This window comes from Companilactobacillus mishanensis (assembly GCF_003946505.1).
GTDB classification, from domain to species: Bacteria; Bacillota; Bacilli; order Lactobacillales; family Lactobacillaceae; genus Companilactobacillus; species Companilactobacillus mishanensis.
The window spans coordinates 1-57,671 of the sequence record NZ_RHON01000009.1; the positions used below are offsets into that span (position 1 = coordinate 1).

The 57,671-nt window shown below is 36.9% G+C and carries 60 protein-coding genes (1 of these 60 running past the window's edge); 42 read left to right on the top strand and 18 right to left on the bottom strand.

Annotated features, from left to right (window positions below):
• Positions 1-97: 97 nt before the first annotated feature.
• The 3 genes from EKM63_RS09425 to EKM63_RS09435 all read right to left on the bottom strand — a co-directional run bounded on the left by EKM63_RS09425 (position 98) and on the right by EKM63_RS09435 (position 2,786).
• Complete coding sequence (locus tag EKM63_RS09425; RefSeq protein WP_125706013.1) at positions 98-1,120, bottom strand: LCP family protein; 1,023 nt, start codon at positions 1,118-1,120, stop codon at positions 98-100.
• A gap of 75 nt (positions 1,121-1,195) precedes the next feature.
• Positions 1,196-2,221 (bottom strand): LCP family protein, encoded by a 1,026-nt coding sequence (locus EKM63_RS09430; RefSeq protein ID WP_225418292.1) that lies wholly within the window; start codon positions 2,219-2,221, stop codon positions 1,196-1,198.
• A gap of 94 nt (positions 2,222-2,315) precedes the next feature.
• Entirely contained in the window at positions 2,316-2,786 is a 471-nt protein-coding gene (locus tag EKM63_RS09435; protein WP_125706015.1) for a Fur family transcriptional regulator, read from the bottom strand.
• A 283-nt stretch (positions 2,787-3,069) separates the two neighbouring features.
• Here EKM63_RS09435 and EKM63_RS09440 point away from each other — a divergent pair, with 283 nt between their 5' ends.
• From EKM63_RS09440 to EKM63_RS09455, 4 genes are all read left to right on the top strand, one after another.
• A complete protein-coding gene (locus EKM63_RS09440; protein ID WP_125706017.1) occupies positions 3,070-3,759 on the top strand; it encodes a VIT1/CCC1 transporter family protein in 690 nt (229 codons plus the stop codon).
• Between the two features lie 30 nt (positions 3,760-3,789).
• Positions 3,790-4,491 (top strand): VIT1/CCC1 transporter family protein, encoded by a 702-nt coding sequence (locus EKM63_RS09445; protein WP_125706150.1) that lies wholly within the window; start codon positions 3,790-3,792, stop codon positions 4,489-4,491.
• A gap of 74 nt (positions 4,492-4,565) precedes the next feature.
• Positions 4,566-5,990, top strand: a complete 1,425-nt coding sequence (locus EKM63_RS09450; RefSeq protein ID WP_125706019.1) for a prolyl oligopeptidase family serine peptidase — start codon at positions 4,566-4,568, stop codon at positions 5,988-5,990.
• A 41-nt stretch (positions 5,991-6,031) separates the two neighbouring features.
• The gene (locus tag EKM63_RS09455) at positions 6,032-6,265 is read left to right on the top strand and encodes a hypothetical protein (RefSeq protein ID WP_125706021.1); all 234 of its coding nucleotides are present in this window, start codon (positions 6,032-6,034) and stop codon (positions 6,263-6,265) included.
• Between the two features lie 625 nt (positions 6,266-6,890).
• Here EKM63_RS09455 and EKM63_RS09460 read toward each other — a convergent pair.
• From EKM63_RS09460 to EKM63_RS09470, 3 genes are all read right to left on the bottom strand, one after another.
• Entirely contained in the window at positions 6,891-7,913 is a 1,023-nt protein-coding gene (locus tag EKM63_RS09460) for a lipoate--protein ligase (protein ID WP_125706023.1), read from the bottom strand.
• Between the two features lie 75 nt (positions 7,914-7,988).
• A complete protein-coding gene (locus EKM63_RS09465; protein ID WP_125706025.1) occupies positions 7,989-8,630 on the bottom strand; it encodes a TetR/AcrR family transcriptional regulator in 642 nt (213 codons plus the stop codon).
• A gap of 96 nt (positions 8,631-8,726) precedes the next feature.
• Entirely contained in the window at positions 8,727-8,999 is a 273-nt protein-coding gene (locus EKM63_RS09470; protein WP_125706026.1) for a hypothetical protein, read from the bottom strand.
• Positions 9,000-9,337: 338 nt separating this feature from the next.
• Here EKM63_RS09470 and EKM63_RS09475 point away from each other — a divergent pair, with 338 nt between their 5' ends.
• The 3 genes from EKM63_RS09475 to EKM63_RS09485 all read left to right on the top strand — a co-directional run bounded on the left by EKM63_RS09475 (position 9,338) and on the right by EKM63_RS09485 (position 11,614).
• Positions 9,338-10,108, top strand: coding sequence for a (S)-acetoin forming diacetyl reductase (locus EKM63_RS09475; protein ID WP_125706028.1), 771 nt, complete (start codon positions 9,338-9,340; stop codon positions 10,106-10,108).
• 364 nt (positions 10,109-10,472) lie between these two features.
• A complete protein-coding gene (locus tag EKM63_RS09480; RefSeq protein WP_125706030.1) occupies positions 10,473-10,961 on the top strand; it encodes a cysteine hydrolase family protein in 489 nt (162 codons plus the stop codon).
• A gap of 107 nt (positions 10,962-11,068) precedes the next feature.
• Entirely contained in the window at positions 11,069-11,614 is a 546-nt protein-coding gene (locus EKM63_RS09485) for a ClbS/DfsB family four-helix bundle protein (protein ID WP_125706032.1), read from the top strand.
• A 73-nt stretch (positions 11,615-11,687) separates the two neighbouring features.
• On the opposite strand, the gene EKM63_RS09490 is transcribed toward EKM63_RS09485, so the two are convergent.
• Positions 11,688-12,227 (bottom strand): phenolic acid decarboxylase, encoded by a 540-nt coding sequence (locus EKM63_RS09490; RefSeq protein ID WP_125706034.1) that lies wholly within the window; start codon positions 12,225-12,227, stop codon positions 11,688-11,690.
• A gap of 107 nt (positions 12,228-12,334) precedes the next feature.
• Between EKM63_RS09490 and EKM63_RS09495 the strand changes: the two genes are divergently transcribed.
• Positions 12,335-12,859 carry a PadR family transcriptional regulator gene (locus EKM63_RS09495; protein ID WP_125706036.1) on the top strand — a complete coding sequence of 175 codons (525 nt, stop codon included), beginning with the start codon at positions 12,335-12,337 and terminating at the stop codon, positions 12,857-12,859.
• A 38-nt stretch (positions 12,860-12,897) separates the two neighbouring features.
• Here the strand turns inward: EKM63_RS09495 and EKM63_RS09500 are convergent, their stop codons facing one another.
• Both EKM63_RS09500 and pgtP read right to left on the bottom strand, forming a co-directional pair.
• Complete coding sequence (locus EKM63_RS09500) at positions 12,898-14,007, bottom strand: ArsB/NhaD family transporter (RefSeq protein ID WP_125706038.1); 1,110 nt, start codon at positions 14,005-14,007, stop codon at positions 12,898-12,900.
• Positions 14,008-14,251: 244 nt separating this feature from the next.
• Positions 14,252-15,613 carry a phosphoglycerate transporter protein PgtP gene (pgtP, locus tag EKM63_RS09505; RefSeq protein WP_125706040.1) on the bottom strand — a complete coding sequence of 454 codons (1,362 nt, stop codon included), beginning with the start codon at positions 15,611-15,613 and terminating at the stop codon, positions 14,252-14,254.
• A gap of 284 nt (positions 15,614-15,897) precedes the next feature.
• On the opposite strand from pgtP, the gene EKM63_RS09510 reads away from it, so the two are divergent.
• The 4 genes from EKM63_RS09510 to EKM63_RS09525 all read left to right on the top strand — a co-directional run bounded on the left by EKM63_RS09510 (position 15,898) and on the right by EKM63_RS09525 (position 20,143).
• Positions 15,898-16,086: a hypothetical protein gene (locus EKM63_RS09510; RefSeq protein WP_125706042.1), complete on the top strand. Its 189-nt coding sequence runs from the start codon at positions 15,898-15,900 to the stop codon at positions 16,084-16,086.
• A gap of 115 nt (positions 16,087-16,201) precedes the next feature.
• A complete protein-coding gene (locus EKM63_RS09515; RefSeq protein WP_125706044.1) occupies positions 16,202-18,127 on the top strand; it encodes an elongation factor G in 1,926 nt (641 codons plus the stop codon).
• Between the two features lie 71 nt (positions 18,128-18,198).
• Positions 18,199-18,684: a PH domain-containing protein gene (locus tag EKM63_RS09520; protein ID WP_125706047.1), complete on the top strand. Its 486-nt coding sequence runs from the start codon at positions 18,199-18,201 to the stop codon at positions 18,682-18,684.
• Entirely contained in the window at positions 18,674-20,143 is a 1,470-nt protein-coding gene (locus EKM63_RS09525) for a PH domain-containing protein (RefSeq protein ID WP_125706049.1), read from the top strand. Before EKM63_RS09520 ends, EKM63_RS09525 begins: the two co-directional genes overlap by 11 nt.
• A 1,056-nt stretch (positions 20,144-21,199) precedes the next feature.
• Here EKM63_RS09525 and EKM63_RS09530 read toward each other — a convergent pair.
• Positions 21,200-22,144 carry a Dyp-type peroxidase gene (locus EKM63_RS09530; RefSeq protein WP_125706051.1) on the bottom strand — a complete coding sequence of 315 codons (945 nt, stop codon included), beginning with the start codon at positions 22,142-22,144 and terminating at the stop codon, positions 21,200-21,202.
• Positions 22,145-22,296: 152 nt separating this feature from the next.
• On the opposite strand from EKM63_RS09530, the gene EKM63_RS09535 reads away from it, so the two are divergent.
• The 7 genes from EKM63_RS09535 (at position 22,297) to EKM63_RS09565 (ending at position 29,956) form a co-directional block, all read left to right on the top strand.
• On the top strand, positions 22,297-23,286 hold the full coding sequence (locus tag EKM63_RS09535) for a choloylglycine hydrolase family protein (protein WP_125706053.1): 990 nt from the start codon (positions 22,297-22,299) through the stop codon (positions 23,284-23,286).
• A gap of 708 nt (positions 23,287-23,994) precedes the next feature.
• A complete protein-coding gene (locus EKM63_RS09540) occupies positions 23,995-24,723 on the top strand; it encodes a GntR family transcriptional regulator (protein WP_125706055.1) in 729 nt (242 codons plus the stop codon).
• A gap of 90 nt (positions 24,724-24,813) precedes the next feature.
• On the top strand, positions 24,814-27,168 hold the full coding sequence (locus EKM63_RS09545; protein WP_125706057.1) for a phosphoketolase family protein: 2,355 nt from the start codon (positions 24,814-24,816) through the stop codon (positions 27,166-27,168).
• 599 nt (positions 27,169-27,767) lie between these two features.
• A complete protein-coding gene (locus EKM63_RS09550; RefSeq protein WP_125706059.1) occupies positions 27,768-27,953 on the top strand; it encodes a hypothetical protein in 186 nt (61 codons plus the stop codon).
• A 111-nt stretch (positions 27,954-28,064) separates the two neighbouring features.
• On the top strand, positions 28,065-28,721 hold the full coding sequence (locus tag EKM63_RS09555) for an HD domain-containing protein (protein ID WP_125706061.1): 657 nt from the start codon (positions 28,065-28,067) through the stop codon (positions 28,719-28,721).
• Between the two features lie 90 nt (positions 28,722-28,811).
• Positions 28,812-29,117, top strand: a complete 306-nt coding sequence (locus tag EKM63_RS09560) for a transposase (RefSeq protein ID WP_125706063.1) — start codon at positions 28,812-28,814, stop codon at positions 29,115-29,117.
• Positions 29,118-29,134: 17 nt separating this feature from the next.
• The gene (locus EKM63_RS09565) at positions 29,135-29,956 is read left to right on the top strand and encodes an IS3 family transposase (RefSeq protein ID WP_153494299.1); all 822 of its coding nucleotides are present in this window, start codon (positions 29,135-29,137) and stop codon (positions 29,954-29,956) included.
• 319 nt (positions 29,957-30,275) lie between these two features.
• On the opposite strand, the gene EKM63_RS09570 is transcribed toward EKM63_RS09565, so the two are convergent.
• Positions 30,276-30,464 carry a hypothetical protein gene (locus EKM63_RS09570; RefSeq protein ID WP_125706067.1) on the bottom strand — a complete coding sequence of 63 codons (189 nt, stop codon included), beginning with the start codon at positions 30,462-30,464 and terminating at the stop codon, positions 30,276-30,278.
• A 649-nt stretch (positions 30,465-31,113) separates the two neighbouring features.
• A complete protein-coding gene (locus tag EKM63_RS09575) occupies positions 31,114-31,917 on the bottom strand; it encodes a tyrosine-protein phosphatase (RefSeq protein ID WP_125706069.1) in 804 nt (267 codons plus the stop codon).
• 70 nt (positions 31,918-31,987) lie between these two features.
• On the opposite strand from EKM63_RS09575, the gene EKM63_RS09580 reads away from it, so the two are divergent.
• The 16 genes from EKM63_RS09580 to EKM63_RS09655 all read left to right on the top strand — a co-directional run bounded on the left by EKM63_RS09580 (position 31,988) and on the right by EKM63_RS09655 (position 47,101).
• The gene (locus EKM63_RS09580) at positions 31,988-33,124 is read left to right on the top strand and encodes a glycerate kinase (RefSeq protein ID WP_125706071.1); all 1,137 of its coding nucleotides are present in this window, start codon (positions 31,988-31,990) and stop codon (positions 33,122-33,124) included.
• Between the two features lie 67 nt (positions 33,125-33,191).
• The gene (locus EKM63_RS09585; protein ID WP_125706073.1) at positions 33,192-33,674 is read left to right on the top strand and encodes a universal stress protein; all 483 of its coding nucleotides are present in this window, start codon (positions 33,192-33,194) and stop codon (positions 33,672-33,674) included.
• 57 nt (positions 33,675-33,731) lie between these two features.
• Positions 33,732-34,277 (top strand): DNA-3-methyladenine glycosylase I, encoded by a 546-nt coding sequence (locus tag EKM63_RS09590; RefSeq protein ID WP_125706075.1) that lies wholly within the window; start codon positions 33,732-33,734, stop codon positions 34,275-34,277.
• 42 nt (positions 34,278-34,319) lie between these two features.
• Positions 34,320-34,811, top strand: a complete 492-nt coding sequence (locus EKM63_RS09595) for a hypothetical protein (RefSeq protein ID WP_125706077.1) — start codon at positions 34,320-34,322, stop codon at positions 34,809-34,811.
• Position 34,812: 1 nt separating this feature from the next.
• Positions 34,813-35,631 (top strand): ATP-binding cassette domain-containing protein, encoded by an 819-nt coding sequence (locus EKM63_RS09600; RefSeq protein ID WP_125706079.1) that lies wholly within the window; start codon positions 34,813-34,815, stop codon positions 35,629-35,631.
• Positions 35,621-36,295 (top strand): hypothetical protein, encoded by a 675-nt coding sequence (locus EKM63_RS09605; RefSeq protein WP_125706081.1) that lies wholly within the window; start codon positions 35,621-35,623, stop codon positions 36,293-36,295. The genes EKM63_RS09600 and EKM63_RS09605 overlap by 11 nt, the downstream gene beginning before the upstream one ends.
• Before the next feature lie 71 nt (positions 36,296-36,366).
• Positions 36,367-36,891: a GNAT family N-acetyltransferase gene (locus EKM63_RS09610; protein ID WP_125706083.1), complete on the top strand. Its 525-nt coding sequence runs from the start codon at positions 36,367-36,369 to the stop codon at positions 36,889-36,891.
• A 125-nt stretch (positions 36,892-37,016) separates the two neighbouring features.
• Positions 37,017-38,186, top strand: coding sequence for a metallophosphoesterase family protein (locus tag EKM63_RS09615; protein ID WP_125706085.1), 1,170 nt, complete (start codon positions 37,017-37,019; stop codon positions 38,184-38,186).
• A gap of 11 nt (positions 38,187-38,197) precedes the next feature.
• A complete protein-coding gene (asnB, locus tag EKM63_RS09620) occupies positions 38,198-40,096 on the top strand; it encodes an asparagine synthase (glutamine-hydrolyzing) (protein ID WP_125706087.1) in 1,899 nt (632 codons plus the stop codon).
• Positions 40,096-40,311 carry a hypothetical protein gene (locus tag EKM63_RS09625; protein WP_125706089.1) on the top strand — a complete coding sequence of 72 codons (216 nt, stop codon included), beginning with the start codon at positions 40,096-40,098 and terminating at the stop codon, positions 40,309-40,311. The genes asnB and EKM63_RS09625 overlap by 1 nt, the downstream gene beginning before the upstream one ends.
• Before the next feature lie 210 nt (positions 40,312-40,521).
• Entirely contained in the window at positions 40,522-41,055 is a 534-nt protein-coding gene (locus EKM63_RS09630) for a DUF1836 domain-containing protein (RefSeq protein WP_125706091.1), read from the top strand.
• Between the two features lie 2 nt (positions 41,056-41,057).
• Positions 41,058-41,912: a DegV family protein gene (locus EKM63_RS09635; protein ID WP_125706093.1), complete on the top strand. Its 855-nt coding sequence runs from the start codon at positions 41,058-41,060 to the stop codon at positions 41,910-41,912.
• A 217-nt stretch (positions 41,913-42,129) separates the two neighbouring features.
• Positions 42,130-43,353, top strand: coding sequence for a carboxylate--amine ligase (locus EKM63_RS09640; RefSeq protein WP_125706095.1), 1,224 nt, complete (start codon positions 42,130-42,132; stop codon positions 43,351-43,353).
• 12 nt (positions 43,354-43,365) lie between these two features.
• Complete coding sequence (locus EKM63_RS09645) at positions 43,366-43,830, top strand: universal stress protein (RefSeq protein ID WP_125706097.1); 465 nt, start codon at positions 43,366-43,368, stop codon at positions 43,828-43,830.
• A 303-nt stretch (positions 43,831-44,133) separates the two neighbouring features.
• On the top strand, positions 44,134-46,041 hold the full coding sequence (locus tag EKM63_RS09650) for a M13 family metallopeptidase (protein WP_225418296.1): 1,908 nt from the start codon (positions 44,134-44,136) through the stop codon (positions 46,039-46,041).
• A 613-nt stretch (positions 46,042-46,654) separates the two neighbouring features.
• Positions 46,655-47,101, top strand: coding sequence for a MerR family transcriptional regulator (locus EKM63_RS09655; protein WP_125706101.1), 447 nt, complete (start codon positions 46,655-46,657; stop codon positions 47,099-47,101).
• Here EKM63_RS09655 and EKM63_RS09660 read toward each other — a convergent pair.
• Positions 47,067-47,393, bottom strand: a complete 327-nt coding sequence (locus EKM63_RS09660) for a hypothetical protein (RefSeq protein ID WP_125706103.1) — start codon at positions 47,391-47,393, stop codon at positions 47,067-47,069. The genes EKM63_RS09655 and EKM63_RS09660 overlap by 35 nt on opposite strands.
• A gap of 126 nt (positions 47,394-47,519) precedes the next feature.
• Between EKM63_RS09660 and EKM63_RS09665 the strand changes: the two genes are divergently transcribed.
• From EKM63_RS09665 to EKM63_RS09680, 4 genes are all read left to right on the top strand, one after another.
• Positions 47,520-47,840: a carboxymuconolactone decarboxylase family protein gene (locus EKM63_RS09665; protein WP_125706105.1), complete on the top strand. Its 321-nt coding sequence runs from the start codon at positions 47,520-47,522 to the stop codon at positions 47,838-47,840.
• A gap of 3 nt (positions 47,841-47,843) precedes the next feature.
• Entirely contained in the window at positions 47,844-48,260 is a 417-nt protein-coding gene (locus EKM63_RS09670; protein WP_125706107.1) for a cupin domain-containing protein, read from the top strand.
• A 116-nt stretch (positions 48,261-48,376) separates the two neighbouring features.
• Positions 48,377-49,324, top strand: a complete 948-nt coding sequence (locus EKM63_RS09675; RefSeq protein WP_125706109.1) for a D-2-hydroxyacid dehydrogenase — start codon at positions 48,377-48,379, stop codon at positions 49,322-49,324.
• Positions 49,325-49,436: 112 nt separating this feature from the next.
• A complete protein-coding gene (locus EKM63_RS09680) occupies positions 49,437-49,874 on the top strand; it encodes a Fur family transcriptional regulator (RefSeq protein ID WP_125706110.1) in 438 nt (145 codons plus the stop codon).
• 281 nt (positions 49,875-50,155) lie between these two features.
• Here EKM63_RS09680 and EKM63_RS09685 read toward each other — a convergent pair whose 3' ends face one another.
• Together EKM63_RS09685 and EKM63_RS11355 are read right to left on the bottom strand one after the other, a co-directional pair.
• On the bottom strand, positions 50,156-51,028 hold the full coding sequence (locus EKM63_RS09685) for a metal ABC transporter solute-binding protein, Zn/Mn family (RefSeq protein WP_125706112.1): 873 nt from the start codon (positions 51,026-51,028) through the stop codon (positions 50,156-50,158).
• Positions 51,029-51,055: 27 nt separating this feature from the next.
• A complete protein-coding gene (locus EKM63_RS11355; protein WP_164504947.1) occupies positions 51,056-51,193 on the bottom strand; it encodes a putative metal homeostasis protein in 138 nt (45 codons plus the stop codon).
• 1,214 nt (positions 51,194-52,407) lie between these two features.
• On the opposite strand from EKM63_RS11355, the gene EKM63_RS09690 reads away from it, so the two are divergent.
• Positions 52,408-52,599, top strand: a complete 192-nt coding sequence (locus EKM63_RS09690) for a hypothetical protein (RefSeq protein ID WP_125706114.1) — start codon at positions 52,408-52,410, stop codon at positions 52,597-52,599.
• A gap of 56 nt (positions 52,600-52,655) precedes the next feature.
• On the opposite strand, the gene EKM63_RS09695 is transcribed toward EKM63_RS09690, so the two are convergent.
• Genes EKM63_RS09695 through EKM63_RS09705 form a run of 3 tightly spaced genes read right to left on the bottom strand, consistent with a single transcriptional unit; the run spans position 52,656 to position 55,383 of the window.
• Complete coding sequence (locus tag EKM63_RS09695; protein WP_125706116.1) at positions 52,656-53,921, bottom strand: glutamate-5-semialdehyde dehydrogenase; 1,266 nt, start codon at positions 53,919-53,921, stop codon at positions 52,656-52,658.
• Positions 53,914-54,750: a glutamate 5-kinase gene (proB, locus tag EKM63_RS09700; RefSeq protein ID WP_125706118.1), complete on the bottom strand. Its 837-nt coding sequence runs from the start codon at positions 54,748-54,750 to the stop codon at positions 53,914-53,916. The genes EKM63_RS09695 and proB overlap by 8 nt, the downstream gene beginning before the upstream one ends.
• A gap of 15 nt (positions 54,751-54,765) precedes the next feature.
• On the bottom strand, positions 54,766-55,383 hold the full coding sequence (locus EKM63_RS09705) for a histidine phosphatase family protein (RefSeq protein ID WP_125706120.1): 618 nt from the start codon (positions 55,381-55,383) through the stop codon (positions 54,766-54,768).
• A gap of 325 nt (positions 55,384-55,708) precedes the next feature.
• Here EKM63_RS09705 and serC point away from each other — a divergent pair, with 325 nt between their 5' ends.
• Positions 55,709-56,794, top strand: coding sequence for a 3-phosphoserine/phosphohydroxythreonine transaminase (serC, locus tag EKM63_RS09710; protein WP_125706122.1), 1,086 nt, complete (start codon positions 55,709-55,711; stop codon positions 56,792-56,794).
• Positions 56,794-57,671: the 5' portion of a phosphoglycerate dehydrogenase gene (locus tag EKM63_RS09715; RefSeq protein ID WP_125706124.1), read on the top strand. The gene runs 292 nt beyond the window's last position; the window shows 878 of its 1,170 coding nt (coding positions 1-878); its start codon is at positions 56,794-56,796; its stop codon lies beyond the right edge, outside the window. The genes serC and EKM63_RS09715 overlap by 1 nt, the downstream gene beginning before the upstream one ends.

The window sequence follows — 57,671 nt, forward strand, 5'->3', positions numbered from 1 at the left end:
AGTGGATCATATTTGGTCATAAAAAAATACCCCACAATTGTTAGAATTTTTGTCTAACAATTGTAGGGCACTCTATTCTCTCAACAGCTTTTTTAATTTAGTGTGTGTTATTTGTGTAATAAGTGGTGTTTAAACCATCTGTATTGTAGTCTGTGTCATCATCTTTTTTGAAAAATTTAGTATTCTTTTTGTTTAACTTGGTCTCGGTATTATTGATGGATTCAGTGGATAATCCCAGGGATGATCTCAATGTATCTGAGCCATCTTGTAAATTATTAGTGGGAGCAACTTGGTAGGAACTTCCATTGATCCATGCGGTTTTACCTTGTAGATGTCCAGTATCGAAATCAGTTGAAACACTATGATATTTCATAGGAATTTGTCTGATTTGTTTGTCAGTTAAATCTGTATTTACATCAACGCCAAGTTTCTTGATCAACGATGGTAATTTAAATAAGTATTCTGGAGTCTTCAGTTTTTTAACTACAGCCTTTAGAACTTGTTGTTGTCGCTGTTGTCTGCCGTAGTCACCGCGAGGGTCTTGATATCTCATCCGGGCGTAAGTTAAAGCTTGTTTACCGTTGATATGATGTTTTCCTTTGGGAATCGTGACTCCATCGAAACTAACTTTCATTGGTGAATCAACGTCGATTCCACCAACAAAATCAACAGTAGTTCTGATTGCGTTCATATCGACTGCCATGCTGTAATCGATCGGAACATTTAATAACTGACTGATCGATTCTTTTGCCATTGTACTTTTTCCGATGTTATAAGCAGCATTAATTTTTTGAACGTTCTTCTTTTTGTCGCCGACCATTTCTGCCAAAGTGTCTCGAGGGACAGAATACATTGTCGATTTATTGGTTTTGGGATTTATTGTGATAACGATGATCGTATCAGACATACCGCGATCGGTTCTACCATCAGCACCAGTATCCGCACCTAGTAGCAAAACAGAAAATGGTTTGCCATCTTGAATTTTGCTAGAAGTACTTTTTGAACTGGTATGAATGCCATCTAGTGCATTGTCTATACTTTTGTAGTAACTGAAACCTGCGATGACGGCAATTATAAGAATAATACCGACAGCAATCAAGATTCTTTTGACGTGCTTCATATATTCACAACTCCAAATTAGGTTTACTTAACTCTGAAGTTGTAATTATAGAATAAATTGTAAGTAAAAATCAAATTAGTATGTATTGTCTGAGTAATAAGTCAGATCCAAACCATCAGTATTGTAATTGGTATTGTTGGGTTCTGAGAAGAAATCTGAGTTCATTAAGTTTAATTTGGTTTCAGTATTATCAAGGTTAGCTTTAGGTAAATTTAGCGATACCCTCAATTTATTGGAAGTATTTTGTAAAACAGAAGTGGATGCGACTTGATAAGAACTGCCGTTTATCCAAGCAGTTTTTTCTTTCATCTGTTCTGACGAGACATTCTTGTCAGTACTGTGATATCGAATTGGAATCTCGGCAATTTGGGTACTTGTTAAATCAGTATTTACATCTGGTCCTAAAGATTTTAAGAGTTGTGGCAATCTAAATAGGTATTGGGGTTGTTTCAGATTACCGACGATTTGTTCGAGAATCTGTTGTTGGCGTAACTGTCTGCCGTAATCTCCGTTTGGATCTTGATATCTCATTCTTGAGTAAGTTAGAGCTTCGATACCGTTCAAATGTGATTTTCCTTTTGGAACAGTAATTCCATCGTAACTAACTTTCATATTAGAATTTACATCGATACCACCGACGAAATTGACAGTTTTTTCCAGTGCTTCCATATTTATGGCAACAGTGTAATCGACTGGCACGTTCAACAAATTACTAACAGTGTCTTTAGCAACAGGACTAGTTCCGATGTTGTAGGCAGCGTTAATTTTTTGAACATTAGGAGATTTTTGGTCAGCGATTTCAGCCATGGTGTCACGAGGTATTGAGCAAATTGATACTCTATCCTTATGTGGATTTACAGTTACCAACATGATGGTATCCGAGTTGCCACGATCGGTTCGACCGTCTGCACCAGTATCAGCGCCTAATAATAGGATGGAAAAAGGTTGGTCGGTATCAATTTTATTTGAAACACTTTCAGCACTGGTATTCATTGCACCCAAAGCATTTTCATTCATTCGATAGAATGCAAAGGCCACCAAGAGACAGAATCCAACAAACACTAATACAAACATTAAAAGAAACTTCAAGAATTTTTTCATGTAAGGCCTCAGAAAAATATTTCTGTGTTTCTGCGTTTTGGCATCATGATAAGCCCAAATAAAAACGACTTCAAATAATTTGAAGTCGTTTGTTTTAGTTATTTTCTTTTCTGGTAATTCCTAATTTAGCTTGGCATTCTGGACAAAGTCCGTAAACCTCCATATGATTACCTGAAATCATATATCCAGAAAGCTCAGCGGTTCTTTTTTCGAATTCTTTTTCGTCTTTTCCAAAGCCCTCATATGATACATCGACGATTTTTCCACAATTTGTACAAATTGCGTGATAGTGTGGCGTACCAAAGTAGTCATAATGTGTACTCCCATCACCGTTTTGCAATTCAATGACGAGTCCTCGTTCCACAAATGTGTTCAAAGTATTATATATGGTCGAAGCACCTAAATTGGGAAGGTCTTTACTTAAAGCATCATGTATCGTATCCACTGACGGATGGTTATGATGGCTTGCAAGATAGGTCAAAATAACGTGTCTTTGTGGAGTTACACGCAATTTATTATCCTTTAAAACTTGAAGCGTTTCATCCAATACAGCTTGATTAGCCATAAGCTTTCTTCCTTTCATATATTATTCTTCACTACTATTAAAACACCTTTCTAGGAATAAGTACAATCTAATTGTCTCTCCTATCTGTAAACGAATACATATACTATCATTAAATAAATTGCCGAATATTAGGCGTTTTGGGTTTACTTTTCAGCAGTATGGAACTATTATGTAATTGTTAGCAAATGAGAATTATTCCAATGTAAGACTCATTGTAATTGATTTAGCTCAAATACAACCTAACCAAAATCATTTATAGTTGTGATCAAAAGGAGCGAGAGAGATGCAAATTGCCAAGAAAAAACAAAGCTTAGCTGAAAAAATAAACGTCATGCGTGCCAGTGTCATGGGAGCTAATGATGGGATAATTTCAGTTGCCGGTATCGTCATTGGTGTTGCCGGTGCCACAAACAATAGTTATGCAATATTTCTAGCAGGAATTGCCGGTATGTTAGCCGGAACAATTTCTATGGCCATGGGTGAATGGGTCTCTGTTAGTACACAAAGAGATTCCGAACGCCGAGCTGTCGAGAAAGAGTCGATGGCCCTAGATGGACATTATGATGAAGAATTTAAATTTATAAAAAATAAATATCAGGATACTGGAATACCAGCAGCCTTAGCTGAAAAAGCTACCAAAGAAATGATGGCAGGGGATGCGATCGATACAGCTGTCAGAGAAAGATACGGTTTCAATCCCAAAGAAAAAACTAGCGCGATTGCTGCTGCATTAGCATCTATGATCTCGTTTCCTACAGGATCGATTTTGCCATTAGTTTCTATTACATTTTTCCCAGCTCATATCAAAATTATCGCCACAGTTGTTGCTGTTGTTATTGCATTGATAATTACAGGATATTCAGCTGCCGCCTTAGGTAACGCCAACAAGACAAAGGCAGTTTTCAGAAATGTCGTTTCTGGATTATTGACAATGTTAGTTACCTTCTTAATAGGTTCATTATTTGCACATTAAATTAACAAGTAGAAAGGGATAATGGTCGTGATGAAAGTTATGAGTATTCCAAAGCCTAAAAAACGCAAACAAACAATGGCCGAACGGTCAAATACATTACGTGCCGGAGTCTTAGGTTCAAACGATGGTATTTTAACTGTTGTTGGTGTCCTTTTCTCCGTTGCCGTTGCAACTACAAATCCATTTACGATTTTTATTGCAGGTCTATCGGATTTGATTGCATGTGCTTTTTCAATGGCATCAGGTGAATATGCTTCAGTTAGTTCACAAAAAGATACCGAAAAAGCTGTTGTCGAAACAGAAAGAGAATTGATCAAGACAGATTTCCAAAGTGAATTGGATGCAGTTGCTCAATTCTACATTGCACGTGGAGTTACTAAAGATACTTCATACCAAATTGCAGAGTCACTAATGAAGAAAGATGCATTAGGTACAGTCGTTAAAGTTAAATATGACCTAGAATTAGGACATTATATGAGTCCTTGGAATGCTGCATTTTCATCATTGATTGCTGCATCATTGGGTGGTATTTTCCCATTAGCCGCAATGACATTATTGCCTACAGGAATCCAATGGCCAGGAACAATTTTGGCAGTTACTTTGTCAGTTGCTTTGACCGGTTTCTTGAGTGCAAAATTAGGTGATGGCCTAGTTAAAACTGCTATTACTAGAAATGTAATCGTTGGTATCATCACGATGATCATTCACTATAGTGTTGGATTAATGCTTTAGAAAGATTCGGAGAGATCCGGATCTTTTTTTGTTGTAAACTGATTGTATAAGTAAACGTTTACAGGAGGAGCAAGATGAGAAAAATGGGGAATCCATTAATTTGGATAAGTATCGTCTTAATGTTGATATGTGGGATACAGTTTTTGACTACAACGAAGCCAGCAAAGGCGGAATTGCAACGTTCACAATATACAATGGTCGCACACGCCTACGATTGGGGACCAGCCATCGATCAAGTTGTCATTCGAGTTGGTACGCCGATGAAAGCTGAAAATCTTTCTAAAGATAGTTTCAAAGTTTCCAATAGCAATACTTATGTCGAAAGCACTCCAAGAGAGGTTACTAAGGCATTTTTATCAGATGCAAAAGGTAACCCAACAGATTCTGCCAGCAGTTTGTTTATAACTTTGGACATGACAGTTGGTCCAACCTTGAACGCTGCCCGTGCAGTTGCCTATCAAAATGATTCAGGATTAAGTATCAAGACAAAAATACAATTCGATATTCAACAGCAACAACCTTTATACACAGCACAAGGTGATAAAATTGAAAACTTGAATCCAGTCCAAGGACCGGCAGATCCACTGACGCCACAAGCCGACAAGTTTTCACCCGAGCGACAATTTACCTATCAAGATAAGCATTTTGGTGCTCAATATATGAATTACACTTCATTCTCACCAGCCAATAAACAGAAACATGCATTGGTAATTTGGTTGCATGGTGCCGGACAAGGCGGTCAAGATAATAATTTGGTCGGTTTGTATGGAACGAATTTAGTTGACCTTGCCACAAATAAATTTCAAAAGTATTTTGATGGTGGCTTCGATATTTTAGTTCCACAAGCTAGAACTTATTGGATGGATACTAATAAGACGACTGTCGGAAATGCTAATGTTCAAGGAGGACTTGGTGTTAAAGATACGACTTCAGAAGATGCTATCAAGCAGAATTCACGTTATGAAAATGCTGTTAAAGCACTTATCCAGTCATATTTAACAAGTCATCCTAACATTGATCGTGACCGGATTTATATTGGGGGATGTTCTAATGGTGGGTATTTAGCCATGAAAATGTTGATAGATGATCCTGATAAGTATTCCGCTGTATTTCCAATTTGTGAGGGATTATTGGATAAAAACGTCAGTGACGAGGATATCCAATCCATCAAAAATACACCAATTTGGTTTACACAATCAGCCAACGATCCAGTTTTGGATCCACAAATATATACAATTCCAACATACAAACGATTGATCGCCGCTGGTGCAAAAAATACGCACTTTACTTTGTTAAATGGTGTTTATGATAAGACTGGAAATTACAAAGACGATAACGGCCAACCACATGAATATAGTGGCCATTTCTCATGGTTAAATGTCCTAGACGATTATCCGGCAACTGAGTTTGATGGTACACAAACAAAGAATTCTGATGGGACCGATACGACGGTCTTTAGTTGGTTATCACAACAGAAGAAATCTACATCATGGAAGTAATTTAGTGTAAAATAGTAATATTAAATTATTTGGAGGAAAATATGAATTTTAAAATTTGGTGGGTTTTGACGATATTTTATATTGTTTTATTTTCTTCTATTGCTACTTGGCTTTTGGTTCGTCCAATTAGTGGTGTTACTGCTGCTGAGGTTTATCAGTTTAGGGCTTTTTCGTTGGCTATTATGGGTTTCTTTTTGACAATTGCTAGTGTTTCTCAGGTTTTGATTGCTTTTGGGTTGAGGGATAAGGCTCGAAAGAGCAAGACTTTGGAATAGAGGTATGATGCCGATTCCGGACTGAAATTGATTTTTTGGGCCGTGACGTGGTGGGCATCGCTTTGAGCTAATTGCAAAAAACGCAATCATCTCAAAGTCGAACCTTTCCCTAAGTGTACTTCGTACACCAATGGAAATATCACCACTTGGCCCAAAATCAATTTCAGTCCTCCATCTGGTGTGATCTAAGAATGCTTATTCTATCCCACAATTTATTTTATTTATTAGGGGACTGCTATATCCAGGATTACTTAAGTGATTTCTAAAAATTGAATTTAAGTTCAATGATCATATCTCTTTGTTTTTGGGGGATATGGCTTTTTTATTACAGTTATTATCCAAAAAAAATGATTGAAAACTATTATATAGTTTTCAATCACTTTTTTTAATATCCAGAAATTCAATATTCATGCATTTTCAGCAAAGTGTTAACTATTTGATCCTTGCTGAATCTAGATGGAGAAGGAAAAACGATTTGGCCTCAGTGGTGACTTTGTTGTTTGTGTACGAAGTACACTTACAACAAGACTCAGCTTTGAGATGATTGCGTACTTTGCAATTAGCTCAAAGTGGGTCCACCACGTTCCAGGCCGCAAAATCGTTTTTTCTTCGCAATCGGCATTCATTACGACAACAACAAATCTGTTAACGACTGCGCGTCTATTTTACCTAAGTTAGACTCTAAATCTACTTTGCTTAAAGCGGCATTAAGCCCGTTATTGGTAAACTCAGCACCTATCAAGGCTTTCTCAATCAATCCAATGTCACCACCGGTAATAAAGTCACCATAAATCTTTACATCGGAAATTTTATTATCTTTTAGAGAGAAGTTGAATGCTACGGTACCGATATCGAAATGTTTTGAAACGTAGTTGGTGAATCCGGGATTCTCACCGTAATTCCAGGCATCGGTATCATATTTACCTTGTAAACGTGAGTCGATTATTTCCCAATCATGATCGTTTAGAGTATATGTTTCGATGTCTTCTAACTTGTCGGCTTTGAAGATTCGTTTCAATAGCTCGATCTTAAATTGATCAGCGGTCATGCTCTTGAATGGCTCGTCAAGGTAGTCTTTGATATTTGTAATACGTTTATTAACTGATTTAACACCTTTTGACTCTAGTTTGTCTTGTTCAGGTGTAAGTACATCATTTGCGGTTTCCATGCTCAAATCGAACATTAGGGTACCACCGGCTGCATATGAATGGCCTACTTTGAACATGGTCATTCCGGAAAACTTTTTATCATCAACGACGATATCATTACGTCCACGCATCTCAACGCCGGTTGCTCCCATATCGTGCAATGCATCAACGATTGGTTTGGCAAAGTATTCATAGTCACCGAAATGGTCATCGTTATCGATTACGATATTTTCGAAAACCAAGTTTCCAAAGTCATGATAAACTGCACCACCACCGGAAGTACGACGTACTAATTGAATATTATTTTTCTTCAAGTATGGGAAATTCACTTCGGCGTATGCGTTTTGATGAACTCCGACGATAACTGATGGATTGTTGATATACATGATCAATCCATGCCCAGGTAGTTTCAGATCATTAACCAGATAATTGTCTAAGGATTGATTAACAATTGCGTTATAAACGGGTTTACCATTTCTAGATGTATCTATGAAAAACATAAAACCACTCTCCCTTTAAAATGTCTTGGTGATAATTGTAAGCCTTATCATCACAAAACCAAAGGGATAACTATATTATGGTTGCAATCCTTTAACAACGAATTCAATCGTGTGATCCATCTCTAGATCTTCGTCCCATTTTAGAGATTCAAAAATGAAGTAATGCTCAGCTAGATAGCCAAATAATGTGGCAAAAATAAATCTGAATATTTCACTATTTGTCCAATCGACAATCATTTTTCTTTTCTTAAAACTGTTCACTTGGTCATTGAAACTCTTCATATATTGGTAGGGGATAGCTTTGATCATCTTGTCCCTTATTTTCAAATCGTAAACGAATTCGTCGACGAATATTTTTAGTGCGTTGACGTTTTCTTTGAAAAACATATTTCTGTTTTTGAGAATGGACGAGACAAAGTCTGTCAAAGTATCATAATTTGTCTGCAATGTTTCCTCAGTAAATTCGTTTACAACTTTTGGAAGGATATTTCGTAAAAAAGGATTGAGGATAGAAAACAACAGATCTTCTTTATTCTTGAACTTTTTAAAAATACTTCCTTCAGAAACTCCGGCGTTGGTGGCAATTTCTTTTGTGCTGCTATTGGCATAACCATTTTTTGCAAATAATTCGATAGCTGATTTAAAAATTTTAAGTTGTTTGTCGGTTAAGCCGTCAGTTTCAGGTGAGTCCGCGTAGATACTAATTATATCGTGCATATTTGACACCTCTTTATTGGATAATACTAGTTTATATCAAAAAAGGACAAATAGCTCATGCCATTTGCCCCTTAATTAAATAATGTCTTAATAATGTTATGCCTGGTGAGTAGAATGATTTGCTCCACGGTATCCATAGTAAAATTGGATAATTGCTACGATGATATTAGCATAGTTAAGAACATTGAACCATGTATCGATACCAGCTGTTCTTGTAGCACCGAAGTATACCCAGAAACCAACGATGATAGCAACAACATTGATCCATGCAAATGTCTTCTCCATATTTGCATTGTCAGTTACGAACCACATCCAAATAACGTTAACGATGAACCAAACTGCTAAAATCCAAAACATTGCTGTAAACATAATGATCAACCCCTTATCTAAAATTTTAAGAATTATGTTGCAAGTGAGTACTTACTATCTCATCTGCACCTTTATAATAGCACCATTAGAATTAGTGTCAACTATTTCTGTTAAAATAAATCAAAATATTTATATACACATGATTAATATTTGAACTGAATAGGATTTGACCCAATATTAGTACATTTATCGAACGATATTTGAATTAATTATATTCAAAATATTGAAATTTAAATTATACAATTCTGAGTGTTTTGTTATGTAAAATCTGAAGGTTGGGGGTATAATTATTTTTGTAAAGGCTTTCAAAATCTTCAATTTCAAAAGGAGTTCTTAATATGTCACAAAAAGTAGCACTAATAACAGGAGCAGCACAAGGTATCGGTAAAGCAATCGCAGAAAGACTATCAAAGGATGGATTTGCAATCGCAGTCGCCGATTTTAATCTTGAAGGTGCTCAAAAAACAGCCGATGAATTGAATAAAACAGGTAAAGCAATTGCTGTAAAAGTTGATGTATCAGATAGAGACCAAGTATTTGCAGCAGTTCAAAAGACAGTTGATGAATTAGGTGATTTCAACGTTATCGTCAACAACGCCGGATTAGGACCAACAACACCAATTGACACAATCACACCAGAACAATTTACAAAAGTTTATGCAGTTAATGTTGGAAGTGTACTTTGGGGCATTCAAGCCGCCCACAAGGCATTTAAAGATTTAGGACATGGTGGAAAAATCATCAACGCTTCATCACAAGCAGGACAAGTAGGTAATCCAAACTTGGCATTGTATAGTGGTACAAAATTTGCCATCAGAGGAATTACACAAACAGCTGCTCGTGATCTAGCCAAAGAAGGCATCAATGTAAACGCCTATTGCCCAGGAATCGTAAAGACACCAATGATGATGGATATAGCCCATCAAGTAGGACAAGAAAACGGCAAATCAGACGAATGGGGAATGGAAACATTCTCGAAAGACATCGCACTAGGACGCCTATCAGAACCAGAAGACGTAGCGAATTGTGTAGCATATCTAGCAGGGCCAGACTCAGATTATATGACCGGACAAGCATTGATTATTGATGGAGGAATGGTGTTTAATTAAAAAAGAGCCAAAATTCAAACGCACTTAAACACGGAGCACAAGACGACCATAGCGGAGAGGGTGCGTAACACCCCGCAGCTCTGGGCGACTTGTGTGCAGTGTTTAGTTTGAATTTTAGCGTTTCAGCTATAAAGCATAGAAGCATATTGAACGAAAACTAACGGAAGAACCGTAACACCCCCGCAGCTTTGTCCAGCGTACAAGCTTCACTTAGATTTATTTTAAAAACCACAGAATCACAATATTTAAAAATCAAATAAAGAGCTAGGGCACTTCATTTGTCCAAGCTCTTTTTGTATAACCAAGTGAACCACCTAAATCAAAACTAAAAATTTTGCTACAATAAATACGAGGTGAACTAAACATGACAAGATTGGAACAAGTACTAGTAGTAATGGATATGCAAGAGGGTTACTCAGACTGCTATGAATTCGATGAATTGGTAGAAAAAATCAATGACCGTATTTCCGAATACCGAGAAGAAGGCCATCCAATTATTTTTATCCAAAACGTCGACAAGGGCACTCCAGAGGGCAGTAAAGAGTGGAAAATTGCCAAAAAGTTAGATTATCAATCTGGTGACATGACGGTTCAAAAACATCACCTTAATGCTTTTTACCGCACTGAACTAAATGATTTGTTATCTGATAATGATTTGGAACAATTAGAAATTTGTGGTGTGGAAACTGAATATTGTTGTAACGCCACTATCACGATGGCTCATGGCCTTGGTTATCAAGTTGAAATGATTCCCGGTATGACAACAACTGAGGACAACGAACAAATGACTGCCCAGGAGACAATCGACTTTTATGAAAATATATGGGGCAATCATTTCTTGAGATTTATTTAATTAAATTTGTTAAAAAAATATATGTTATGAGCATATTCTAACTATTATGCCTTATCGGGACTATAATAAACATTGGAGGGGTCTGGTTTGAGGTCTTTCTTAGTTCAATGAAAGGTAGCGAAAATATGCAGGGATATAAAAATTCAGCGGATTTGATTGAAAATCTAAAGACGAGTTACCAAAAATTCATTGACGAGTATGAGGGCATAACGGATAACGTGGCGGATGACAAGATCGAACAAGTAGATAAAACACCTCGTGAGATGCTTTCGTATCAAGTCGGGTGGATTCATATGATTCTCGCTTGGGAACGTGCAGAGGAAAGTGGTAAAGAAATTACTACCCCAACGCCTGGTTACAAGTGGGATCAAATGCGACAACTTTATGAAGACTTTAACGTGAAGTATGGTTCTAAGGGTCTTCAAAATGAAGAACAAGAGTTACATGATCTCGTGCGGGAACTCGTGGAATGGGTAGATAAAATGCCCGAGGATGAGCTTCTCAAGCCGGGTCAACGTAAATGGGCGACAACTAAAGCAATGTGGCCGGTAGCAAAATGGATCAGAATAAATGCCATTTCACCGTTCACTAATTACAGTCGTCAGGTTAGAAAATGGAAGAACTTTACCTTACGTCAATCGCACGCAAGCTAAAGCATAGAAAAACACCGTTAGAAAATATGTGTAAGATTTTTTTGCACATTATTTTTTTCTAACGGTGTTTTTTTTATTTGTTGATTCGTTTGTAGTTTGAATCGAAATATTTACCAGCACGGATATCATCTGGCATTTCTTTATAAGGGGCTTCACTGATAACATCTTCGTTATCTTGGCCAGCGTCACCCATATATGTGATATTTGCGAATTCAGGTACAACTAATTTTGGATAAGTTTCATATTTTTCACGCGATTCTTCCATCAAATCGATATGTTCATTTTGATATGTGACAGTGATTTCTGGATGTTCTTCGACCCACTTGGGGAAGAAGATTGTACCATGGATTTTGTTTTCGTTTGGAAGAAAGTCCAATGCTACATCGGTACCAGTTGGTTCGGTCCAAGAAATCTTGTAGATACCTTCTGTCAGCATAATGATGTTGGCTTCTTGATCAGTCACCCAACGGCCAGCAACCATGCCTCCATGGATACGATAATCTACGGTATGGTCATTTTTAGCGTACCACTCGTATTCCCAACCGTTGTCATATGTATAAATAAAATGTGTGCCTAAGAAATCATCCAATGTTTTGAAAGTTTTGTGTGCCATTTAAATTACCTCTATCAAGTTATTATGAACATGTAAATAAATACATGTTTTTGTTTACTTGATTAATGTATACTCAAGTCAGTTAACTGTCAAGGGAGAAATTTATTATGGCTCAGAAAAATAGACTACAGTATATCGTTTTAGGACTTTTAAATATTGAGTCTAGAACTGGTTATGATCTGACAAAAGCTTTTGATTCAGATATTGGGGAGTTCTGGTCTGCTAATCATAGTCAAATATATCCATTGCTGAAGAAGATGGAACAAGAGAATTTGATTTCCCATCATGAAGTTCAAGTTGGCACAAAACTAGTTAAGAAGAGCTACGATATCATGTCTGATGGTAAAAAGATATTTAACGATTGGTTAGAAGAACCGTCGGAAATTGATTCTAGCCATGATGAATTTATTTTGAAATTATATTTTATCGATGATAAGAAGCCTGAGTTGTTGGAAAAGATGGTGGCAGAACAGTTGTCAGCTCGGAGCGATAAACTGGAACACTTAAATCAACAGATGCGAGATAAGTTTCCAGATCAAGATAAACGTCAAACCCAATATGGACATTATTGTGTCCTCAAACATGCTATATCAAGAGAAACAGACTACATTGAATGGTTAAAGACAATATAAAAAGAGCTATAAATCAATTAAGATTTATAGCTCTTTTTTTAAGTCGGAATAATATCAATCAAGAAGTAACCAATCATTCCTAGGATTATCAATAAAGTAAAGTTGATAGCTGAGAATGACAATAGATATTTTCCAGTATTTTCTTTGAAATAGAATCTATATTGCTTGAATGCCAATAAGTTGGCAAGTGAGGCGATAACTGTACCAAGTCCACCAATGTTTGTACCAAGGAAAATGGCATGGACGTAAGTCGAAAATTTCGACATTAAGATGGTTGTTGGAACGTTACTGATAAATTGACTGGTTACGATTGAAGCTAAGTAAGTACCTGTCTTTGTTTGAATCAATCCTGATAGGTGATTGACGATTGTTGGATCACGATTGATATTTCCAACCGCGATGAAGAAACACATGAATATCAGGACGATTGAGTAATCCACAACTTGCAATATTTTTGGATTGATGAAGACGACTAACAATAGTGCGGCAACTAATGAACCCCACATTGGGATAACTGAGAAGATTCCCAAGAAGATAACGATTGTTACCATTAATGTCAGTGTCAAACTTGGGACGTTCAATTCAACTGAAGGTAATTGAGTTAATTTAATTTTATTTTTGGGGAAGAAGCGTGTAACAATAAAAATTGCAATAAAGTTAATAATTGTTATTGGTGTCGACATCACGAAGAATTGATTGATATCAAGGTTGAAGTGGGTCAACAGGAATAAGTTATGGGTATTACCAAACGGAGTGAAGATACTTCCTAAGTTCGCTGCCAAAGCAATGATAATAACCGGATATATTGGATTGATCTTCAAATTCTTGGTAATTTTGTAGAACAATGGAACTAGCGTTAGGATCGTGACATCGTTGGTCAAAAACATTGCCCCAAAGAATGCCAAACTCGCTAGCATGAAAATCAATTGTCGTGTAGTTTTTGCCTGCCTAGTAAGATAGGCGGCGTAGTATTTAAGTAAATCTAGGTAGTCGTAAATCTGAATAATGATCATCATGGAGAGCAAAGAAGTGATTGTTTTCCAGTTGATATCCGTTAATTGCGGCGGACTGATAAAAGATGTGATGATTGCTGCAGCACCAGCAATCCACAGCACCCTGTCTGAGAATACTCGTTTTAACACATTCATAGATGTTCTTCCCCTAAGAAATATACCCAAGTAATATATAAGTTATGTTTACAAATAAAAAAATCATTTATATCTATTATACATAATGATAATGGTTTAGTTTTATAAAAATATGCTCAATAATTCCTCATACATTGTGAACTTCCGCAAACATAGAATCAATATATGATTAGCCAATAATATAAAATTTTATAAAAGTATACAAAAAGAGTTTCCCATTATATAAATCAGGAAACTCAATCTGTTATTTACTTTCGTCTTTTGTTACTAGTTCTTGTCCACGTAAGTTCCAAGTTACTGCGAATAGTGCTGCAGCAATTAGACATGACGCAAAGATTGTCATGAATCCGGCAGTCCAGCCCATGTGGTCCACGATAACACCCATGATGGCGTTAGCAGCAACTGAACCGAAGAGGTAACCGAATAATCCGGTCAATCCCGCGGCGGTACCAGCGGCTTTCTTAGGAACAGAATCAAGAGCTTGGAGTCCGATCAACATAACAGGCCCATAAATCAAGAAACCGATCATGAACAATGAAATATTGATCATAACTAAGTTTGTAGCTTTCCAGTACATGATAACGAAGATACTAACAACTATCATGAAACAGAAGCCAGCAGGTCCACGACGACCATGGAATAGTTTATCTGATACCCAACCAGCAAAGATTGTTCCTGGAATACCAGCTAATTCGTAAATCATGTATGAATTTGAAGAACCTGCCAATGAGATATGTCTCATTTCAGTTAAGAAAGCAGGTGCCCAGTTTTCAACACCATAACGTACGAAGTATACGAAGATGTTGGCACAGGCGATGATCCAAACCCATTTGTTATTTAAAACATGTTGGAACAGGATCTCTTTTGCAGAAAGTTCAGTTTCAAACATTTCATGTTCTTCGTTTGGGAAATCATCCTTATATTCTTCAATAGGTGGTAAACCTTGAGATTCAGGTGTATCACGAATCAAGAAGTAAGCAACGATGGCAACGACAATACCAACGATAGCAGGAATGATAAATGCACCAGTATATGACTTCATACCTGTAACGTGTGCAGCGAAGAAGGCAATACCACCGGCAGCTAGTGGGGCCATTAAGCCACCACCAACGTTATGGGCAACGTTCCAGACAGATGTCCAGCCACCACGTTCGGAAACTGAATACCAGTGAGTTAGAACACGTCCTGAAGGTGGCCAACCCATACCTTCAAACCAACCAATTAAGAATAGCAAGATGAACATTGCTGTAATTGATTGAGTCAGAGCAGGGATAAATCCAAACATCAAGTTAATAATTGCTGTAAGGATCAATCCAAGTGGTAAAAATATTCGAGCATTACTACGGTCAGAAATTATCCCACTAAAGAATTTACTGAAACCGTATGCGATAGAGACAGCAGAAAAGGCTACCCCTAATTGTGTTTTGGAAAATCCTTCGTCAACTAACTTAGGAATTACCAATGAGAAATTATTCCTTAATAAATAGTAACCAGCGTATCCAATGAAGATACCTAAGAAAACTTGCCAACGTAATTTCTTGTACGTTGGGTCAACTTTATCTTTGGGTACCATCTTTTTGGCAGTTGGTGGTGTCAAAAAGTTCATGTTGTTCCCCCCTATAAATAGATGCATAAAGTATTTAGTACGCTTTCAAAAGAAAGTAACCGTTTTCAGTCTGACCATAGATGATCACATTGTCAAGGAAAATTACAAAAATATGTTACATTTTGTAATTCTACTCATATTCTTTAATATTAATAATCAAATTTTGCAATAATAACCATATTAATATATTTATGAAGAAATTTTCGAAAATATTACTTTTCAATGTAAATTTAAAAATGTAATTGGTATAATTGAGCCACCAGATAAAAGAGGGGGATAAGGTTATGATAAATAAACTTACAATCGTATTTGTATTAGTTTCCATGATTTTTTCAATCATTGAAATGACTGTTGATCCCGGGTTTTATGTTGGTCGTATTTTCTTAGGACTTTCAGTATTTTCACTGATTTGCATGTCCATTGAATTTATTCACGATCAATGGCGTTTAGTTCCAGAAAAAATTAAAAAGTAACAAATGTTGATTCACGTGTAATTAAAAAGAATCCTCTTAGAGTTGACGGATGGAATTAGTAATTTCATCATCATACTTAAGAGGATTTTTATTTTTTTAGAGTGGGGTGAAAGCAGTGAAAAAAATTGTAACAGGTATCGTAGCTCATGTAGATGCTGGTAAAACAACACTTTCAGAGGCACTACTTTATCAGACCGGTGCTCTGAGACAGCTTGGAAGAGTTGATAATGGCGATGCCTTTTTGGATCCTGATAGTTTGGAGAAGAAACGTGGAATCACGATTTTCTCTCATCAAGCAAAAGTTCAATCAGATAATCTGTCATTGACCCTGTTGGATACCCCAGGACATGTGGATTTTGCATCTCAAACTGAACAAGTTTTGAGCGTGTTAGATTACGCCATTTTAGTCGTTTCGGCCACTGATGGTGTGCAGGGATATACCAGAACTTTATGGCACCTGCTGGAACATTATAAAATACCAGTATTTATTTTTATTAATAAGATGGATGCCGTTGGTGCTGACAAGGACACAGTTTTGACTCAATTAAAAGAATCCTTGTCCGATGGCTGTATTGCGTTTGATAATCCAGATATGTCTGAAGAAATTGCCATGCAAGACGATGATGTTTTAGAGAAGTATTTAGATTCTGGTGACTTAGAAGAGTCAACTATTCAACAGATGATCAAACAACGAGAAGTATTTCCTTGCTATTTCGGGTCCGCACTCAAACTAGAAGGTGTCGATGAATTGTTAGCCGGTATCAACAAGTGGACGATTGAAAGTAATTATCCTGAAAAGTTTTCTGCCAAGGTATTTAAAATTTCTCACGATGATAAAGGTGAGAGGCTGACTTGGATACGCGTTACCGGTGGTGAGCTCAAAACTAAAGCCGTTATTTTAGACGAACAAAAAGTTAATCAATTAAGAGTTTACAATGGTGCAAAATTCGATGCAGTTCAGTCTGTATCCTCGGGGGATGTTTGCGCTATTCCAGGTTTTGTCGAGACAAGTCCGGGACAAGGTATCGGAGATCAGCCTGATGAAGGTAATCCGACTATCCAACCAGTTCTGAATTATGCAGTGGATCCCAATGGCAATGATATCCATAATTGCCTTGTAGCGTTACGGGAATTGGAAGATGAGGATCCTCAATTACACGTGACTTGGTCGAGCCATTTACAAGAGATCCGCGTTCAGATCATGGGTGAAGTCCAATTAGAAATTTTGCAACAAATGTTAGCAGACAGATTTGATTTGGAGGTTCACTTTGGTGAGGGCAGCATCTTGTATAAAGAAACAATTTCTCAGGCTGTCGAAGGAGTTGGACATTTTGAGCCGCTGAGACATTATTCAGAAGTTCATTTATTGATTAAACCTTTACCCCGAGATAGTGGATTAGTGATCAATTCCAAATGTAGCTTGGAAATATTAAGTCGGAATTGGCAACATCAAGTATTAACTAATTTAAAAGCTAAGGAAGAACTAGGAGTCCTTATCGGTGCACCAATCACTGACATGGAAATATCTTTAGTTAGTGGTAAATCAAGTAATGTCCATTCGGTCGGCGGAGATTTCCGCGAGGCCACTTGGCGTGCAGTCAGACAAGGACTGATGATGCTACTTGAGCAAAAGCAATGTCAATTGTTAGAACCTTGGTATAGTTTCAGATTGGAAGTTCCACAAGACCAAGTCGGTCGCGCCATGAATGACATCCAGAGAATGAATGGTAATTTTGATACACCAGAAAATGGTACCGAAATGGCGACAATAACAGGATTTGCTCCGGTATCTGAAATGCAAGATTATACCAAACAAGTCAACGCTTATACACATGGTCAAGGAAATTTGGAGTGTCTGATCGATGGATATCGACCTTGCCATAATGCTGATGAAATTATTTCCGAGCATGATTATCAACCAGTGTCAGATTTGGAAAATACTCCGGATTCTGTCTTCTGTGCGCATGGTGCCGGATATCCAGTGCCCTGGAATGAAGTTCCCGAAATGGCTCACGTCCCTTATGTATATTTAAATAAATGAGACGATATATTAATTGTGACTGATTATTGATATGCTTGTATTACGTTATGTCTATAGGGGAGATACGCAATATGAACAAAGTAGAGAAATTACCAGCTGATATAAAAAAGATTTGGCGATTGAATGCCTATTTTGATTTCTTCATCTTATTTGTAGTTTCAGCAGCATTTTATATTTGGAAAATATTAGCACCAAAGAATATGCAGCCAGTGCTATTTAGAATTTCACTGATTATCTTGGCAATCGCTATTGTCATTTTTATTATTGAATTAGCGCTAGTTCAATATCGCTGGAACTTTTGGACATTCTACATTGATGAACGACAAGTTGAGTTACATCACGGATACTTTTTCAGAAAGCAAATTGTTATTCCGATAGCTCGAGTTCAAAATGTTACTTTGAAGCAGGGTCCAATTTTACGTTTGAAAGATTTACATAAAGTTATTGTTGTGACAGCTGCTGGTTCAGATGAAATCTCAGGCTTGAAAACTAGTCAGGCAAATGACTTAAAAGAGTTGATCATGAAGCTCGCAAAGGAGGCCAGAAATGACCTCTAAACCAAAGCATTTACATTTTGCGGCGTTACTATTTTTCTTATACGACATGATCAAAAATGCCCTGATACCATTTATTGCCGGTGTATTTGGAGCAATGGCAGGTGGAGCAAAAAAATATATGTTTTGGGTAATTCTTGCAGGAGTTCTGCTGATATTAGGTGCCACGTTATTAAAATATGTTTATTATACTTATCAATTGTTAGACGACGAAATAGTTGTTAAATATGGTTGGATCGTTAAAAAAGTCAATCATGTTCCATATGATCGAATTCAGAACGTCACTACTAATCAGTGGTTTTTCCTTAAACCATTTGGATTAGAAGAATTAGAGATTGAAACAGCTGGTCGTTCTGATGGACCAGAAGTAAAACTGCGAGCCGTTCCAGATAGTTTAAAACAAGAAATAAATGATCTGAGGAAATCACGCCCAGTTGAAGTTGAAGAGACAGTTTCTGATATCAAAGAAGTTGAGCCATCAAGTAATGCCAATACCTATATGATTTCTTGGCATGACCTGTTGAAGTTTTCGTTTACCTCACCGGCATTTTTAACAGGTTTTCTAGTGGTACTTGGGTTGTATGGAAAAGTTAGCAACTCAATCAATAAATCAGTCTATGATGGAGTTGCTAAACAGGCTTCACATTTGGGCGTATTGTTAATAGTCGCCTTAATCGTAGTAGTTTTAATTTTATTTTATCTAGGTGCTACCTTAGTTTTGATAGCACAGTATTATCATTTTAAATTGACCGAGGAAAATGGTCAGTTCGTGATGGAACGTGGCTTTTTTCAGAAGAAAGTTACCACGATCACCATGGACCGTGTTCAAGCAGTCATGGTCAAACAAACCTGGTTGAGAAGTTTTCTTCATATTGTGACTGTGCAACTTGTTATCGTCTCGAATTCTAAAAAAGATGACTCTGAGAAAGATATTATTGTCATGCCGGTGATTGTAGAAGGACAGGTCAATGATTTTATTCGCCAGTTTTTCCCTAAGGTCCCAGTTGATATTATTGAATCAAATACTCCAGTCAAACGGACAATGTATTACGATTTGAGAAATGCTACTTATTTTGCACTGATAACAGCTGCAATAATTATTTCAGCTTTCCATTCGATTGTTTGGTTGGCAGTAGTGCTGATTATTCTTGAGTTGTTATTCTGGTATCCACCTGCATTTCTGAGAGCAAAACGGGATCATGTTCAAGTTTTGAATGATGATTTCTTGATGATTCGGGTTAACAAGATTTTAACTAAACAGACTTATTTTGTTCCTCGAGAAAGCATTCAGATTATTGAAAAGCAACAGAGTGTTTGGCTGGAGAAGAAGCATTTTGCTCATTTGACGGTTAATTGTCGTTCTGGTAATTCCAAACGTGAGATTAAGGTTCGGTATCAGCGTGAGGAAGAGGTTTTGAATGCTTTTGATTGGTATAAGGGTTTGGTTCCGACTCCGAAATAAAATTGATTTTACGGCTGGAACGTAGGTGACACCGTTTGAAGCTTTTCCAAATTCAGGAAAATCTTCAAATCGGGTCTTGTTCTAATCCTCGTTCCTCGGCAAAGAACAATTTACCTACTTAGCCGAAATCAATTTTATTTCTACGTCTAAATAGAGTCAGACTCATTTATAACTTTTTGTATTTTGTTTCGTCACAAATGACTGTTATAGGGGATGTTAACTGTGGTTGAGGCTGTAAAACGTATTTTGTATTATTTCTTTATGGAACTTATGATTTTTGGAGTGATATATGGATTCCTGGGATTCTATAAAATTCTTTCTTTTAATATTAATTGGATTTTTCTTTTTGTATGTTTACTTATCGTCTTCCTTGTACAATACATTTACTTCATTTTAAAATTTCATCGTTCTAGATAATTTATTTTAATTTCTTAAATCAAATGAAAAAAAGGCATCTGAAAACTTTATTGTTTTCAGATACCTTTTATTTTTTTCCATGACTTAATTCTATCAATCCAAAATCTGCTATTAATGATGATTCTTTTATGTTGAATGCCACTACGGTTAGGGTTGATAGTATTGCTGAAATTATTAAAATTGCAAAATATTGCATGGATCAGAACGGCCACCAATCACGGTTGTAATATACCGATTCATTCTTCTTTGTGGCCTATGGCCAACTTGATTTTACTTATATATGGGAGGAATAAGTAACTAATCGAATCCATTGAATAACTTTAGAACTCGAAAATAGCGATTATTGCTGAAACATCATTTTCTCTGAATAATTTCAAAATTTAGGATAATAATTTCTTGGGTGTCAATCACCCATATCAGTTCCGTAAGGAACTTTGTTGACAAAATATTTAAATGAGATTTTTGATTAACTAAATGTAATTTCTTTCCTTTCTAACTGAAAATATATTTGCCATGCGTTTTAGTGTATCAATAATTAGTTTTGAAATCCCTATTAAGACGGCTTTTCGACATTGTTATTTGACTTAAAAATATACAAACAAAAAAATAGTCTCCCTTATGGAAGGCTATTATTATATTTTATAAATCACCATCGGCAATTTTTTCTAGAATTGATTTTGAAGGTATGAAGAACAATGTTCCTGAAACTGGAGTACTGAAATCTAATAGTCGGTCACTTTGTGTGAACATATTGATCAACATCGTGTTTGTGATGCTGAAGCTCTTTGAATAACCGATAAAGTAAGTACCAGTTTCGTTTTCTGAAGGATTTGAGAATGGCACGTTCATACGAACGATTTTGTGCTCAACACCATTTTCCTCATCTTTAGCAGCAATGTTATGAGCATTTGGAGATTTTTCGTCTTCTTCAAGCTCACGGTCGGAAAACTTTCTACGTCCGATTGTTTTTTCTTGTTCTTCAGTTGAAAGACTCTTCCAAGCGTCCATGTTATGGATATATTTTTGGGCAAAGGCATATGAACCATTTGCGAATTCTTTGTCATCCTGATCATCGATCAATGTGTAATCCATTGACTCGATTGCAGCTGGGTTCTCAGTACCATCAATGAATCCAACGATTGAACGTCCTTCGAAGTATCTGAATCCATGAGTTTCATCTTCAACTGTCGTGATTGGACGAAGTATTTCCATAAATTGATCCATTAATTCATAACAGACAGATTCTCTTTGTGCACGAACATGGAAGAATAAGTCTCCTGGTGTCGATACAGCAGTATATTTAGGTCCCTTGACTTCACGAAATGGTTCCAATTCCTTTGGCTTGTTAGCATTTGGAAATAGATAATCCCAAGCATCAGAGCCAAATCCCCAAGCAACACGCACATGATCTTCAGGGTAACGAATATTCATACTATTTATAATTGAATTTGAAAGATCGGCAAATGAAGCAATAACTTCTCGATCATTTTTTTGGTCCTCGTGTTTAAGTAGAAGAGTTGAGAAAATAATACTTTCACCAGCGTCTTTATAAACATCTTGGGCATCCTTGATATTAATTGACATAAATTAGACCTCCGTGTATTTAGTTTCTACCATCAAGTCTACTATACAATATTTAATGAAAATATTGATTTTTATATAGCTTATTTATTGATTTTGAATAAAAAATGCACAATAATTAGGCAACAAGTAGTGTGATTGAAAGGATGAATAATATGTGTACAAGTCTAAGTTATGAGGCCCTTGATGGATCAAAATTTTTAGCCAGAACGATGGACTTTTCTTTCGTGTTAAATGGTAATCCAACTTTCTTACCAAGAAATTATAAATGGATCAATTCATTAGATGGAAAAACTGAAACAGCAAAATATGCAATCATTGGTACCGGAGCAAAATATGGAAATAATTATATGGTAGCTGATGGTTTCAACGAATACGGATTAGCAACTGCAGAATTGTACTTTGCAAACGAAGCAGTTTATGATCAAGCACCAGTTGATGGCGCTGTTAACGTTGTTGGTGAAGAATTTATTCTTTGGCTATTAGGAAACAATAAGTCGATCGATGAAGTTCGCGAAAATATCAAGAATGTTCATATCGTTGAATCAGATAAAGGTGTTATGGGAAAGAATCAACCCCTACACTGGATTTTAACTGATGCAACAGGCAAAACATTCGTAATAGAACCACGTGGAAACGGATTAGTTTTAGAAGAAGATCCAGTAAATGTAATGACAAACACACCAGATTTAGATTGGCATATAACAAACCTTTCTAACTATTTAGGAATTCAAAAAGAGACATTTAATTCAAAAATGTACGGAACAAAAGAAGTAATTCCATTAGGATTCAACGGACTAGCAAGACAACCAGGTGGATATTCAGCCGTAGATAGATTCATTAGAACAGTTTTCAACAGACAAAACATGAGCCAAGCAAAAGATTCAACAGAAGCCGTAAATACAATTTTGCACATGTTAGATGGAGTAACAATACCTTATGGAATCAATACCAGAGATGGTGGAGATCCAGATTTCACACAATATCAAATGGTAATGGATGTGACAAATAAAGCTGCATACTTCGTACCATATGCAAATAGAACAGTCTTCAAAGTCACAATGACAGACGAATTGTTGGAAAAACAAACAGAACCAAAAGAGTTCGTTGTAGGCGCAACACAGGAGTTTAGTGCGTTAAATTAGAGAGAGTGTAGAAGCACGGGTTGCTCTCGTTCATAACAGTGAAAATGGGCATGATTCGCGAACCTTGCGGATCCTGCCCGTTTTTGCGGTTATGTTGAGAGAGCAGTGCTTCGGAACTCGTTTTGATTAGAGAGCGGAAGAACACGTTCAGTTTCCGGTCATAACACAGAAAATCTCATGATTGCAAAGCAATCCTGGGATTTTTTGCGTTATGTGTAGGAAGCTGTGTTCTGTAGCTCGTTTCGGCTATAAAAAAGTAAAACTAAGGAATAAAAAATCAAAGCCCAAAACAAACACTATAAGAAACCCACCATCAACACTGCTATACTAATCATAAACACCAACCAACCAAGGACAAAAAAATGGACAAACTAAAAAAGATATTAATGATCGCACTAATAATAGTAATAATCTACATATTAATAGTCCTATTTGTTGCCTTATACAGAACTTTTTACATAAAAAATCGAAAATCATTCCCAAAAAATTTTAAAGATTCACTGATCAGTGTCTTTTGGGATATCTTAAGCTATATAACCTAGCCGTATTCAGTCACACCTTCGAGTAAGCAAATCTCGAAGGTGTTTTTTATTTCGGTCAAAAACGACAAACTGGACTGGAACTAACTTCAAAAATGAGATATAGTAATAAAAACAAGTAATAACCAACTTAAAAATTGGTACGACCCAAAGATTAAGGAGAAGTTTCGTGGCTGACTTAATATATAAAAAAATCATCGATTCACTTAAATCTGAAATCGATCAAGGTAGTTTTCCAGACATGCGTTTACCAGATGAACGTTCATTGGCTGAAAAATATAGTGTAAGTAGAAGTTCAATCAAGCGAGCACTTGGCAATATGGCTGAACAGGGAATTATTTTCAAAAAGCGTGGTTCAGGTACTTTCGTCAATCCGCTCTATTTAAAACAAGATTCGTACTTCAACTATAGTGGTAAGAATTTAGGTATTACTGACAGTTTTCAAGTCAATGGTCAAAAACCGGGTATCAAAGTTTTGAGTTTCGATGTTGTGAGACCGACTGAAGAATTGCAAGATAATCTATTCTTGAAACCAGGAGAGTTTGTATACTCCTTCAAGCGTTTGCGACTGATGAAGGATGTTCCATTTATGATTGAGACTGGATATATTCCAATAAAATTGGCACCAGAATTATCTGAAGAGGTTGCTTCAGAATCAATTTTTAATTATGTGGAATCGGAATTGGATCAAGAGGTAAACAAGACTTACTTGGCTATCTCTGCAGCACCTTCTGATGAAGAAGGTCAAAAATTATTAGACTTGAAACCAACTGAACCAGTAGGGATGATGGAAGGTATTTTCTTCTTAAATGATGGAACACCTTTTGAATTCTCAACTATGAAATTGCATTACAAATACTTTAAGTACGATTCATTCGTCGACCTAGGTAGCAGATAAAATAATTGGGACGGTCCAATTAATAAAATGGTTGACTTTTATAAATACTGCAGGTATTATAATAGATAAATACATAAGGAGCGTGTACTAATGACAGACTATTCATCTAAAGAATATTTAAACTTAGTAGATAAATATTGGCGCGCAGCCAACTACATTTCTGTAGGACAACTTTATTTTAAAGATAATCCATTATTAAAACGTGATGTTAAAGCGGACGACGTTAAGGTTCATCCAATCGGACACTGGGGAACAATCGCAGGTCAAAACTTTATTTATGCTCACTTGAACCGTATTATCAACAAATACAATGTGAACATGTTTTATATTGAAGGACCAGGTCATGGTGGCCAAGTTATGGTTTCTAACTCATACTTGGATGGTAGTTACACAGAAGCTTATCCAGAAATCACTCAAGACGAAAAGGGTATGCAAAAATTGTTCAAACAATTTTCATTCCCAGGTGGTGTTGCTTCTCATGCCGCTCCTGAAACTCCAGGATCAATGCACGAAGGTGGAGAATTAGGTTACTCACTTTCTCACGGTGTTGGTGCTATTCTTGATAACCCTGACCAAATCGCCGCTGTTGTTATCGGTGATGGTGAATCAGAAACTGGTCCACTTGCTGCATCATGGTTCTCAAATACATTTATCAACCCAGTTAATGATGGTGCTGTATTGCCTATCCTTGACTTAAACGGATTCAAGATTTCAAACCCAACAATCTTGTCACGTAAAACTGACAAACAATTGACTGAATACTTTACTGGTATGGGTTGGGATCCTATCTTTGTTGAAGGCGATGACCCTCAAAAGATGCATCCTGAAACAGCTAAAGCTTTCGATGAAGCTATCGAAAAGATCCAATCAATTCAAACAGAAGCTAGAAAACACTCAGCAGAAGATGCTAAGATGCCTAACTGGCCTGTAATTATCTTCCGTGCACCTAAGGGCTGGACTGGTCCTAAAGAGTGGGATGGTGTTCCTATTGAAGGCTCATTTAGAGCTCACCAAATTCCAATTCCTGTAGACCAAAACCATATGGAACATATCGATGCATTGGTTGACTGGATGAAATCATACAAGCCAGAAGAATTGTTCAACGAAGATGGTTCACTTAAAGATGACATCAAAGAAACAATTCCTTCAGATGATAAGAGAATGGCATCAAACCCTGTTGTTAATGGTGGCCTTGATCCAAAACCTCTTACACTACCTGACTTCAAAAACTATGCACTTACAATCGACAAACGTGGTGACAAGAATGCTCAAGATATGATCGAATTAGGTAAATATCTTGGCGATGTTATCAGAGACAACGAAAAGACATTTAGAATGTTCGGACCTGATGAAACAATGTCAAACCGTCTATATGGCGCATTTGATGCTTCACCTCGTCAATGGATGGAACCAACAAACGAACCTAATGATCAATTCGAAGCACCAGTTGGTCGTATCATCGATTCCCAACTTTCAGAACACCAAGCAGAAGGATTCCTTGAAGGATATACATTGACAGGACGTCACGGTATCTTTGCATCATACGAATCATTCTTAAGAGTTGTGGATTCAATGCTTACACAACACTTCAAGTGGTTGAGAAAAGCTGATGAACTTTCATGGAGAAACAAGTATCCTTCATTGACAGTTATCGCTACATCAACAGCTTTCCAACAAGATCACAATGGTTACACTCACCAAGATCCAGGTATCATCACTCACTTAGCTGAAAAGAAACCTGCATTTATTCGTGAGTACTTCCCAGCTGACACAAACTCATTGTTAGCTGTTATGCCACAAATCTTAAATGATCAAGAAAAGATCAACTTATTAGTTACTTCAAAACAACCACGTCCTCAATTCTATACAATTGAAGAAGGTCAAGAATTAGCTAAAGAAGGTCTTAAAGTTATCGACTGGGCATCAAACGACAATGGAGATCCAGATATCGTTATCGCCGCAGCCGGAACAGAACCAAACTTAGAATCACTTGCCGCAATCAGCATCTTGCGTAAAGAAATGCCACAACTTAAGATCAGATTCGTCAACGTAGTTGACCTACTCAAGTTGCGTTCACCAGAAGTTGATCCTCGTGGATTGTCAGACGAAGACTTCAACGAAATCTTTACAATCGACAAGCCAGTATTGTTCGCATTCCACGGTTTCGAAGACATCATCAAAGATATCTTCTTCGATCGTGACAACCACAACCTATTCGTACACGGTTACCGTGAAAATGGTGATATTACAACACCATTCGATATGCGTGTAGTTAACGAAATGGACAGATTCCACTTAGCAGAAGAAGCAGCAATCGCCGTAGACGGAGATGCAGCTAATGACTTTGCTGACAAGATGGAAGCAATAGTAGACAAACATAACAAGTTCATCCGTGAAAACGGTGAAGACTTGCCAGAAGTAGAAAACTGGAAGTGGGAAAACTAGAGAGCGGAGAACCGCGCTCAGCTATCCACTATAACGTGCAAAATGGTACAGGGTGCAAAGCACCCAGTGCCATTTTTGCGTTATAGAGGATAGTTGCGGTTCGCAGCTCGTTTCAGCAATCAGAACAAGCGGACGATTGGGTAGCAATCGGTAGCAATTTGAAAGTTGGAAGCACTTGTTTACTTAGAAGAAAATCAAAAGGTTTTGTGTACTTAGTCAGCAATCAATATATTGTGTTTAGTTTTACAGAATTAAAAATTTCATAGGCACTAGTACCAGCAACAAGACACAACTGTTCACACTTCACAAACACCCAAGATTTTTCCCCGTCAAGCACCGAAACTTATATAATTAAATTAAAAATAATAAAACCTAATCTAATTCTTAGATAACCAATCTCAAATCTCATAATAAAGCAAAAACACATGATAGCTCTGCACTCAGAATCTAATAAATCTAAGATAAAACATGCCCCAAAATTAGATAAAAATCTCCCATATTTGGATTGTGAAAAATATGTCCGTAAGGTGTTGAAAGTGCCGTCATACCGTGTTACTTTAGATATGCAGAAAAAACACAAATAGAGGCGGGTGGATATTATGACAACAGAGTTTATTACATCATTGATCAAATTAGCAGGAGCAGCAGTATTTGTTGCTATCGCGTTATTATTCTTCGTGATTCAAAGCCGATACAGTCTACCTATCGCAGCTTTCGTTGCAGTAATATTTGCAGTGTACGCAACTGGCAGAATTGCTAGAAAAGGCCTACTCAAATTAAGCTAATGATCAAAAGATCGAAAATCTCCAGATTGTTGATTCATTTCAGCAATCTGGAGATTTTTTTGTCTTAATTCTGCTAGAATATTCATAATTACTTCTTTAAAAGGTGACAAAATGGATACTACAGAGCAGATTCAAAAAATTCACGATTTTTCATATTCAAAAATGGAAACTGACAGAACTGGTCATAATTTCGACCATATCGAACGTGTTGTTAAGATGGCAACTCGTATAGCTAATGAAGAAAAGTCAGATAAACTGATTACTTTGGCTGCCGCATATCTACACGACGTAGCTGATGATAAATTGGTCGATGATCCGGCAAAACTGGAATTAGAGATCAGTAATTTTCTGAAGAGTATTGGATTGAATGAGAAACAGGTTGAAGAGATATTATTTATCACACATAATCTTTCTTTCAGCAAAACCTTATCGGACAATCCACCTAAGCTGACCCTTGCAGGGAAAATTGTTCAAGATGCCGACAGATTAGATGCAATCGGTGCTCTCGGAATTACAAGAGCTGTTTACTATGGTGGTGTCTATGAAGAGGTTATCTACGATCCAGACATTAAGCCACGTGAAAATATGACTAAGAATGAGTATCGCAATTTGGATAATGAAACTATCATCAATCATTTTTACGAAAAGCTTTTGAAGCTGGCTGGTATGATGAATACCCCAACGGCCAAGAAAATTGCTGACGAACGTCAGAAGTTTATGATTGGTTTTTTGGACGAGTTTAAAGCTGAATGGAATTTAGAAAAATAAAAAGATTAAGCTAGGGTACTGAGTCTATAATATGCAACAGATAAATAAAAGCACTTCTGAGATAATATAAATCTCGGAGGTGTTTTTATTTTGGCTAACAATAGATATTCATATGAAACAAAATTAGAGGCGGTTAGGCTTTTAAATACAGGAATGTCAGGAAGAGAAATTGTTCAAAAGCTCGGTCTAAAGAGTGATGGGCTTATTCACACCTGGCGCAAATATGTGCGAAATGGTGACTATTACAGACTCAGGCAGGAACCTGGTAAGCAATATAAATACCGAAAAGGTAGTGCTAGTAATTCATCAGAAATTCAATACCAGCAAGACATCGAAGCAATGAAACAAGAACTAACTGTCGTAAAAAAATATTTAATCAAGGAAAGGTTGTGGTAAATCGATCTACCATCAATATGATCACGGATCTTAGTAACGATATTCCAATTACCAGAATTTGCGAGATACTAGGAATTGCGAGATCCACCTATTACAGGAATCTCAAGCCAAAGGAACCAAGAAATAAGGAACTTAAGGAAAAAATCCATGCAGTTTGTAAAGTGGCTCATTTCCGGTTTGGCTATCGTAAAGTTTTCAATAGGATTAAGTCTTCATTTGATTGTACTGAAGGAAAAGTGAGACGGATAATGTCCAAAAATAACTGGAGTTGTAAAGTGAAACTCAAGGTACAACATCGTCCAGGGAACCCCTACAAAACCTTTGATAATATTATTAATCGTGATTGGGATACGGATACCCCATTAACTAAATTAACAACCGATATCACGTATCTGCCTTTTGGTACGTGCATGCTTTATCTATCAACCATCATGGATACATTTAACAATGAAATAATTGCTTATGAAATATCAGATCATCCTGATGAACAATTGGTTCTTGATACTCTTGCACAACTACCAGAGTTGGGCGAGGAAACAATACTTCATAGTGATCAAGGTGCAACATACACTTCAAGAAAAGTATTTGATGAGTGCAGAGAAAAAGGCATTATCAGAAGTATGTCCCGTAAAGGAACTCCAGCTGATAATGCCCTGATAGAGTCGTTTCATTCCTCACTAAAGTCTGAAACGTTCTACATAAATGACGAGCCAATAGGCTCAAATTCAATTGTAATTGAAATGGTGGATGAATACATCCAATTTTGGAATAATGAACGTATTTTACAAAAATTGGGTTACCAATCACCGGTAGAATACCGGTTATCAGTAACCCAATAAAAATCAGATAGTGCTTTTATTTACTTGTTGCAAAAAATGGTTGCAGTACCCTAGTGAATTAGCTTAATCTTTTTTGTTTGTTTGCGTTTGCTACGGAGGACAGAGATTACACCTGCTATGGGGACGTCTTCAGCCGAAGTACGGGCTTCCGACTCGCATTTGAACCACGTAGTGCTCGCGTTTCAAATGTCGCCCATGTTCTAACATGACGTTTCCGTTATGTTGGAACATTTTCACAGCTGGTTACATCTCTGTCCTCCTTCGCCTTCAAAACAGTAGTTTTACTGTATTATTGAGTTTAGTATGTCTAAATTTAATACTATTCTGATTTTCCTTTTCTAATTCTTACTTTGAGTTTCTTGAAACCTTCTGGTTGTATGATCCAGTAGATAATTACGGCTATAATCACAATTCCCATAAATACTGGGAAACTTAGAGACCTCGAGTTGCTTTCAAAGCCAATGAAAAATATCAATATGGCAAACCAAATATTTGCTAATAATTTCAAAACGATTCTCCTCTAGATAGCTTGTAATGTAAGACTATAGAAGTTAGTACAGACAAACATTATCATATAAACAATAAATGGTTGACTTAAAATTCAAGATACCAACATTTGTTTTGTTATACAGAAATATATTAAATTTTTATACTGGTAGAAATTAGAAGATTTGATCAATGCCAACGAAGATTTGGTTTAAAACCAGACCAACCGGAGGAAGACAGAGATGAAGGCAGCTGTGACAACGCTGTTAGCTGCGAAGCAGCCTACAGCGTGGGACGAGTTGGGGAGACTGACGAGTTTCGTCAGGCTTCAAACCGAGCCAGAGGACCGATTTTCGGCCGAGGGCGTTCCCCACAGCAGCCGAAATCTCAGTCCTCCGCAGGTGACATCATAGTTCCATAGAAAAAAGCCTGAAAGTAATCACTCTTTCAGGCTTTTGTTTTTGTGTAATCAAAACTTGAGGAGGAATTGATTACGACTTGTATTGTGTATTATGAGAATTATATATGTGTTTTAAATTATGAGAATTATTATGAAGAGGTATAAGTTAAGGGCTTATTTCTTTCCTTTAGCTTATATCTACATAATAACCAGTAAATATGAAGAAATTATGATGCTTTTGTAGATAAATTTGGAAAAATTTTAGATAAAGTTATTTCGTTAAGTAAATTTTCTTTAAGTCTGCTACCTCATGGTCGCTAACACCTAGGTCAGTTCTGATATAATTATCAAGACTACCGGATGTTTCCTCAATTGCTTTTTGGGCAACATTCAAATAATTCTCGTTGACTGTCATTAGTGCTTTAATTGACTCAACTAGTGAAGGATCACGTTCTTCAACTTGTTTCAACAAATTAGCTACGTAGCCTTTGCTGGCTTGATTAGTCAACAGATAATCTTCCTTGATAGTTGGTAATGGGACACCAAGTGTATATAGGAAGAAAACGGCACCCATACCAGTACGATCTTTACCTGCGGTACAGTGGAAAAGGACTACATCATTATCTTTAGAGTTGCCAAGTAGTTCATTGAAGAATCCACGATAGGCATCACGTGATTGATCTTCCATGATCATGTTGCGGTAAACTTCAAGCATGTGGTTATACCCATCTGCTGGGTCAAAATCGATTTCAGGAATTACTGAATCTTGAATCTTTGATGCCTCAGTCTGGTCGTCACTGAATACAGGTAATGAAATGTATTTTGCTCCATCTGGCAAACGATCTGGTTTTTTGTCGATTTCTGACTGGGAGCGGAAATCGACGTCGGTTTTTACACCATAATCTTTTAAATAAGTTAAGTCGTTGTTGGTTAAATCACCCAGTCCTGCTGATCGTAGGGCTTTGTGGTATTTAACGGACTGGCCTGAAGTTGTTTGATAACCGCCGAGTTCACGGAAATTGATACCAGCCTCAAGGTCAAGGATGCGCCGTGTGTTTTGCGTTGCTCTGTCCATAAAAAAACCTCTCTTCTCAATCATCTATTTATGATCAATATATATATTATAGCAAAAGGAAGATTTATCCATGAAATTTCTTATCGCTCCAGGAAAATACGATGATTCCCGAATTAGTTCCAAAAATGTCGGGCAAGCGATATATAGTGGTATTTCACGGGCATTACCTGATGCCAAAATTGTTACTATGCCGGTTACGGATAGTAAATATGGAATGCCTGCGTTAGTGGCTCACACCATTGGTGGTAGATGGGTCGACTTACCATTCTTCGATGCCTTTTGGCAAAACAAAATGGGACGTTATTTACTGACAAACATTGACAGTCAGGATACCGCAATTATTGATACAGAACAAATAGTAGGTCCTGACTTGGCGATTTCTAAAAGCCGAACGGATCTTTTTCATGCTACTAGTTATGGCGTTGGTGAGTTTATTGTTGATGCTGTCACTAGTGGATTGAAAGAAATAGTCATAAGTCTGGGTAAGGCAGAAACTTTCGACGGTGGCTTAGGTGCTTTACAAGCGATGGGCGCCAAGATATATGACGAAAGTGGAGATTTGATACCAGAAGGCGAGAACCCACTTATTAACGGCTATGAGGTCGATTTGGACGATGTCTATACACTTCTTCGCAAAGTCAATATAACCGTTCTTCTGAGCTATTCTACGAGCCTGAAAGAAAACAATGATCGGGACTATCTTTCTGAAACTCAAAAAAGTTTTTTAGAAGATAACCTACTTTATGTTACAGAAAAAATTAATCAGAAGTATAATTTAGATATTCACCCGATGCCACACTCTGATTCAATCAAAACTTTAGCAGGTGCTTTTGCGATGATCAAAGCCCGTATTTCGAGATCGTCGTTTGAGTGGGTCGCTAATGTCACGGGTATGGACGAGACAATTCGGTCGGCAGATGTTATGATTACAGACACCGATGAAGTTTCATCTGAATCCATGCACGACGAGATTTTGTTTCATTTGAGTAAAATCGCTGGTTATTCGAAAATGCCGACATTTGTATTGTGTAATAATTTTGTTGATAATTTTGAGGATTATGAACAATTATTTACAGGCATATTCTCAACACAGATGTCGAATTATTCCCATGATAATAAGGATGAACAAATTATTTTTGAACATTATGAGTCGATAGCAAATCAATTGGCTAGAACATTGGATGCTTTTCATAATGTAAACCATTGAAATAAATAAAATTATGCTTTAATCTTAAGGTAAAGGCTTAAGACTAAGGGCGTTGGAGGATTAAATTATGGATCAAGATTACAAAAGTATTTTAGTACCAGTAGATGGATCAAAAGAAGCTGAGATGGCTTTCCGCAAAGCTGTTAAGGTTGCGCAATTAAATAAAGGTCATTTGGATGTATTGACTGTTCTCGATACAAAACAATTCATCGGTTTACATGGTGGAATGCTTAATGGGGATGTTATTTATCAACTTTCTGAAGATGCTCAAAAATACCTCAACGAATTGAAAGATGAAGCCGTTAAGAATGGATTCAGTAAAGACGACATTCAGATCCACGTTCGTTTTGGTGAACCAAAGACAGTTATCGCAACAGAATTTGTTGAAGAATACAAGAACGACCTTATCATGATCGGCTCAACTGGTATGAACGCAGTTACACGTTTACTTGTTGGTTCAGTTTCAGAATACGTTACACGTAATGCTAGAACTGATGTTATTATCGTTAGAACAGATGTTGATAACAACAAGATCAAAGGTAGCAAATAGATAAAAATTTGATTGGGCAACTTTGAGTTGTCCAATTTTTTTGTTTAAGGTGAAAATATGAGATGTGAATGGGCAAATAGTTCTCCAGAAATGCAAGCGTATCATGATAATGAATGGTGTAAAATCAGCCACGATGAAAAATATTTTTTTGAAATGTTGAGTTTGGAATTATCACAAGCTGGCTTATCTTGGTCAACGATAATTAAACGTCGACAAGGCTACAATGAGGCGTTCGCTAATTTTGATATTGATACCGTCGCTGATTTTGACGATGCTAAGAAAGCTGAATTATTGCAAAATGAAGGCATTATTCGCAATAAACTCAAGGTCAATGCTATTATCAATAATGCAAAGTTGATCCAGCAAATGCATGAACGTGGAGAAAAGTTTTCTGATTACATTTGGAGTTTTACAGATGGTAAGCAGATCGACCACCATGTGAAGTCCTTGGATACACTGCCAGCTCAAGATGAGCTTTCTCAGAAGATAAGTAAAGACCTCAAGAAACGTGGCTTTAAATTTGTTGGACCTACTATTATTTATTCATATTTACAGGCGGTCGGAGTCTATAATGACCATTTGGATACATGTGATTTTAAATAATCGGATTTTTCAGTATAATGTACTTTAATTGGAGGAAGTAAAATGAATTCTGATACTATTAGTAAACTTGGCGAATGGCTTGACGACAATGTCTCAAATATTGAAGACAAGTCAGTCAGATTGGATGCACAACGAATTTATGATGTGCTAGACGATTTGGAAGTACTAAGAAAACCAATCAAAGAATATTTTGATATGACTGAAGACGATTATTATCAAAATGAATCTGACCATCGCTTGACACTACAACATCCTGACGCAAAATTAAGTGAATTACATGATCGTGTTTTAGTTAACCATATCGATGGTTCATTAGCTGATCACGAAGTCAATTTCACATACAATCACGAAGATCCATTTATTGATGGTGACTACAAAGCAAAGACTGACTTAGATTTCATCAATTACTCATTCATCGTAATTGGTGCCGTTTATGCCAATACGATCGTTGCCGACGTTCGTAATACAATTTCAAAGGATGCAATTCTTTCTATCGGCTTAGCTGCCAAAGCAATTGCTGACTGGCAAGAATAATATGAAACTATTATCTGTAAGAGATCTATCTTTCCAAAGGCAAGGTTACTTTGCATATAAGCATGTAACCTTTTCTTTGTCTCAAAAGGAATCAGTCAGTATTACTGGAGACAGTGGTAGTGGAAAAACAGCACTGTTAGAAACGCTTGCCGGGCTCAACTATCCTGATAGTGGGACTGCCAGCTATACTACTGGGGCCAGGGTCGGCTTCATGCCACAGATTGAGACGGAGATAATTAATGATTCCGTAGTTGAACACCTTGAAAAAATACGTCAACTTACTGGTGATTTAGCTGTGCGTTCTGATCAAGCTAAAGATTTAGCTGCGTACATGGGTATGAGTCCGTTTATGGATCGTAAAGTCTCAACGCTGTCTGTTGGATTACGACAGCGTGTCAGCTTTTTAGCAGCGGTAATTGGACGTCCCAATATTTTGATATTGGATGATCCATTCTCATTCCAAAACAGCACCTACATAACTAATATGTTGGAAATCGTTAAGGACTTAGAAGATAATGGCTCAGGAATCCTAGTAGCTGGTCCTATGAACGACAGTGGGGTCGACGCATATTTTGATACTAACTATCAGATGAAAGCTAAGTCGTTAGAACCTAAGAACCTAGCTGATATCAATTTGATGCTGGTATTTAAGATCACTCCAGACTCAATGGCGATAACCAAAGAATTAGGTGCTTTTGTGGCAGCTGAATTGGATGGAGTTGTTGAGTTAAAGGTTCCGGCTATTCATAAAGATGCCATTATTAAGACGATGATCGAGTTAAATTATCAATTTGAAGGGATGCGAAATCTTGAAGTTTAAGTTGTTGTACTCTAATTTTTCAAAATTATTGCTAAAAGATTATTTGTATCCTATTATGTTGGCATTCTTAATAATTTTTGAATTAATGTTTGGATTATTAATAAGTGGGAGTTCTACCATAAAGTTTTCAGTTTTAGTTATATTGAATTTCTTCTTTGCTTTACTTATGGCAATGTCATTTTTAAAAAATGATCAACGAGAAAATCGATATTTCAAGCAACGCATTGGCAGTTATCCCAGATATGTGATTGTTCAAATGTTAGTTTTAGTTTCAGCTAACGTTGTTACTGCTATTATTTCTGGCATATTTAGTTTTTTGATTTCAAGTTCACCTATCAATAATGCGACGATGATACTTACTTTGATAACTACCGAAATATTAGGTACATCAATAGCATTATTGTTCAAATCACAATGGGGCAGTCACAAGTATTTGGCTCCGATCGGATTAATAATTTTTATTTTATTTGCTCTGGCCGATAGTAATAATTATATTTTGAGTTATGTTAATTGGATTTTGCCGCCAGTAAATATAGTAGTCGAAACATTCCAAGAGCAATCCGGAATGTCTAGACTATTACCTCTAGCCTTACGACAATTAATATATGCCATGGTACTTTTGACCGTCAGTGGGTTATTCAATAAAAAAAGTTACCGAAAATAGAAGAAAATGCTTGCCATTAAAAGCTCTTTTTGATTAAATATCGGAATGAAGATTTTTATGGAGGTCGTAAAATGAGCAATATCTATTTGCGTCAGGCAAGAGAAGAAGATTTACCAAAAGTTTTAGACATCATCTCTGGTGCTAAAAAAACATTGAGAGACCGTGGCGTTGACCAATGGCAAACTGGTTATCCTGATGAAGCAATTTTAAAGCAAGATTTAAAAGATGGAATTAATTACGTTATGTTATTAGATGGTGAAGTTGTTGGAACTGCAGCCTTGCAACAAGACAATGATCCTAACTATATTGATCTGCAAGGTGGCAACTGGGCAGATGATTCACACGAGAATTTCTCAGTTATTCACCGTATTGCAGTAGAGCCAGGACATCAGGGACAACATTTATCAGCTGCGTTGATCCGTCAATTGTTGACGACATCGTATGCACGTGGATTTAGCGATGTTCGAATCGATACACATCCAGACAATTTGGTTATGCAACACGTAATCACTTCAAACGGATTTATCGAAAAAGGATTAATTTCAATGGAAGAAGATGAAGGTGCACGTAAGGCTTATCAAATTATCTTGCACTAGTCTACATTCTATTTTGGTCCAAAAAGTCGTATAATTATTTTTATGATAAACCATCTTTCATGATGGTTTTTTTGCTATAAAAGACCAAAAACATGTTAGTATTTAGTCGATTAGGAGAGAAAAAAGTGAAATTCAAAAATCTAACACATAAAATTCTCAGACCACGTCCTTCTGCATTTATTTCTCAACAGTTAGATAGATTTTTGGGACAAATAAAGCCCAGACCATTTTTTACGGATTATATAATTAATGCCTATAACACTAATGCTAAAAAACGTATCAGTAAGAATTCATTGACGCTTTCTGTTTTGACAGACACGCATGCTAAAGCGGTTGCGAGTGCCTCTTACTATGGATTGAATGGTGCACGTCACATTGTGGAAGCCAACAAGGCTTGTGATGATCTACCAATTGATCTGAATGTTCACCTCGGTGATATGATCGATGGTTCAGACAAACCTGAGATAAGTCGAGGCTTATTAGAGTTTGCTGTCGAAAATTATCAAAACAGTAAACATTCTTTTTATGTGCTCGAAGGTAATCATGATGAAAATGATAAATACGATGAACACCGATTTATTAGTTCAGCCTCATTCAATAGGGATGACTACTACCAATTAGTAACAAAAAAAGTTTTTGATCAGCCAGAAATAAGCCGTTTGAATTCGGTTTCAAAAATAGGTTGGTTTGATAAAGGTAGTGTCCGCGTGATATTCTTGAATACTAGTGACATTCCCTATATTTTGAATGGAAACACTAAGAAGTATGATTTCAAGAAAGTTCGCGGAGTTCGTGAGCAACAATTGGAAGATTTAATTACAGTTTTAGAAAAAACCGTCGATAAAAGGATGGTAGTATTTGGTCATGCAAACCTGATCAGCCCAAGTGGACGGTCTGCGTTGAATTTTAATGGTGATTTAGTACAAAAAGTATTTACTAGTTTCAATAATAAAGAGTCTGGTTTATTAAAAAATGAATTAACTGGTGATTTTGGAGTTAATCTACACTATGACTTCAATGATACCGGTATTTCACAGATTTCTAACTATATTTGTGGTCATATGCATTATGAAAAGTACTACAAAGTTGGTGGAATTAATCATATAATATTAAATTGTTCGGCTTTAATGGGGAAGAAACATGGCCTAACAACTGATTACAATAAAAAATGGGACAGAAGATACAATGAAGTGTCAGAGTTGGCAGGTTATTTCATTGATATCGATCCCGATAAAATGTTGCTACAGATCTTTGGATATGGATCGGCAACCCGATATGTAAGTTTTGAAATTTAAGGAGAATTAATATGTGCGGTATCGTCGGTTTTGTAGACAAAAAAATAGCTGATAAGAAACCAGTTATAGAGTCCATGATGGAAGCAATCAAACATCGTGGTCCAAACAGTTCGGGAGAATTGATCGATGGGAGCGTCGCACTTGGATTTCGTCGTTTAAGTATTATTGATATAAAGAGTGGTATGCAACCTATTTATAATGAAGATCGTAGCAAAGCTATTATCTTTAATGGTGAAATTTACAACTATCAAGATGTTAGAAAAGAACTACTTAAAGCAGGACATATTTTTACAACAGATACTGATACCGAGGTATTGTTACACGGATTTGAAGAGTGGGGAATTACTGACCTATTAAAGAAAATTCGTGGGATGTTCGCTTTTGTTATTTATGATCTAGAAACAGGAGATATCACAGGTGCACGTGATTTCTTTGGTATCAAACCACTATATTATTACAATAAAAATGGTACTTTCATCTTTGGTTCTGAAATAAAATCATTTTTGAAGCAACCTAACTTTCAAAAAGAACTTAATAAAGAGGCATTGAAGCCTTATTTGACTTTCCAATATTCTGCCTTGAATGAAACATTTTTCAAGAATGTTTTCCGTATTCCTGAAGGCCATTACTTTACATTTAAAAATGGTAAATTAAGCATCAAAAAATATTGGGATATGCAATTCAAAGATAATCATTTGAGCTTTGAAGATACAGTTAAAAAAATCGATGAATCACTTCGTGATTCTGTTAAAGCACATGCTATTAGTGATGTTCCCGTTGGATCATTGCTATCTAGTGGTGTCGATTCTAGTTATGTTACAGCTATTCTCAAACCAGAACACACGTATTCGATCGATTTCGATACAAGTACTTATGAAGAGGGAAGCGCCGCTAAGGTACTTGCTGACACATTAGGTTTAGAAAATACTCGTGGAATCGTAACAGCTGATGAGGCTATGAAAGCTCTGCCTTTGATCCAATATTATATGGATGAACCAGATTCTAATCCATCGTGTGTTCCACTATATTTCTTAACGAAATTAGCAAGTAAAGATGTTACCGTTATTCTTTCAGGTGAGGGTGCCGACGAATTGTTCGCTGGCTACGCTAATTACGGCTATCACTCACACTCTAAGACTGTAAGGGTATTTGCCGAGCAACTGAAGAAACTTCCTAAGGGAGTCCGTTATAAGCTTGCTCACGGATTTAAGAAGTTACCTAACTTTCCTGGAAGATTGCATTTATATGAATCAACAGCTAAAGCTGAAGAATTTTTCATTGGTCAAGCAAAGATATTCAGTGAACAAGATGCCGCCGATATCGTAAAGCCAGATTTCGAAAAATCACGTTCAGTTAAAGATATCGTTATGAGAAGTTATAGCAAGGTTTCTAATTATAATGATGAAGTTAAGAAGATGCAGTACTTGGATATTCATCAATTTATGGCCAACGATATCCTATTGAAAGCCGACCGTATGAGTATGGCTAACTCAATGGAGTTACGTGTACCATTCTTGGATAAAGAAGTAGCAGAATTAGCAGCTGGAATCCCAACAAAATACTTGTTGAATAGCAAAGATAGTAAATATGCATTAAGAGTTGCGGCAGAACGTGCCTTGCCAGAAGCTTGGGCAAAACGTGAAAAGCTAGGCTTCCCAGTTCCAATCAGAGACTGGATGCATACAGAAAAAGTCTATAACGAATTGCATGACTTCTTCAGTGAAGACTTCGTTGGTAAATTCTTTGATCAAAAGAAATTACTAGAAATGTTAGATGGTTTCTATCATGATTTAAATGATGATAGAAGAAAAATTTGGACAGTTTATACTTTCTTAATTTGGTATAAAGTATTCTTTATTGAAGACGGAAAGAAACCAGAAGTCGATCCACAAGTTCAAGAGTGCGAATAATGGCGTTAAACTCCGAGCATAGCCTAGGTAGAGGAATCGCTGACGAAGTCAGCAATTTCGCTACCGTAGCTAAGCGGAGGGAGTTGCCATTAGTTGCACGTTTCCGCAAAACTAGAGCAGGTAGAGGAATCGATGACAAAGTCAGCAATTTCACTACCGTAGCTAAGCGGAGGGAGTTGCCATTAATTACACGTTTCCGCAAAACTAGAGGATAGAAATACAATTTTGAAGTGTGTTATTGAGTTTTGAAGGAAACGTACTAGATCAATATAATTTCAAAAAATCATATACAACAAAAACACCAAAAAAGCCTGGGTAAACCACCCAAGCTTTTTTTTAAAAGTACTATCTAGTTTTAAAAACTAGATAAAAGAGTTATAATTACTACGATAAATTATATGGGTTACTAAATAGGGGGAATATTAGTGCAAGAATTGGAGCAGTGGTTGAAAGAAATTCAGGATTATAAACTACCAAGGTGGGAAAACTTACCTGAATTGGAATTATACCGTGATCAACTTTTAACTTTAGTCGAGAGGTATATTGGTCCGGTTTGGATCGAAGATACCCCTGTTGTTACTGCTTCAATGGTCAATAATTATGTAAAAAACGGACTGATGCCAGCACCTGTAAAGAAGCGTTACACACGTGAACATCTGGCTTATCTGATAGTAATAACATTTTTGAAGCAGGTAGTTTCGATGGATGAAATTGAAACTGGTATCATGGCCCAAACAAGACAAGCTGGCGGAGTTGAGCTTGCCTATAATACTTTTTGCGAAAAGCAAGAGGCGTCGATCCGCTCTTTGAATCAGTTTGATCAAACCAATCAAACTGACACGAGTTCATTAGAGAATTTATTGATCGACATGGTGACCAGATCGTTTTCTACAAAATTGATAACCAGAAAGATTTTATCGATTGAAACTTCTGCTCATATGGAGAAGAAGGGTAAATAAATATGACTGAAAAAATTGCCGTTTTTGTGGACTCTTGTTGTGATATGCCGACGGAGTATTTGGAAAAACCTGGTGTTTATGAATTACCAATGCAGATAATTTATAAGGAACACAATTTCTTAGACAGGGTCAACATTAGTGCAGAACAGGTATACGACAACTTGGAAACAGAGATTCCCAAGACATCATTGCCATCAGGAGACTGTATTCAACGTAGCTTAGATGAATGTTACGCTGATGGATATACTAAAATAATTTCGATTTCAATTTCTTCTAATTTGAGTGGAACATATCATTTTTTGAACACATTTTTAGAGGATGATTCAAGATTTACATATCGTGCGTTTGATACCAGACAGGTTTCAATAGGTTCAGGATTGATTGCTGTTGCTGCCAAAAACTTGATTGATGAAGGAAAAAGCTTTGATGAAGTAGCTACAGCGGTCGAGTACTCGATCGAACACGCCGTAACCTATTTTTGTATTCCAACGTTGACCTATTTACGGGCCGGTGGAAGAATCGGTTTGGTATCTTCAGTTGTCGGTGGGATGTTAAAACTCGCTCCAATCATTACTTGTAATGAAGAGGGAATTTATACATCGATCGGAAAAGCCCGAGGAATGAAACGTGGTCAAAAAATAATGTTGGACTTAGTCAAAAAGTTTATTGGTGACGATACTGACTACTTAATTGCTGTTTCTCACGGAGCTGATGAAGAAGCTGGTGGGAAAATGCTTACCTTGCTGGATGAAAAAGGTTATAGTGGCAAAAAGCAGTTTTTTGGTCAATGTGGACCCGCACTTGGAGTACACACAGGCCCCGGCCTAGTAGGGGTCGCAGTCTGTAAATTAAGTTAAAGTAAAGAGGCACAGCAAAGGCTGTTCCTCTTTTTTGTTCGGCGTTATAATGGCTACAAAGTGGCGGATATATGAGCGTCACGTTACGAAATATACATATATGGTATAATCGACTATGATTGTTATGAATTAAAAATATTTGAATTAGAGTGAGAGGCTGATACCTATCGAAACTGAATCAGGAAAGAAATTCACGCCTGTTTTATTGGGTAGTGATATGAACGTTTACGGAATGGCCCGTGCTTTCCACGAAATGTATGGTGGTACAGTTACCGCATATGCTGAAGCACAGTTGGCACCGACTCGTTTTACAAAAATCGTTGATTTACACCTCTTTTCAGGATTTTCCGAAGATCCAGCATTTATTGAAAAGATGCGTGAAATCGCTAAAATATATCAAAAACATGATGAACCTGTAATCTTAATTGGCTGTGGGGACGGCTACGCTGAACTTATCAGTAAACATAAAGAGGAATTATCAAAGACATTTATTTGCCCATACGTTGACTATGATCTTTTGAGATCATTGAACAATAAAGAGAGTTTCTATAATGTTGCTGACAAGCACAAGTTGCCACATCCATTAACAAAGATCATCACCAAAGAAATGTATACCAAAAACGAGGACATGGATGTACCTTTCGATTATCCAGTCGCATTAAAACCCGCAAATAGTGTGGAATGGTTGGATATTCATTTTGAAGGTCGAAAGAAAGCATTTACGATTCATTCAAAAGAAGAATACTTAGATATCGTTGGTAAAATCTATGATAACGGCTATACATCTGATTTGATCTTGCAAGACTTCATTCCAGGTGATGATTCCAACATGCGTGTTCTTAATGCGTACGTTGATAAGGAACATCACGTTAAGATGATGTGCTTAGGACATCCAATTTTGGAAGATCCAACTCCACAAGCAATTGGTAACTATGTTGCTATCGTTCCAGAATTCAACCAAGATGTGTATGACCTTGTTCAAAAATTCCTCGAGGATATTGAATTTACAGGTTATGCTAACTTTGATATGAAATATGACTCAAGAGACAAGACATTCAAGTTCTTTGAAATCAACTTGAGAATGGGACGTAGTAGTTTCTTTGTTACCTTAAATGGTTACAATCTTGCTAAATATGTTGTTGAAGATTATATTGAAGATAGCTTAGAAAACACACCTACTGTTTATGCTAATAAGAACAAAGCTCAACATAAATTATGGCTTGGTGTACCAGTTAAAGTATTCAAGAAATACGCTGCTGACAACGAAGCTAGTCACTATGCTGAAGAACTTATCAAGCAAGAACGTACAGGGACAACTGTTTTCTATGATAAGGATCGTTCCTTCAAACGTTGGTTACTTTTGACATATATGTTCCATAATTATGTCAAACGATTCAATCAATACTTTGAAGTAAATAAGGGACGTGACTTCAAAAACTAGGGGGTTGATTAGATGGATGATTTACGTGATTACAAAGTCACAAAAATTGAGTACGACAAGATTTTGATTTGTGTGGATTCAGATGACTTTGTATCTTCGAAAAATGCCTTTAACTATGCCTGCTCATTAGCTAAACACTATGATGCAAAGCTCGGTATAGTTTCAGTATTGGAAACCGGTGATTTGAATATTTTCCAATCATTGGATAAAGATACACTTGCAGAACGTCGCAATGAGATCAAAGAGTTACTTGAAGGTTATGGTCAAAAGGCCAAGACTTATGGCGTTAAGGATGTTCATTTGATGGTTACCGAAGGTAATCCAGGACATGTTATCGTTGAAAAAGTAATTCCAGCCTTTGAGCCGGATTTAGTTATCGTTGGTGTTGAAGAAAAGAATCGTAATCGTAATACAATCGGTTCACAAGCAGCACGTATCGTTAATGACTCAAAAGTATCAGTTTCAGTTATTAGATAATGAGTAAAAATTAAGAGGCCGTGACATAAGTCGCAGCCTCTTTTCGTTTACAAATTTTTATTTCCTAAACGTGCAACAAAAGGCTGCAACCTCCGCTTAGCTACGGAACACAAACGATTGAAAGTTCCAATCATTCGTATTCCTAGGCTATGCTCGGTGGCAAAGCGCCTTCTGTCACACTCTCTTTTAATATTGTTAAGCTCTATGCTTTCAGATATAAATATTTTAGTGATATAGTAGTATGCAAATGATAGTGGTGGTGAATTTATGTTTACAAGTAAAATAGTAGGTGGCGCCGGAGATATGATCGATGCAAAGCCTGCTGATTATAAAGACAATTTATACCTTGCTGTAAATGGTAAATGGCAAGAGACTGCAGAAATTCCAGCAGATAAGCCTAGAACAGGTGGCTTCATGGACCTTGATGAAGGTGTTGAAAAAACACTGATGAAAGAATTTCATGAGTATGCCGAAGGTTATGAAAAGTCTGACAATAAATTGTTGATGGAAGCTGTTAAGCTTTATCGTTTGGCCAATAATGTTGACCATTTGAACAAGTATCATCAACAACCAATTTTGAAAGATATTCAACGTATTGTTGACCTCAAGAATGTTAAAGATTTGAGCGATTGTTTAGCCGAATTATCTCTAAATGGCTTTACATTACCAATCGACCTCGACATCGAAGCTGATATGAAAGATACTTCTAAGAATGTAGTTTATATCGAAGGGGCTAGTTTGATTTTGCCTGATAAAGCATATTACGAAGACGGTAATGATTCAGGTAAGCAATTGTTAGATAAATTTGCTGAAGTGTCAGTCAAATTACTTTCAATGATCGGATACGACTTGGATAAAGCTCAAAAAATCGTTGATCACGCTTTAGCTTACGATAGACGACTTGTTCCAATCGTTAAGAGCCAAGAAGAATGGGCAGATTACACCAAGGTTTATAACCCTATGCAATTTGACGAATTCGTAACTAAGTCATCGTCTGTTGATTTGAAATCATTAGTTACAGATTCCATCAATGACACACCTGACAAAGTTATCATTGAGGAACCTCGTTATCTCGAACATTTGGACGAGTTGATCAATGACGACATTTTTGATGAAATCAAAGCTTGGATGTTGGTCATATTCTTAACGAATAACGCATCCAATTTGGATGAAGAATTCCGTCAAACAATCGGTGAGTACTCATTAACTTTGAGTGGAGCAAAAGAACTCCAAAACAGAACAAAATTTGCTTATCACAAAGCTACTGGCATGTTCAGCCAAGTAGTTGGTACATATTACGGTAAGAAATACTTTGGTGAAGCAGCTAAGAACGATGTTCACAGTATGGTAGAAAAGATGATTTCTATCTACGAACAACGTATCAATGACAATACTTGGTTAGGCGAAGCCACTAAGAAAAAGGCTATCGTCAAACTAGAAAATATTAAGATCAAAGTAGGATATCCTGACAAGATCGATGATATTTATTCCAAGTTTGAAGTAGACGAAAATGCTTCACTTTATGACAACATCAGTAAAATTGCCATCCTCAAACGTGAAGACACATTAGACAGCTACCACAAGCCAGTTGATCGCGAAAAATGGTTGATGCCAGGACAAATGGTCAATGCATGTTATGACCCATCAAGAAATGACATCACATTCCCAGCCGCAATTTTACAAGCACCATTCTACAGTTTGAAACAAACAAGTAGCCAAAATTACGGTGGAATCGGAGCAGTTATAGCTCACGAAATCTCACATGCATTCGATAACAACGGATCACAATTCGATGAATTCGGAAACATGAACAACTGGTGGACAGACGAAGATTACGCCAAGTTCAAAGAGTTAACAAAAAATATGATCGACGAATTCGATGGAATACCATACGCCGGTGGTAAAGTTAACGGAAAACTAGTAGTAAGTGAAAACGTAGCCGATGTAGGTGGATTACGGTGTGCACTAGAGGCAGCAAAGGGAGAATCAGACCTCAATCTACATGAGTTCTTTATCAATTGGGCAAGAGTATGGAGATTGAAAGCAACACAAGAATTCAACGAATTGCTATTGCAAACCGATGTACATTCGCCGGGCCCACTAAGAGCCAACGTAATGGCACAAAACATGGACGAGTTTTATAAAGAGTTTGACGTTACAGAAAAAGATGGAATGTGGTTAGAACCAAGTAAGAGAGTAAATATTTGGTAAAAGCAGAGCCATAAGCAATGGCGCAAGAAGCCGGTCATAGCCTAGGCAATGGAATTGACGACGAAGTCGGCGAGGCCACTTGGCGTAGCTATGTATAGGCTTCTGCCATTGTGTTGGCGTTTCCGCTATAAAAAAGTGAACCGAACCTAAAAACTGTCATAAGCAGAGTAATAGTTTCCAGATCAGAAAAATATTTATGGCTGTGCGGACCGGGGCAAGCCAAGGTCTTGCCCCTCGGTTTTGAGCCTTGGTAAATCACCAAGTCTCGAAACACGCCCGGTGGTGTAAGAACGGTAAATCTCCGTTCTAACGCCACTTTCACTGCCAAAAATAATTTCTGCTCTTCCAACTATATTTAGATAGTAACTTTAAAACGCAAGGAATCAGCAACTGGGAATTATATTTTCCAACCGCTGATTCTTTTTTATTTTTCAAATATTAAGTTGAACATATTTAAGTTTGAATTAAGGTCAAAGATACATAATATTTTTCATATACAAAGATGAAATAGTTACATATTATATTTTCAAATCTTTAATATAAATATTGGCATTTAATAATATAAATGTTAAACTTTAATTCAACTTAATACATCCACGAAAAGAGACAGAATATGACAACAGAGACTATGAAAGAGACAGAAAAACAATACAGAATTGGTGATTTCGCCGAAATGACAGGATTGACGAGTCCTACATTGAGATATTACGAAAAAGAAGGCCTAGTAAAGCCACACCGTTCTGAAAATGGTTTGCGTTACTACACAGATCAAGATGTTGATTGGATCAAATTCCTATTGCATTTGAAGGGTACAGGAATGTCTATCGAACAATTGAAGAAGTATGTCGATTGGAGAGCAGAAGGCGATTCTACTATTGGTAAACGTTTAGAACTTCTAAAACAAGTTAAGTCTGACTTCTTGAAAAAGATGGAAGATTTGGAACATAGTATGACTATTCTTACTGATAAGATTGATTGGTATCAAGGTAAGAAAGATGGTTCTATCAAGGATAGTGAGGATTTTTCTAGTTATTTAGATGCGATGGATCATCAAGAGTAATCTGATTTGTTGGTGGGTGGTGGTTCACTGCCGCCCTTCGGTCAGGTATTTCAGGGCGTGGACGCCATGAGTTGATCCAAAGCCGAAGGGCGGTCTTTGGATACAACTTTAATCTAGCGACGGCCTTTGCCGTCTCAAGATTAATTCCATGGCTTTGCCCTGAAATACCTTCCCTTCGGGCTGAACTTGTTTCAAAAATCAGGTTTGAAAAGTTTTTAATATTTTGGAATTTGTCTTTGGGGCGGATTCCTTTTTTTATTTCGTAAAACCATTGATAGATAGTTTCATTCAATTTATTTTCCCTTTAAACCACTCATTCATAACTGAATTTGTGGTTTTTTTATTTATTTTCAAATAGCTGTTGACTTATAGTGCACTTGAAGGTGTTTACTTATCTCATAAACGAGGAGGAATTGATATGGCAAAACAAACTGCTGGGCATGATATGTTGGGTGACTTCGCTCCCCAATTTGCAGAATTGAATGATGATGTACTTTTTGGTGAGGTATGGAGCAAGGAGTCTGAACTTTCAGCTCATGACCGTTCTATGATCACTATTGCTAGTATCATCTCTGCTGGAAATTTGGAACAACTTGATGCTCATTTAAAAATTGGTAAGAAAAACGGTATTACTAAAGAAGAAATTGTTGCGGAAATTACGCATTTATCATTTTATGCAGGTTGGCCTAAGGCTTGGTCAGCATTTAATAGAGCTAGAGAAATTTGGAAGGAAGATTAATTAATGGCTAAATTTGAAGAATTGAAAGACAATGGTGTATTTCCTGTCGGTGACAAAAACGACGCTTATGCACAATATTTTATCGGTCAAAGTTATCTTAAAGGACTAGTTAGTCCAGAAGACAATATCGATTTTGGTGTTGGTAACGTAACTTTTGAACCTGGATGCAGAAACGACTGGCACATTCATCACAATGGTTTCCAAATCTTGCTTGTAACTGGTGGAGAAGGCTGGTATCAAGAAGCTGGAAAGCCTGCTCAATTGTTAAAACAAGGTGATGTTGTGGTTATTCATGAAGGTGTAAAGCACTGGCATGGCGCAACTAAAGATAGCTGGTTCTCACATGTTGCTATTACAAAAGGTAATTCTGAATGGCTAGAAAAGGTTACTGATGAAGAATACGATAAGCTAGGAAAATAATTTTAAACTCGTGAATGATTCGCCAAAATTGACATTGATTTAAAATCTGTATTAAATGGAGTTGCAGCAGTAATATGACAAATTACTGTCCAAATTTAATACGATGAGGCGTAATTATGAAGGTTTTAAGTTTTATCAAGCTCACGGATGAGCAACAAGAAGAAATACGAGCTTTAGCCGATGACATTTCTTTGAAAGTCGTCTCACCAGAAGATGCAACGAAAGATGATTTGACTGAAGTTGATGCCATATATGGGTGGTCGAATCGGTTAGAAAGTCATGCAGTAGCCAATGGATATTTGAAATGGATCCAGACGATTCGTGCCGGTGTAGATGCATTACCACTGGATGATATACGAGATGAAAACATTTTGTTGACCAGCGGATCGGGTGCAAATGCTATCAATATTGCTGAGCAAACTTTGGCATACATGTTGATGTTTTCAAGAAAATTACACTTGGCAATGCGTGATCAGGACCAAAATTTATGGAAATTGGATGAACCTTATGGCGAAATTTATCATAAATCGGTCTTGTTTGTTGGTGCTGGCACGATTGCGACGGTCTTGGCTGGCTATTGTAAAGCCTTAGGGATGCATACGATCGGTATTCGTCGGACTGCCAAAAAGACTGAGAATGTGGATGAAATGAAGTCGATGGATCAGCTGAAAACAGCAGTTGGACTGGCAGATTTTGTCGTAAATATACTTCCAGATACCAAAGCAACGGTGAATACATTCGATGCTAGTGTTTTTGAGGCAATGAAGTCAGATGCCGTTTACATCAATATTGGTCGCGGTAAATCGACTAATACCGAAAATCTGATAACAGCACTAAAGAACAAAGTTATCGGAGGAGCAGCTTTAGACGTTGTGGAGCCAGAACCGTTACCCGCTGATAGTGAGTTATGGGGCATGAAAAACGTCATCATAACTCCTCATACGGCCGGCAGAAGCACACATTATGCTGAACGAGCATTTAAAATATTTAAAGAAAATCTGAAGAGCTTTCACGATACAGGAAAAGTAGAAATAAATGTCGTCGACTTGCATCAAGGATATTAATAAACTGCATTCCAAAAAGGATGCAGTTTTTTTATTATTTGAAAACACCTAAATAGTAAATATTACTAGTCTGTTGTATAATTTTCAGTAATTACTAGCAGGGGGATCGAGAATGAAACAGGCAGAAAAAACATATACCGAAGCAATTGATGTCTTAAAAAAAGATAACGTCAGAATCACAAAACAACGTACCAGCTTGCTAGACATGCTGTTCCAAAAACGAGACTACTATGTACCAATAACCGAAATAGACCACAAATTACGTCAACAATACAATAGAATGAGTTATGACACAGTTTATCGAAACGTAGAAATGTTAGAGGATCTTCACGTAGTAGAAACCAGAATGTTCAACAATGGACTAAGAGCCAAATACCAATGTGATTTCAAACACATAAACCACAGCCACTTCATCTGTGAAAACTGTGGAAGAGTAGTAGAACTAACAGAACCATCAATAGATTCAGTCAAAGCACAAGTTCCCAATTTCAAAATAGAGACCCAAAACTACGAAGTAATGGGACTTTGCGATAAATGCAATCGTAAATAAAAAAAGGTAGAAAACTGTATAAAAACAGCTTTCTACCTTTTTGTGTGAAGCAAATTAATTAAAACTACCCAATTGGTGAGTACTTATATAGAAATAAAAATTTGAGAATTTAGATGGAGAAGTGATATCGATTTGGGGCTCAGGGGTGACATTTTGGTTAGTTTGCGAAGCACACTTAGCAAAAGAGTAAGCTTTGAGATTATTGCGTATTTTGCAATGAGCTCAAAGTTGCTCCACCCCGTTCCAGCCCCCAAAAATCGATATCACTTCGGAATCGCAAGTTACTTCAAAGCCTTAGCAACACTATCCAAAGTACGATCCATCCACTGATAATAGCCCATACCAGAAGGAATAGTCTCAGTAATATAAACAATAGGAATATTATTCTCCTTAGCAGTTTTTACGATCTTAGAAATAACACTGCTAGAAACCTGTTTGTTGATAACAATAAAATCAACATCATGGTTCTTCATTCCGTTTTGCATATCACGAATATCCTTGATCGATGGATCAGTTCCATCTTCGATAGCTTTTGCAAAATGGTTATTGGCCACTTTGACACCGAGGTCTTTCAACATGTAGTCGGGAAGTGGTTCAGAAACATAAGCAGTTTTGCCTTGAGAAACTTTACGGATATCAGCTTCTTTATCGCTTAATTTGTCCAATTTCTTGAGGTAATTATTATAGTTTTTCTTGTAATGCTTTTTGTTTAAGGCGTCCATCTCAGAAACTCGTTGGTACAAAATTTTTGAAAGTGACTTCATGTAGTCGACGTCTAACCACAGATGCTCGTTCTGACCATTTTTCTTATGTAAGATATCTGAGGAAAAGTTTAATAGATCATCTTGGCGATTATTTGACTCAACGATTTTATTTATCCAATCATCGTATCCTAATCCATTTGAAACAATCAAAGATGCCTCTGATACTCGTTTTGAGATCTCAGTTGTAGGCTTGTAACTGTGTGGATCAACATTGACTGATTTGATGATGGAATCAACTTTATATTTGTCACCGACAATGCTTTTTGCCGGCTCGTAGTAGGTGTTAGTCGTGGTCAAAATTTCTTTATTATTGGCAGCTGATTTACTACATCCAGTCATGACCAATAAGAATACCAATAATGATGCTATAAGTAGATTTCTGCGATTCATAATTCCCGTCCTTTTGATTATTTAATGCTATGCACGTTTTAGTTTTGAAACTCTTGAAGGATTTCGTTTAGCTTCTTTAATGATTTTCAACGCGCGTTTTCTAGTTTTAATGTTAGCACTTTGTAATCTGCGTCTGGCACTAGCTAGATCGATTTTTTCATTCATTATTCCGTCTCCCCCCTTTTAAATAGTAACAATTACTATTTAAACATAAAACTCCAAAAATACAAATAGAAATTGAACGTGTGTATTGTTTTTGTAATATTACAATATTCAAGATAATTGCATATTTAAGATTGGCTTAAGGTGACAAAGCGAATATGTAATACATAAAGGAGGTAGCTAATATGATTATTCTTAACTCAGTTAAAGCAGCAGTTAGCACAGGTATCCATACTTTTGGTAATGACGTTTCAGCAGCTGGTCAATTCTTTGATCAAGTAACACGTTTCTAATTCACAAATAAAATATAAAAATAAGTATCATTATCAATTTTTGAGGAGGCAACTTTTATGATTATTCTTAATTCTTTAAAAGCAGGTATCAGTACAGGTATCCATACTGCAGCAAACGATGTATACGCTGTAGGTGATTTCTTTAACAATGTATTCCACTAGGATATAGAATTGTTAATGTTGATAAATAATTTTTGAAAAGTTTACTATGAACAACTTTCAGAATTTGCTAATGCATATATCATGACTCGCAATAACGATATAGGTGGTAACACAACTGCAATTAAAGTTGATCAACAAATTGCCACAAATATTTTGGAACTTTAATTCTAAAATTACGTAAGACATTGAAATTTTTTAGAAAAATGAAGAGTAACCGTGAGGTTGCTCTTTTTTTGTATCAAAAAATTATTGTAAATTGATTTTACTGAAATTATAAATCACTCAATTTGAGTTATATTTATCACGTGATAAGTGTAATAATCGTTGATATTACTGGTTTTCTTGCAAGAATTATAGTGTTATATTCGTTCAATAAAGTTGTGGTATATCTGAAATAGGATAGTTACAAGGGTCACATTATGAGCAGAGTGTTTAATTCTGTTTATATTTTTGATCACTATGGGAGTACACAATTTTAAAAATTCAGTATCAAACGAAAGGATTTTATTTGAACAGTAATTTCTAGAAAAGTAATTGTTTTCATTCTAAAAAAAGAAAATTTATCAGTTAATAAATTAAAAATCACGTCAAATATAGTCACAATAAGTCTTTTATGACGTAATTAAGGGCGAGCTATTGAGGTAATGATGTACTGATAATACAATTTATATGAAGGTTTATATATTGGGAAAAATATTCGCAAAATTTTAATAAGGCGGAGTGATTAGATTGCTAACAAATTCCAAATTGGTGTCCTACCTTGTGGTTCATAAGATTAGACAAAAAGCTATTGCGGATGCATTAAACATTTCCATATCTACTGTTTACCGTAAAATAAAGGGATTAGGATTTACGCAACAAGAGGTTTATGAATTGAATCAAAAGTTGGACATTCCGGTTCATACGTTTTATGACGAAATCGAGGAAACTATCGAGCATAAACACGCTCAATAGAGGGTTTGAAGGATTAACCAATATTTAAAAAGACGACACGTATATGTGTCGTCTTTTTATTTTCTAATTTGTCCGTCACCCTGAACTAAATACTTAGTAGTAGTTAATTCGTTTGCACCCATAGGACCTCTAGCGTGTAGTTTTTGGGTACTGATTCCGATTTCGGCACCGAATCCAAATTTATTTCCATCGGTAAATCTTGTTGATGCGTTGACATAAACGACAGCAGCATCGATCTGCTTTTGAAATTGGCGACTATTTGCGTAGTTTTCGGTAATGATCGATTCACTATGTTTGGTGTTGTACTTATTGATATGACTGATGGCTTCATCAATATTATCAACTACTTTGATAGCAATAATATAGTCGTTATATTCCGTGGACCAATCTTCTTCAGTTGCGGCAATCGCATTTGGTAAAATGCTTTGAACTGTTTCATCACCACGGATCTCAACGTTGTATTTTGAAAGTGCGTCACTGATTTTTGGAAGAACTTCATTAGCAACATTTTTGTGTACGATTATCTTTTCAACTGCGTTGCAAACAGAAGGGCGTTGAACTTTGGCATTGACGATAATCTTAACTGCCTTGTCTAAATCGGCAAATTCATCAACATAAATGTGACAGTTTCCGGCACCAGTTTCAATAATAGGTACCTTAGCTTTATTGACGACCATCTTAATAAACTTACCGCTTCCACGAGGAATCAATACATCAAGATATTCGGACAACTCCATCATTTCTTGAGCAACTTCGTGGCTAGTATCTGAAATCAACTGAACTGAATTTTCATCTAATCCACTTTCTTTAAGCGATTTACGAAGAGTATCTGACAAAGCAATATTAGAGTTGATGGCTTCTTTTCCTCCGCGAAGGAAGGCAGCATTACCAGATTTAAAGCACAATCCGGCAGCATCAACGGTGACGTTTGGGCGAGCCTCAAAGATTATTCCCACAACGCCAAGGGGTACTCGTTCTTGAACGATATCGAGTCCATCTTCAGTCGTCCATCCTCGGTCGATTTTTCCGATTGGATCAGGTAATTCGCTGATTTCGCGTAATCCGTCAGCCATCCCTTTGATTCTATCGGTATCAAGCATCAAACGGTCAATCATTGCTGTTGCCATGCCGTTTGCTTTTGCATTATCTAAGTCGACTTTGTTTGCGGTTAAAATATTCGAAGAGTTAGCTTCTAAATCGTCAGCCATTTTGTTCAGGGCAGCATTTTTTTTGAGAGTACCCAATTGACCAAGTTTGAAAGCTGCGGCCTGAGCATCTTTGCCCATGGTATTCAAATCAATTTTAGTATTAAGATCAGTCATAACTTTCCACTCCTTCACTTGCAACATTGTTTGTAAATAGAGTTCCCACATCATCTCCAGCAAGGATGTTAAGGATGATGCTTGGTTCTTTACCATTGGCTAAAATCATTTCCTGATGATGTTTGAGAATCATTTTGGCAGCCTTGAGTTTGGTAGTCATGCCACCGGTTCCAAATTTGCTACCGTGTCCACCGGCAAGTTCGATGATGTCAGGGTCAATTGCATGGACTTGGTCGATCAATTTTGCATTAGGAACTTTTAATGGATTAGCGTTGTAGAAGCCGTCAATGTCAGACAGCATGATCAGTAGGTCAGCGTCGATCAGGTTCGCAACGATGGCGGATAATTGGTCGTTATCACCAAATTTAGTATGGTGATCCATTTCTGTCACAGTGACAGAATCGTTTTCATTAATAATTGGAATTGCATTTGGTAATGCTAATAATTCTTGGAAAGTGTTCATAACGTTGGTGTGGCTTTCAGGGTAGTCGGTCACATCACGTGTAAGCAGCATTTGTGCGGCAACCATGCCATATTCTTGTAGCGCTTTACTGTAAAGTTGCATCAATTCTGTTTGTCCGATCGAGGCAACGGCTTGTTGTTCCGAAACTTTGTGTGGTCGTTGGTTGAGTCCGAGGACTCCCATGCCAACTCCGATGGCACCTGATGAAACGAGTACTACATCTTTTCCGGCTTTTCTTAGTGTGCTTAATGCGTAGGCTAGTTGTTTGATAACTTGTAAATTTGCTTGGCTGTTATGTCGAATGAGCGTACTGGTACCTATTTTGACGACAATTCGATCGGCGTCGATATTTCGTTTATTTTGCATAATTTGATTTCCTCTTTAGTTAAAAATTTGATTGTAGTATTCCAAATATAATTCCTTTTCGTTTAAAGCAATTATTTTAGTTACACTAGTATTTCTTGGTTCTGGGAGGCTCATCAAATTATTCGGTCGAAGTACATCCAACGCGAAAGCTTTTACGGTAAAACCGTGAGTAACAATGATAATTTTTTCTTCAGGGCATTTGGCAATCATATCAACCATAAAATCGTGGACACGATCGATCACTGATTGGAAAGTTTCTCCTTCTGTAGCATATTTAACGTAATCGGGAAGGACGTCATTCCAATACTCGTTGTACACATCAGGATGAGTTTCACGAAGCTTAGAATTTAGTTGACCATCCCATTGACCATAGGAAATTTCTAATAATCTTTTATCATAAGTAATCGGGAGTTTTTGATCAGCATTCAAAATAGCCGCAGTCTGTTTTGTACGGTTTAAAGGACTGCAGATGATTCTGTCAGCGAAACTAATATCAAAATTATCGGCTAAGTTTTGCGCCTGAGCTTCACCAGCATCATTTAAATTTGTGATTTCGGAATTGATAGTTCCTTGCTTGAGGCCTTGTGCATTGGCTTGCGTCTGGCCATGTCTGATCAAATAAAATTCAGTCATAATTATTTTCCCTCATACTTATCAATATATTAATTATGGTTGGTAACCTAATTATACCCAGTTGACAACAGAATTACTAATTGTTACAGTTGTTTTAAGTTAATTGGAGGTTTTTTAATATGTTTAATAAATACAATTTTAGCCTAACAGTCTCCTCCTTGTCTACACGTATCTACATGTAGGCTTATTAACGTGCATAAACCTCATGTGATCAGTAGACATTTATATCTGTGAGGTTATTAATAATATCGATATTTTCTTATCCTCGCAGACATTAAATTCTGTGAGGATTTTTTAATCTAAAATAATCTAAGGAGCGATTTTTATGACAATTTACAACTTTTCTGCTGGCCCAGCGACCATGCCACAACCAGTGATCCAACAAATCAAAGATGATCTACCTTCATATAAGAATTCAGGAATGAGTGTCATGGAAATCTCTCATCGTTCAAGCCTGTTTGATGGAATTATCGCCGATGCTGAACAAGATTTAAGAGATTTAATGAACATTCCTGATAACTATAAAGTTTTATTCTTTCAAGGTGGTGGAACATTACAATTTACTGCTGCACCATTGAACCTTGCTACAAAGTATCATCGCATTGGCTTGCTAGACAGTGGTCACTGGGCTGATCGTGCTGGTGATGAGGCCAGTCGAGTTGGAGTCAAAGTTGACGTTCTTGATTCGACAAAAGATATCAAATATACCGAATTACCGGTTTTGAAAGATTTGAAACAAGATACTTATGATTACGTTCATATCACAACTAACAATACTATTGAGGGAACTGCTTATTCAAAAATTCCAGATACTGGTGCGACAGAGTTAGTTGGCGATCAGTCTTCGAACTTCTTGGCTCAACAATATAAGGTCGAAGATTTTGGAGCAATCATGGCTGGTGCTCAGAAGAACTTGGGTATCGCCGGATTGACGATTGTTATCGTTAGGGATGATTTGATCGGTAAGGTGAAGAATCTTCCTAGCATGGTTGATTATGAACTATTTGCTAAAAAGAATTCGATGTTCAATACACCTCCCGTTTTTGCAATTTATGCTGCGGGACTAGTTTTGAAATGGCTCAAAGAACAAGGCGGTGTTCCGGAGATGGAACGTCGCAATTTGAAAAAGTCTGGTTTGCTATACGACTATTTGGATAATTCAAAATTATTCACTGCGCCGGTCAAAAAAGCTGATCGTTCATTGACGAATATACCGTTCATCACTGGTGATCCTGACGTAGATGCTGATTTGATCAGCAAGGCTACTGCTGCGGGATTGTTAAATATCAAAGGTCACAGATCAGTCGGCGGGATGCGTGCTAGTTTATACAATGCAATGCCATATGAAGGTGCGCAAGCACTAGTCGATTTTCTAGAAAAATATGAAGCTGATTATTGGAGGACTCACTAATGTATCAAGTTAAAACTTTTAATGCTATTGCCCAAAGCGGCTTGGATGCTTTTACAGATAATTTTCAAATAAATAGTGGCGAAGATCCCGATGCTTACTTGATTCGCTCGGTCAACTTACGCGATGCTGAATTTCCTGAATCTCTCAAGACAATCGTCCGTGCCGGAGCTGGTGTAAATAACGTGCCGGTCCACGCGGCGACAGAACACGGAATTGCAGTGTTCAATACGCCTGGTAGTAATGCCAATGCCGTTAAAGAATTGGTGCTTGGATTGATGATTGCTACATCAAGAAATCTTTTCGCAGCTAATCAGTATTCAAATGAACATACTGAAGCGGATGTTTCTCAACGTACTGAAAAAGATAAGACTAAATTCAACGGTACTGAATTATATGGTAAAAAATTGGCCGTAGTTGGATTGGGACATGTTGGTTCCTTAGTTGCTAACGCGGCCTTGGAGTTGGGGATGACAGTTGTTGGATACGACCCACTGATGTCGACGGATGCAGCCTGGAACATCAACAACCAAGTTAAACGTGCAGCTTCGATTCGTCGAGCTGTTAAGGATGCCGATTTTGTTACAGTTCACGTTCCAAAGAATGATGACACGCTCAGCCTGATCAGTACTAAAGAAATCGCCGCAATGAAGCAGGGCGTGGTTCTTTTCAATTACTCACGAATCGGCATTGCTAATAACAAGGCAGTTTTGAAAGCTGTCCAAGATAAAAAAATCTCGCAATACTGTACTGACTTTGGTGAGCCAATAATTGCAGATCAACCGAATGTTACAATCACTCCACATATTGGTGGATCGACTTTGGAAGCTGAATCAAACGGCGCAGTACAAGGTGCCAATACAGTCATGAATTATTTGGA

What these genes read in the sequence shown, in the direction of transcription:
- EKM63_RS09580 (WP_125706071.1), top strand. Translation starts at nt 31,988, where the DNA reads ATGAAATTTCTTATCGCTCCAGGAAAATACGATGATTCCCGAATTAGT.
- EKM63_RS09625 (WP_125706089.1), top strand. Translation starts at nt 40,096, where the DNA reads ATGGCGTTAAACTCCGAGCATAGCCTAGGTAGAGGAATCGCTGACGAA.
- pgtP (WP_125706040.1), bottom strand. Translation starts at nt 15,613, where the DNA reads ATGAACTTTTTGACACCACCAACTGCCAAAAAGATGGTACCCAAAGAT.
- EKM63_RS09535 (WP_125706053.1), top strand. Translation starts at nt 22,297, where the DNA reads ATGTGTACAAGTCTAAGTTATGAGGCCCTTGATGGATCAAAATTTTTA.
- EKM63_RS09525 (WP_125706049.1), top strand. Translation starts at nt 18,674, where the DNA reads ATGACCTCTAAACCAAAGCATTTACATTTTGCGGCGTTACTATTTTTC.
- EKM63_RS09685 (WP_125706112.1), bottom strand. Translation starts at nt 51,028, where the DNA reads ATGAATCGCAGAAATCTACTTATAGCATCATTATTGGTATTCTTATTG.
- EKM63_RS09590 (WP_125706075.1), top strand. Translation starts at nt 33,732, where the DNA reads ATGAGATGTGAATGGGCAAATAGTTCTCCAGAAATGCAAGCGTATCAT.
- proB (WP_125706118.1), bottom strand. Translation starts at nt 54,750, where the DNA reads ATGCAAAATAAACGAAATATCGACGCCGATCGAATTGTCGTCAAAATA.
- EKM63_RS09655 (WP_125706101.1), top strand. Translation starts at nt 46,655, where the DNA reads ATGACAACAGAGACTATGAAAGAGACAGAAAAACAATACAGAATTGGT.
- EKM63_RS09460 (WP_125706023.1), bottom strand. Translation starts at nt 7,913, where the DNA reads ATGTTTTTCATAGATACATCTAGAAATGGTAAACCCGTTTATAACGCA.
- EKM63_RS09485 (WP_125706032.1), top strand. Translation starts at nt 11,069, where the DNA reads ATGAAAGGTAGCGAAAATATGCAGGGATATAAAAATTCAGCGGATTTG.
- EKM63_RS09475 (WP_125706028.1), top strand. Translation starts at nt 9,338, where the DNA reads ATGTCACAAAAAGTAGCACTAATAACAGGAGCAGCACAAGGTATCGGT.
- EKM63_RS09665 (WP_125706105.1), top strand. Translation starts at nt 47,520, where the DNA reads ATGGCAAAACAAACTGCTGGGCATGATATGTTGGGTGACTTCGCTCCC.
- EKM63_RS09695 (WP_125706116.1), bottom strand. Translation starts at nt 53,921, where the DNA reads ATGACTGATCTTAATACTAAAATTGATTTGAATACCATGGGCAAAGAT.
- EKM63_RS09495 (WP_125706036.1), top strand. Translation starts at nt 12,335, where the DNA reads ATGGCTCAGAAAAATAGACTACAGTATATCGTTTTAGGACTTTTAAAT.
- EKM63_RS09640 (WP_125706095.1), top strand. Translation starts at nt 42,130, where the DNA reads ATGAACGTTTACGGAATGGCCCGTGCTTTCCACGAAATGTATGGTGGT.
- EKM63_RS09520 (WP_125706047.1), top strand. Translation starts at nt 18,199, where the DNA reads ATGAACAAAGTAGAGAAATTACCAGCTGATATAAAAAAGATTTGGCGA.
- EKM63_RS09450 (WP_125706019.1), top strand. Translation starts at nt 4,566, where the DNA reads ATGAGAAAAATGGGGAATCCATTAATTTGGATAAGTATCGTCTTAATG.
- EKM63_RS09600 (WP_125706079.1), top strand. Translation starts at nt 34,813, where the DNA reads ATGAAACTATTATCTGTAAGAGATCTATCTTTCCAAAGGCAAGGTTAC.
- EKM63_RS09610 (WP_125706083.1), top strand. Translation starts at nt 36,367, where the DNA reads ATGAGCAATATCTATTTGCGTCAGGCAAGAGAAGAAGATTTACCAAAA.
- EKM63_RS09500 (WP_125706038.1), bottom strand. Translation starts at nt 14,007, where the DNA reads ATGAATGTGTTAAAACGAGTATTCTCAGACAGGGTGCTGTGGATTGCT.
- EKM63_RS09705 (WP_125706120.1), bottom strand. Translation starts at nt 55,383, where the DNA reads ATGACTGAATTTTATTTGATCAGACATGGCCAGACGCAAGCCAATGCA.
- EKM63_RS09480 (WP_125706030.1), top strand. Translation starts at nt 10,473, where the DNA reads ATGACAAGATTGGAACAAGTACTAGTAGTAATGGATATGCAAGAGGGT.
- EKM63_RS09565 (WP_153494299.1), top strand. Translation starts at nt 29,135, where the DNA reads ATGATCACGGATCTTAGTAACGATATTCCAATTACCAGAATTTGCGAG.
- EKM63_RS09550 (WP_125706059.1), top strand. Translation starts at nt 27,768, where the DNA reads ATGACAACAGAGTTTATTACATCATTGATCAAATTAGCAGGAGCAGCA.
- EKM63_RS09675 (WP_125706109.1), top strand. Translation starts at nt 48,377, where the DNA reads ATGAAGGTTTTAAGTTTTATCAAGCTCACGGATGAGCAACAAGAAGAA.
- EKM63_RS09470 (WP_125706026.1), bottom strand. Translation starts at nt 8,999, where the DNA reads ATGTTTACAGCAATGTTTTGGATTTTAGCAGTTTGGTTCATCGTTAAC.
- EKM63_RS09510 (WP_125706042.1), top strand. Translation starts at nt 15,898, where the DNA reads ATGATAAATAAACTTACAATCGTATTTGTATTAGTTTCCATGATTTTT.
- EKM63_RS09595 (WP_125706077.1), top strand. Translation starts at nt 34,320, where the DNA reads ATGAATTCTGATACTATTAGTAAACTTGGCGAATGGCTTGACGACAAT.
- EKM63_RS09490 (WP_125706034.1), bottom strand. Translation starts at nt 12,227, where the DNA reads ATGGCACACAAAACTTTCAAAACATTGGATGATTTCTTAGGCACACAT.
- EKM63_RS09530 (WP_125706051.1), bottom strand. Translation starts at nt 22,144, where the DNA reads ATGTCAATTAATATCAAGGATGCCCAAGATGTTTATAAAGACGCTGGT.
- EKM63_RS11355 (WP_164504947.1), bottom strand. Translation starts at nt 51,193, where the DNA reads ATGAATGAAAAAATCGATCTAGCTAGTGCCAGACGCAGATTACAAAGT.
- EKM63_RS09545 (WP_125706057.1), top strand. Translation starts at nt 24,814, where the DNA reads ATGACAGACTATTCATCTAAAGAATATTTAAACTTAGTAGATAAATAT.
- EKM63_RS09425 (WP_125706013.1), bottom strand. Translation starts at nt 1,120, where the DNA reads ATGAAGCACGTCAAAAGAATCTTGATTGCTGTCGGTATTATTCTTATA.
- EKM63_RS09635 (WP_125706093.1), top strand. Translation starts at nt 41,058, where the DNA reads ATGACTGAAAAAATTGCCGTTTTTGTGGACTCTTGTTGTGATATGCCG.
- EKM63_RS09430 (WP_225418292.1), bottom strand. Translation starts at nt 2,221, where the DNA reads ATGAAAAAATTCTTGAAGTTTCTTTTAATGTTTGTATTAGTGTTTGTT.
- EKM63_RS09575 (WP_125706069.1), bottom strand. Translation starts at nt 31,917, where the DNA reads ATGGACAGAGCAACGCAAAACACACGGCGCATCCTTGACCTTGAGGCT.
- EKM63_RS09670 (WP_125706107.1), top strand. Translation starts at nt 47,844, where the DNA reads ATGGCTAAATTTGAAGAATTGAAAGACAATGGTGTATTTCCTGTCGGT.
- EKM63_RS09680 (WP_125706110.1), top strand. Translation starts at nt 49,437, where the DNA reads ATGAAACAGGCAGAAAAAACATATACCGAAGCAATTGATGTCTTAAAA.
- EKM63_RS09445 (WP_125706150.1), top strand. Translation starts at nt 3,790, where the DNA reads ATGAAAGTTATGAGTATTCCAAAGCCTAAAAAACGCAAACAAACAATG.
- asnB (WP_125706087.1), top strand. Translation starts at nt 38,198, where the DNA reads ATGTGCGGTATCGTCGGTTTTGTAGACAAAAAAATAGCTGATAAGAAA.
- EKM63_RS09650 (WP_225418296.1), top strand. Translation starts at nt 44,134, where the DNA reads ATGATCGATGCAAAGCCTGCTGATTATAAAGACAATTTATACCTTGCT.
- EKM63_RS09585 (WP_125706073.1), top strand. Translation starts at nt 33,192, where the DNA reads ATGGATCAAGATTACAAAAGTATTTTAGTACCAGTAGATGGATCAAAA.
- EKM63_RS09465 (WP_125706025.1), bottom strand. Translation starts at nt 8,630, where the DNA reads ATGCACGATATAATTAGTATCTACGCGGACTCACCTGAAACTGACGGC.
- serC (WP_125706122.1), top strand. Translation starts at nt 55,709, where the DNA reads ATGACAATTTACAACTTTTCTGCTGGCCCAGCGACCATGCCACAACCA.
- EKM63_RS09455 (WP_125706021.1), top strand. Translation starts at nt 6,032, where the DNA reads ATGAATTTTAAAATTTGGTGGGTTTTGACGATATTTTATATTGTTTTA.
- EKM63_RS09435 (WP_125706015.1), bottom strand. Translation starts at nt 2,786, where the DNA reads ATGGCTAATCAAGCTGTATTGGATGAAACGCTTCAAGTTTTAAAGGAT.
- EKM63_RS09555 (WP_125706061.1), top strand. Translation starts at nt 28,065, where the DNA reads ATGGATACTACAGAGCAGATTCAAAAAATTCACGATTTTTCATATTCA.
- EKM63_RS09440 (WP_125706017.1), top strand. Translation starts at nt 3,070, where the DNA reads ATGCAAATTGCCAAGAAAAAACAAAGCTTAGCTGAAAAAATAAACGTC.
- EKM63_RS09645 (WP_125706097.1), top strand. Translation starts at nt 43,366, where the DNA reads ATGGATGATTTACGTGATTACAAAGTCACAAAAATTGAGTACGACAAG.